Consider the following 57,671-nt stretch of genomic DNA (forward strand, 5'->3'; position numbering starts at 1 on the left):
AGACATATTCGCAATGATGCCTAAAGCTCCCGTTGTCGGCATCGTGGTTACTGTGATGGAATGATCCTTATCATTCTTCAGCCCTTGCCTCAAATCAACATTCACCGCCTGCACTGTTGGTGTAGGCTGCGGTGTCACCGGTGTGGCCGGTGTCGGTGTTGGCTCCACCGGCGTCGTTGGTGTTGGTTCTGGATCCACTGGTGTCGTCGGTGTTGGTTCTGGATCCACTGGTGTCGTCGGTGTTGGTGACGGTCCAGCTTCTGCCTCCAGCACAATCGTTACTCCAGATGTCACCTGCTTATCGGTAACAGCCACTTCAGTTACTGAGCTCGTGATATAGCCTGCTTTACTCACATCAATAGAATAACCCGATCCTTGCTGTATATCTGATAAGGTGAATTCACCTGCAGCACTCGAAACCGCCGCATATTCTACTCCTTTAATGACAGTTTTTACGGCAGCATCCGCCAGCTTGTTGCCCGCTGCATCCTGCACTTCACCGCTGATCGCACCGGTTCCTTCACCTAAAAAACCTAATGCAACCCCATCAACTAAAGCCCAGTTTCCTGCATTCGCGTTTGCGTAGAAGCCTAACGTCAGCTCCCCGCGCTCTACTTTCACAATCATGCTGAATTGTGTCATCGCATTCGTTTTCGGAATATTTAGATGTGCCAGTTCACCGTTTGAGTCCTTGGCGTACATATAATATTCCTTTTGCTCACCGCCATTATAGAACCAAGCTGAAACCGTATAATAACCGTTTGCAAGACCTGTAATCGTCTGATTAGCATCCGATTCATAGGCTCCCGCATGCCAAAGATTTAGTACATAACTTCCATCCTTAGGATTATCTTTCGAAGCAAAGATTGCATTTGCTGTTCCCGTAATGTTCCACCCTGGAAGAGTGTATTTATCGGCACCCTGCTGCTCAAAACCAGCATTTATTAACGATATTTTCGCAGCTAAAATGATGTTGCCTGCTTTTGTTGTCTGACGAGTCGTAACATCAACCGCTGAGGCCGAGCCGTTTAAATATCCTTCTTTGCTTGCCGAAACGGAGTAACCATTGCCGCCTAATACATCAGCAAGTACATATTGTCCCGCTGCATTCGTCTTTGCGGTATAGGTTTTCTCACCCTTAACTGCAATGACCGTCGCATCTTCAACAGGCGAGTATGAGCTGTCTAATACGATACCTGTTATCGCTCCAAGATTATTCAATAGCGTCAAATGAACATCACTAGTCGTTTCGCCAACTTTAACCGAAACAGGGGATGACTCTGCATTTAAATAACCTGATTTTATGGCAATGACCTTATAGTTGATTCCCGCAGGAATGTTTACTAGTCGATATTCACCAGCTGCATTGGTCCATGCGGAATACACTTTTCCTGCTGCCGCAACGCTAACCTGCACTTTATCGATTGGTGCTTTGTCACTTCCAAAGATCGTACCTGTTATCGTGCCTGAATTTAACGCTAAAGATAAATCAATCGACGAAGTCGTCGAACCAATTGCTATCGAAGCATGGGCAGCTCCCTCGCTAACATAACCTTCTTTAGCAGCCGTCACAGTCACATTTGTAGCAGCAGGCAAATCTGCAAGCGTATACTGACCTGAGCTATCCGTAACTACGCTGTATACAACGCCATCAATCATCGTACTTACCTTCGCATCAATAACCGCATTATCGTTTTGATCCTTAACGGTTCCCGTAATAGCGCCGCCGATCATTGCAATATTCTGATTCGACGTGAAAGTACCCGCTTCCAAGAGGTTAACGGAAATATTTCCGCCTTCATAGCCGCTTTTTGCAGCTGTAATTGCATAGGCTTTGCCGATTGGCAAATCCGGAATAAAATAGTTCCCAGCTGCATCCGATTTTGTCGTCAACATCGTACCATTTACATCAACAGCTATCGTCGCATGAGCGATGCCCTTGCCAAGCGCTCCTCGCACAACACCCGAAATATGTCCAAGCGTCGACCCTTCCGTATTTTGCTTGTAGGCATCATGAGCGGGCAATGCTTTGCCATCAAAATCAAACAAAGTCGTATTTGACACCACGTTCAAATCGGGCTGATCGTCAATCTCTTTAATTGCCCAGCCTACACCCGGCACAGCAATCATAATCGGGTCCCAATATAGATCGCCGATAACTCTGCCATTATCTACGCTCTTCAGACCGTTGAATAAATTAATCATAAATTCTTTTTGCCCTTGTGGAGAGCTCGTATCTGCTGGGTATGGTCCGTTATCGTTTAGCTGGCCAATTGTTCCATTTGGCAGCGTGGGATTCCAGTTATATCCAGTCTCCATAATCATAATATCTTTATCATATTTTTTGCTGAAATAATTACAAAACGCAACGATTTGTTCAATCGTATCATCTGTCCAGAACGGATAATAGGACGGTCCGATAATATCATAAGGGACCTCTCTAGCCTCTATCTCATCAAAAAAGTTTTCATATTTGCTCGTGTTGCCTGCGTCATCCAAATGCAGAATGACCTTTGAGGTCGGAGAAGCTTTCTTAACCTCTTCCGCTCCGGCTTTAAGGAATCTTGCTAGATTCGCCCAGCTCCCTCCAGATGCTCTGCCGTAAGGAAACAAAATACCCGATTGCATTTCATTGCCTAACGACACGAACTCCGGCGTCGTGCCTTGGTCTACCATTGCTTCCATAACGTCTAACGTATATGCACGCAAAAGCTCCTCCAGCTTAGTCACCTTTGCAGCATCGTCAGCCAAATCCTTAATCGCCGTTTGCCATGCGTTAGGGATATTATGCGTAGCGCCGTTCGTCCAGTAATCGCTATAGTGGAAGGACAATTGAATTTGCAATCCTGCAGCTTTTGCACGTTTGGCAAGTTTCAGAATGTCCGCCTTATCCATAATGCCTGCTGGACGGTAATAGCTGCCGTCGCCATGGCCTTTGCCCGGCTCATTATAGACGCGCAGACGTACGATATCGTGGCCGTTTTCTTTCAACAGCTGAAATAAATCCTTCTCATTCCCTTTGCTGTCGTAAAATTTGCCGCCTTGCGATTCTACATAAGTAAGCTCTGAGACATCGCCGCCTTTGAGAAATTTATACGGCTGGTCATCCTTCACCAGCTCGACAAAATCAAGCTTCGTCCAGTTGCCTGCTTTTGCATCTGAGAATAAACCGATCGTCGCTGTTCCATTCGTAACCTGAATGCCGCGCAAATACACCTTTGTCCAGGTGCTGCCGATCGGTACCGCAGCTCTCGCCTCCGAGGTGCCATGGTCACGGGCGAATATGTAGCTCGCATGCTGGCCTCCGCCATTTTGCGCCCATGCTGTCAGCGTGTAATACCCGTTCTCTAGTCCCGTAATCGTCTGGGAGGTAGTCACCTTATAATCGTGATCAGAATAATGCGTTAAGCCATAGCTGCTTAAATAGCCCGGTGCTTCCGTATAGGAAGCGTCCATATCGCCTTCCTCTGACCAGGAGCTGATGACCTGAGCTGGTTCTTCCGCTTCGAAGCCCCGATTGCCAATCGCTACGCCAATAGGCTCCAGCTGGGCTTCCTCTTCTTTAACCAGTGAAATCAGATCGACACCAAGCCATTTGTCTGCAGCTCCGTCTGCATAAAAGCCGATCGTAACCTGATTGTTTTCAATAACGACTGGTAAACTAATTTTGGTCCACGAGGATGAGCTGACCGGAATATTCACCTTCACCTCTGCTCTTCCCGTGTTTTTAGCGTACATATAGCTTTGTGTAAAGCCGTCGCCTCTTGCAACCCAAGCCGATAACGTATAGGTACCGTTCTCCAGACCCGTTGCGGTCTGAAACGTATCCGCTGTATAAGCGTTAGCGCTCCAGTAGTTCAGACGCTTCGTGCCGCCATTCTCAGGAGTCCAATCTTTAATAGAGATAGGTGTCTCGCTACCTTCTGGCCCAAAGCTCGTCTCCCATCCTGTTAAATCCTGCTCAAAGCTCGTATTTTCAAGAGCTCTTGCCGGAGCAGCTTCATCCAAGACGAGCGTAATCAAATCAACGCCCATAAAGTTGTTTGCATTGCCATCCGCATAAAAACCTAATGTCAGCTGGTTGTTTGCAACGACTAATGGCATGCTGATTTGTACCCATGTGCCGCTCTCCGGCACATTTACTTTTACTTCATCAAGTCCCGTGTCTTTGGCATACATATAGCTCTCATTAAATCCTGCTCCGCGCTCTACCCATGCGGATAACGTGTAGGAACCATTTTTCAAGCCAGTAATGGTCTGATGCGTGTTAGCCGTATAAGCTGACGCGCTCCAATAATCCAATCGTTTGGTACCGCCTCCGGTTGGAATCCAGCTTCCCTGAATCGTAATCGGCGTCGTTCCTTCAGCCGGTGTAAACGATGTATTCCACGAAGCAAGATCACTCTCAAAGCTTTCGTTTGGCACAATAATCGGCGTGCCTGCTGCATAAACTACAGGCCTATGAACACCTGTAAACATCCCCAATACGATACAAAACATAACAAAAATACTAATGCCCTTTTTACTGCTTCTTCTACTCAATTGGTTCACCCCTTCATCCCTGTTATCGATCCCCTGCGTCAAACACGAACCAAATAAAGCGCTGTCATTTATGGCAATGAAAATCGCTTTATGAGAATTACCTCTTTAACTTTAAAGGATTTGAAGTATACTACAAGCAGTACAAATGCAATATTTATGCAGGTTTGATAGCCTTTTCTATACAAAAAAACAGCATTTTGAGTTTTCACTCTCAAAATGCCGTTAGCTGGCCTTTACAAAAAGAAATCCCCAACGCTGAGGCGAAGGGGATTTCCGGTTATTGACCTAATAATATTTTTGCATAAGGTGAATCGATAGGCATCATAATGACTGGCTCGTTTTTCAACGTCGTCGCATAGCTCTCCAACGTCCGATAGAAATTGTAGAACTGCGGGTCGCTGCCGTATGCTTTGTTATAAATAACGGCTGCTTCACGCTCGCCCTCAGCGACGATTTTTTTGGCATCAGCCTGCGCTTGCGCTAATAGCTCCGTAGCTGTACGATCCGCTTTGGAAGTAATTTTTCGCGACTCCTCATCACCTTCGGACAAGTAGCGTGCTGCGATCGATTGACGATCTGAGATCATCCGGTTGTATACGCTTTGCTTGTTTTCTTCCGGCAAATCGGTACGTTTAATGCGAACATCAATAACCTCAATACCATAATTATCACGAGTCAACGCCGACACAACATCCTTCGTAATCTCATCGTTAATATTGCCGCGCGCTGTGTTCTCACTAATGATATTATCGTAATTAACCTCTGATAACTTACGGCGAACAGAGTTGTACACGGCCTCATCGATCCGCTGTATACCGCCGCTGACCGACTGCACCGTTCTTAAAAACTGAGATGCATTCGTGATGCGCCACACCGTATAGTTGTCTACTACGATCGGCTTCTGATCCTTCGTTAGAATCGTCGTCGGCGTGCTTTCATATGTCATTTGATATTTCGGCAGCGTCGACACGTTTTCAATAAACGGAAGCTTAAATTTAAGGCCCGGCTCTGGCACAGCTCTCATCGCTTCACCAAATCGAAGCACAACCTTATATTCGCCTTCCTTCACGATATACATCGAGCCTGAGCCCAATATGACAACAACCAGCACAACAATAATTGTTAACCATTGGTTTCTTTTCATTGTGCGTCACCTCCTTGCGGAGCTTCTGCGACTGGCGGCGGCGTTGTTACCGGCGGAGTCGTCGTGCTGCCGCTTCCGCTGCGCAGCAATTCATTTAGTGGCAAATAATTTACGGTATCGCTGTTCGAATTCGTAATAAAGATTTTCGCGTTCGGCAATATTTTTTCAAGCGTCTCCAACACCAAACGACTTTGGGTAACATTCGGATTTTTTTTGTACTCGCCGAATATCGCATTAAACTTGGCAACGTCACCCTCGGCGTTCAGAATCCGAGATTTCTTCTGTCCTTCGGCATTTTCAAGAAGCGCTTGCGCCTCACCGCGCGCTTTCGGAATACGGTCATTCTCGTACTTCGCAGCGTTATTAATTTTTGTGTTTTTCTCCTCGCGTGCATTCGTTACCTCACGGAAGGCCTCAGCCACTTGACCGCTTGGCGGCTCGATATCCTGGAACTTGATATCAATGATTTGTATGCCCGTTTTGTACTTGGACTGCAGCTCAATCAGCTTCTCCCGAACCTTGTCTTGGATGACTGTCTTACCGTCAGTAATGGCGTAATCAAGCTTCTCCGAGCCGATTACTGCACGAATCGAGGAGCTTGCTGCATTCCGCAGAAACTGCTCCGCATCGGAAATATTGTATAAGTAATCATGAATGTTGCTTATCTTCCATTGTACGACTGCATCCGCGGAAACGATGTTTTCATCACCCGTGATCATCATCGCTTCATCATCATTTGGAATGGCTTCAGAGCCCACTTGACGATAACCGATATGAATCCGCTGTGTCAGCTCCGCTTTTACAATTTTGACATCTTGAATCGGATAAGGCCATTTGAAATGCAAACCTGCTGAAGTTTCATTCGAATACTTGCCAAAGGTTAAAATGGCTGCCCGTTCCTGCTCCTGTACTGTGTAAAAGGAGGTTGTTCCTAAATAAATGACGATAACTGCGGCGACGATACCGAATACGATTTTTTTAACCGTACTTGGCTTTAGCTCTGGCGGCCTTCGACCGCTCATACTGTGATTCTCGCCTAGGTTCTGATTTTGATCTGTAAAGCTCAAAGAAATCTCCCCTTCCAAGCATCTTTTATATGGCTATAGGGGATAATACGCGAAAACGATGAAAAAGTAACCGATTTTGTCATATTTTTCTTAGCTTTCGTATTAAATAGCTCATTTCCTGCATTTTACTTGCTATTAATCCATTTTAGTCGCTATTGCGCCTGTACATAGAGCAGCAGCTTAGACTCCGATGGTGCCAGCTCAATGTGATGTCCGTCGCCCTCTGTCACGGCTTGCCCCTCCTGTCCACTCCACAAATCCCGAACGACTAACCCCTTAGAGGAATCTATGCCCATTCTTGCAAATGATGCGTGCAACAAGCTTTCCTTCTCTACTTCAAAATTAAAAGCAGCCACGTAAGTCCCTTCCTCTGCTCGCAACATGAACAGATTTTCACTTTTGTTCCCGCTGCTGCACTCAACGGGACGGAAGGTTACACCTCGTTTAGCTAACGCCATGATTTCTGGATTTGTCATCCATTCCTTGGCCCGCCGAGCTGCCTCCTCCATTCGGTAATCATCGCCGAGCAGAAGCGAGGTACCCGCAATCACCGCACTGTTCAAACGGCTTCTCCCTTCATGCTCGCTAATCGCACGCTGGTTGTCGCTTTTGTAGAGGACAACATGGTCGGGGTCGTTGAAACGATACAAGCTATCGTTAATCCACCAGCCATACGTTAACGCGTTAAGCATATATTCGGTATCATTGATCGTTCCGAATGCATCGCAGGATACACGGCGGCTGTGTGCATAGCCATGCGGAAATAACGGAGCAATAGACAGATTAATTAAGAACGGTCTGCCAATTTTCTCAGGATTCAGTGTCTCACGTACACAAGCCATACCTTTGTTGTACGCCTGTATTCCTGTTCTTATATCGGGGTCATAGAATACGCCTTCCATTGCGCCATGCGTCAGAAAATCCAGCTTAACATAATCAAAGCCCTGCTCTACAAAGCTCTCCAGCCTTTTTCTAATTCGCTCCAGCGCGACTGGATGCGATGGATCTATCGCAAATGCGCCATCCAGCTTCGGCAGCGGCTGTCCAGCTGTATCCTTGATCAAGATCTCACGGTAAAGCACTGCTCCATCTGTTCCTTCTACCGGCGTATCCGGATCGTTGCCCCAGAAAGCGAATGGCGTATAATAAGTGCCCGGCTTTTGACCGTTCGCTTTTACCCGTCTTAGTGCGTCCTTTAGCTGCTCTTCCGATAAATTGTCCCAGAAGGAGTCGAAGTTGACATAAAGGCTTCCCTGATCGTCAGCAAAGCTGTTTTGCTGCAATTGTTTGGAGAAGAAATCAGATGTATACGTATACACATCATAATCAAGCTTGCCCATGACGGCTGACCAGCTGTTCCAGCCCATCGGTACGCCGCCTTCCCAAGGAAGTGCTGGTGTCAATACGGCATTCGCCTTGCCATACACTTCAAGCCCATCGCGGTAATCCGAGAACGCACCTACAAAAATCGTCGGAGAAACAATGCTTTTACCGCGAATTGTTCCGTGTGCAACTGTATCTCTCGTCTGCATATCAGCGGCTCCGCCATAAACGCGCAGCCTGCCCAGATCCTCAGGGAACGTCCCTTCTACAACAATGCCTGTTTTCCAAGTATCATGTGTGACTGATCCAATAACAAATCCGTTTCTGCTTTGCGCACGATAAATGGCGGTTGTCTCATAGCTGTGTACGCTGCAAGGAATAGCATGTGAGGCAAAACGAACCCATTTGTCATTATCGAATGGAACGAATAACGCCCTGATTTCCTCGCTGGCACCTGCTTCTGCCCCAAATCGTGCAATACTTCCATCATTTAAATATGCGGCTAGCGGCGTGATTTCATTCGTCTCCCATTCGAGCTCGCTTTCCACTTCAAGCTCCATTAACAAATAAGGCAGCTGCTCGTACATACGGAAATGCTGACGCATGAATGGCTTGCCAAGCTCTTCATGCTCAAAGCTCCAGTGCACCCCTTTGCCAAATCCATCCTCAATGGCGTGGGTAGACGTTTCGTTTACAACATGCTTGCTGTAAAAAGTAGAGCGAAGCTGCTCCAAACCATAACGCGCTTCGGCATAAAGGCCAACCAGCGCCGCGCCGCTGCCCCACTTCAGCGATACATGACCATCCGTCAAATTTACGGTTGCCTGAATGACTCCATTATCAACAACATATTCCTCCATGCGCTGCTCCAGCTCGAATTGCCCAATCTTCATCGCTCATCCGCTCCTCTTTTATAATGGAAGAAGGCCGGCAGCGCCGGCCTCCATCATGCTTGCATTATGTTTATTTCCAAAGTTCAACACGATTTTTGTAATTGGTTGTATAAATCGCTTCAACCTTTGCATCTCCAGCAGCCTTCATGTCACTAAGCATTTTATCAAAAATGCTGTTTGCTTCTTCAGGAGACTTCGCCATAATCGCTTTCGTCAGCCCCTGCTTCACAATATCATTAACCTTCTGCTCATTCAGTGCTTCAGGCGTTCCTCCCTGCGGCCCAAGGCCATCGAAGAGTACGGAGTCATACACCGAGTCAGACAAGTTTTTGAGTGCCATCTTATCAACAGCGCCACGTTCGAAGCGGCCCGCTAAGTCATAAGGTGTGCCGTCGGAACCATTGCCGTTTTTGATAAACCAAGTCCATTTGCGAATGCCTGATTCCTTTGTATAGGCATTCCAATCGTCTTTAAAGCTTTGCAGCACTTCTGGACGCGGCGTATGCTTGCCATCCTTCATATCCCAGTGCTGGCCTTCAATTCCCCACATCAACAAATATTGTCCTTCTTCGCTCGCTAGGAAGTTCATAAATTTCATCGTGCGTTCCGGGTTTTTATTTTTCTTCGTAATCGTAATCGCATCCCAGCCAAGTGAGCTGCGTCCGCCGTATGTCGTTTTTGCAGGATCTACGCCATCTGCTACAACCTTGTAAGGGAACAGCTGTGATTCTTCACCACGATCCTTCTTCAGAATCGTGTTTGCACCTCCAGCATCCCAATACGCGCCTGTTGAAGCAAATACAGAACCAGTCGCCAATTTTTGTTCCCAAGCCTGCTTTTTGTTAATCGCCCATTCCTTATCGATCAGGCCTGTCCTGTACAAATCATTCATGTACATAATCATTTTGCGGTATTGCGGGTCTTTCACATCAAACTTCAGCTCACCATTCTCATCATAGAAAGGCAGCATGCCGAACATACCTTTGAAAGTGCCTAGTGTACCGCCAAAGTTTTCTCCATCCATCGATAGAGCAATCGTTTCTTTACCGTCCATCGTAGGATATTTCGCTTTAAAATCAAGCAATAGCTGCTTGAATTCAGTTTCCGTGAAAGGCACTCCGCCTTCTGCTTTATCAGGAGCCAGCTCCTTCAAAATATCTTTACGCATATTGAAGCCAAATACGGGCTCATTCTCAAACCCATACCAGTTGGAAAGGTAATAGTTTTTACCGTCTTTATAGCGCGTTTTGTTAAGTACATCGCCATACATTTTTGCTACATCTGGGCCGTTTTTTTCAATCAAATCATTTAGTGGAATGATAGCACCCGACTCAATGTATTTGTTAACCAAATCACTGCTTCTCTCAAACATGATGAGATCCGGCAGATCATCACTTGCAAGCATCAGATTCAGCTTCTCCGCTGGATTGCCGGTTGGCTGCTGAATTTCTACTGTAATTCCTGTCCGCTTCGTAATTTCTGCCGCTACTGCGTTGCTGAATTTATCTCCCGTATTTTTATCGAAAAAGGTTATGGTCAGTGGTTCGTTAGACTTGTCATTTCCAGCGCTATTCTCGCCAGCACTCGAGTTTCCGTTTTCTTTAGCATTATTGGAGCCGCAAGCTGATAATACGGAAATGACAACGATCATGCTTAAAAATAATACGATCCATTTTTTAGTACGCATAGTATAAATCCCCCTCTTAAGTGATTCTATTATAGTACATTTTTATCCCTATTTAAGCGTGATCGGCATCACCTCCAACAAAGTTCTCGCTTCATTAGCTTTTTACTGCACCAAGGGTCATGCCTTTAACAAAATATTTCTGTAAAAATGGATAAACCATTAATATTGGAAGCGTTGCTACCATAGTTGCCGCCATCCGAATCGTATCCGGAGACACGGCCAGTCGTTTCGAAGCATCAGCGAGCTGCTGCGCGTCGCCAACCATGGAGCTGGTTTGATACTGGTTCAAGATTTTTACAAGCACGGCCTGAAGCGTCTTAAGATCAGAATTATACGTGAACACGTAGGAATCGAACCAAGCGTTCCAGTGGCCAATGGCCGTAAACATGCCGATCGTCGCGAGCACTGGTGTCGTTAGCGGCAATATAATTTTGAAGAAAATTTGCATGTAATTAGCGCCGTCTATTTTTGCTGATTCATCCAGCTCCTGCGGAAGCTGCTGCATGAAGGTTCGTACAATAATCATATAAAAGACGTTCATCATGCCCGGTAAAATAAACACCATAAAGCTGTCAATGAGATGCAAGCTTTTGAGCACCATATAATAAGGAATGAGTCCGCCGCCAAAATACATCGTGAACACAAAATACAGTGACCAGAACCGATTTCCAACGAGCTCGCGTTTACTTAGTGAATAGGAAAGCATACTAATGACAATAACCGCGAGTGGCGTTCCGATTAGCGTCCGCAGCACCGTAACTTTAATGGCCGTCCAAATCTCGCTATCGGATAAAATTTGCTTATAGCTGGCTAGGCTGAAATCTCTTGGCCACAAATACAGATTTCCTCGCAGCGTATCTTCAGCACTATTGAACGAAATGATAAATATGTTCCAGAAAGGATAAAAGGTTACGATAAAAACCGCGATGATGAATAAGTAGACGATCGACATAAACAGAAAATCATTTTTAAATTTTGCCATGAAGTGTTCTCCTTTTCTTGTTTGTCCTAGAACAACGACTGTTCATTCATTTTTTTGGCCATCTTATTGACGCTTAGAACAAGGATAAACGCGACGACCGATTTGAATAATCCAACAGCTGCTCCGTAAGAGAACATTCCGTTTTGCAAACCATATTTGTACGTGTACGTGTCAATAACTTCCGAATATTGGAGCACCGTATTATTTTGCATCAAAAATTGCTGATCAAAACCTGCGTTCAATATTCCGCCTACCGCTAAAATGGCAAGTATGATAATGGTCGGTTTAATAGACGGCAGCGTGATGTGCAGCATTTGCTTTAATCGGCTTGCCCCGTCTACCTTCGCCACCTCGTACAGCTCCGGGTTAATAGCTGAGATAGCGGCCAAATACATAATGGCGTTAAAGCCCATGTCCTTCCATGTGTTGGAGAAAGCGATAATCCACCAGAACAGCGGACCATTTTGCATGAACTGAATCGGCTCATCGATGATGCCAAGCCCCGTCAACAAATTGTTGATGACACCGCTTGAAGAAAGTACCGTGATAATAATATTTGCGGCAATGACCCACGAAATAAAATGAGGCATGTAAGATACTGTTTGAAACGTCCGTTTGAACCAGCCATTGCGCATTTCATTAATCATTAAGGCAAGAATAATCGGCATTGGGAAACCGAATAACAGAGATAGAAAGCTTTGTGCCAGCGTATTGCGCATTACTCTGACGAAATCGCCATTCGTAAAGAAGTAGTTAAACCACTCCAGCCCTACAAACTCTGTTGTAAAAAACTGTCCAAAAAACGATCCTCCGCCTGGCGAGTAATTAATGAAAGCCATGTATAAGCCAAACATGGGAACGTAAGAAAATATGAGTGTGACGATTAAAGCCGGAAGCATGAGCACAAATAATAGCCGCTGTTCCTTCAATCTGTCCCATACATTTGAATTTCCAATGCTGCGCTTCTTTTTGGGTGGAACAGATTTACTTGATTCCGCTTTCATTATGGATTCCATTTAATAACCTCCTGCCAATCTTGCGTTGCTTAGTGACTTCATTATAGGTCGGCCGCCCTGCCCATTCTATACAAGCATTTACCGATTTGTAACGCAAAACGACACACTTCCATATGCTCCATTGTTGAAATGCGGTATTGCAGATAAACTAAATAAACATTCAAAAACAGATACATGATAAAAGGTGGGAACAAGCATGTACAGCATTTTGATAGTGGATGATGAAGCCATTGAGCTCGAAACGATGGAGCATTACGTGCCATGGGACAAAATCGGCATTACGGTCACGGGGACGGCGCGAAATGGAAAGGAAGCGCTTAGCAAGCTGGCTGAGTTAAAGCCTGACATTATTTTGACAGATGTCCGTATGCCCATTATGGACGGGCTGGAATTCGGAAGAAGAGCAAAGCAAATCGATAAGAACGTAAAAATCATATTTTTGAGCGGACATAACGAGTTTCAATATATTAAGGCAGCGCTGAACATTGAGGCGACTGGCTACTTGTTAAAACCGATAGATATGGAGGAACTGATTGCGTTAATTGAGAAGGTAAAGAAAAAATGCGAGGAGGAACAGTTATCAGATCAGGGCGGAGAATGGCTGCGTGAAAAATGGATGACCCGTATTATACGCGAGCCGAATGAAGAGATGCGAAAGGATTGGATTCGGAAATGGGAGCTTAGCTCATCTGATTTCAGTGCAGGCAGGGAGTTTGCAGCCTTTTATGCAACGATAGATGCGCCGGCAGACTATCCGATTTCGGCGCAGCCAGCAAGCGAAGCCTCTCCCGATAGAGTGGAGCTATTGCGGACTATTGCCCGGCAGTACCTCGATTCCTTTATTGTTGTTGAAAGCGAGCCACATGCTTTATTCGTTCTCTTTCAATGGCGAAATGAGCAGAGAGCCGCAAAAGCTACAATGGATTTCTGGGAGAAGTTCCGAGAGGAGCTCTCCCTCTCCTTCGGCGCACAAATTACGATAGGATTATCCTCGCCGCATACCGGGTTTCATCTTATTTGGGATGCGTACTTGCAGGCGCGAGCTTGCAATGAAGAGAAGTTTTTCAAGCTCGGCGGAGCCGTCATAACGCCGGATGATTTATTGCCTACCAAACAAACGGATGATGATGGCGAGCAGCTTGCAGCTCGGCTTGCTTCCGCCTTGCAGTCTGGAGACGCCAAGCAGGTAACCATGCAATTAGAAGCGCTCTTCTCAACGATTCGCGTGGAACGTATTCATCGAAATTTCACTATCCGAGCCATTATTCGACTAATGGCTGCATTAGAGCAGCATTTCTCCATGCTGCTTGCAGGCTCGCTCAAGGACTTGCTGCTTGTGGACCATTGGAAGGAAATTTCATCGATGAGTTCATCTTCACAGATTCAAGCTTATGTCATGCACTTCTGCGAAGAAATAAGAAAGGCTTTAAGCGAAAGAGATGTTGACCGTAATCAAGCCGTAGCCGACCAAATCGTTAAGCTTATTAGCGAAAGGTATCATTTGCCGCTTACAGTCGAGGAGATTGCCAAGGAGGTCTACTTATCACCCAACTATATTCGAAGCATTTTTAAAGAAAAAATGGGTGAGACGATTCTTGATTATATAACGAAGGTTCGTATGAACCGGGCAGCTGACTTGTTAAAGGACAAATCCCTTAAGGTGCGTGAGGTCGCTCACAGCGTCGGGTATGAGAACGTCTCTTATTTTTGCTCCATCTTCCATAGGCACAAAGGCAGTACACCTAATGAGTTTCGGAAAATGTATCTATAGGCTGGAGTGAGAGCGCATGAAAAAGGTAACCGGCTGGCTGACGAGGCCTTTTAACAATTTGCGGCTAAGAGAAAAGCTGTTTGTCATGTTTTTACTCGGGGCCATTATTCCTTTAGTGTTTTTTGTTCTATATTCTTATCAGACGATTAAGAGCGAGCTTTCTGACCAAATGTACACGAACTCCGTTGCGTCTGTTGCTCAAATCAATTCAAATTTAGAAAATAAGCTGGATACGTACACAAAGCTTTCAGCAACTCTTTATTTAAACAATTCGCTGCGCGCTTACTTAACGAATAACTATACAGAGGAGCCCTCTCTGTTTGTTGATGCCTATCAATACATTAATAACACCTTTTCGAATATGCTGACTACAAATCCAGATATTCATTCCATGTCTATTTATATTAATAACGATTCGCTACCAGCTGACGGCATTTACATTAAACGAATGGATGATGCGTTCAAACGGTCGACTACGTACCGCTCATTGCTTAACAGCTACGGAAATGTTCGGTTTGTAGCAACGCCCCCTGTTGTTGACCAGCCCTCCATGTTTACGCTGACACGCATGCTTAATATTAGCAATCTAGACAATGCCTATGGAATTTTGACCATCAACATTTTGGAATCGGATATTTTCCGTTTGATGGAGAAAGAAACATCAGAGAAAACGATATTAATCGTTAATGATAGCGGCCTTATTATGTCCGCTAAGGACAAAAACATGTTAAATCGTCCGCTTAATCAATTTGTGAAGGAGAAATTTCCGAGCGCCAGAGAAGGAAGATTCGACAGCAGCTTTAATGGAGAAAAAATGCTAGTCGTCTATAATACGACCAAATTCGGTTGGAAAAGCATCTCGCTGGTCCCTTACAGCAGCTTCCTTACCAAAGCGAATAAAACAGCTAAGCGGATTTTAATTTTTGCATTAATCAGCTTTGGGCTTATGACGCTGTTCATCTACGCCACAGCCAGACAATTTACGAAACGCGTCGATTATTTAGTCGGCATGATCCGGCGCATCGAAAGAGAGGAGTTCGATCTCTTCGACATGAGGCCGCTTGGACGCGATGAAATTGGCCAAATCGGAAATGTGCTGCGGAAGATGGCGCAGCGGCTCAGCAATTTAATTTCCGACGTATACAAGAAAGAAATCGATAAGCGAGAAGCCGAGATGAATGTTCTGCAAGCGCAAATTAATCCGCATTTTTTGTACAATACACTCGCCTCCATATCATCGCTTGCCATTCGAAATTCTGATCAGCGAATGAACAAAATGGTTACGGATCTAGCAAAGTTTTACCGAATTTCGCTCAACAAAGGGAAAAACAAACTTTCAATCCATGAAGAAATTCAGCTTACCCGCTACTACGTTGCCATCCAGCAGGTGAGATTCGGCGAACTCATTCGCGTGCATTATCAAATCGAGGAATCCGTACTGCCCTGCCCAATCGTAAAGCTAACGCTGCAGCCATTCGTTGAAAACGCGATGAACCATGCCATTTGGGACGACACACTCGGAATTAACATTATGATAAAGGCTTATCGCGACGGCCATGACATCATTCTCAAAGTTATCGATGACGGCATGGGCATGCATATGCGCGGCCATAGCGGAGAAGAGCTGCCGGTCAGCAGCGACAACTTGTCTGGTTATGGCATTCGAAACGTCGACAATCGAATTAAACTTTTGTACGGCGAATCATATGGCGTCTCTATTTACAGCAGGCTCGGAATTGGCACGACGGTAACGATAAGAATTCCTGGACGTTAAAATGCTAGACAATAAAAAACCCCTCAAGCACTATTGCTTGAGGGGGTTTTCGGTTTCACAGCCATAGCTGCTTAGTCATGATTCTTGCTGCTGGTTTATTTTACGGTGATTTTGTAAAGCTTCGATTGCGCGCCATTCAAGTCCACCTTAAGTTGACCTGCTGCCTGACTGGATGCATTCGTCCATAGGTCCGTAATTTTTACTTTGGAGGTCGATGGAATGCCAACACGCGCAAAATCTACCGTTTTCGACACAGGGGCATTCGTATAGTTAAATACAGCAAGATAATAATCTTTCCCTTCTTGCATGATGAATGTATCCGCAGCCCCTGTACCTGTGTTGCCCTCGACAGGCTTGAAAGCCTGGCCTTTAAGTGCAACCTCATTCACTTGCTTGTTAGTGAGCAGCTTCTTCATCAATTCTTGTGCTGCCGGATTGCTGACATCGTCTGAGCTTAGAAATACAGTACCGGAAATAGCCGCTGAATTGACCCGAGACTGTGCGGCATCAAACGAACCGCCCTTCACAAGCGTCATATAATCTGGATCGGTATACGGATAGATCGTTCCGTTCTGCCACCAGCCATAGGTAAGATTGTTTAGCTGATATTCCGTGCGGCTCAGTGAGCCGTCAATATCACATGAGATCCGTCTTGCGTGGGCGTATTGACTCGGAAATAAAGGAGCAATAGAGGCGCTGATGAACATTTTTCCGCCAAGCACCTTATTGATATGAGCCATGCCTTGATTGTAAGCCTGAATGCCCGTTTGAACATTAGGGTCATAATGTTTGCCCTCGAAGGAGCCATGGCTTAGGAAATCGATTTTAATATACTCATATCCGTAATCAAGAAACCGTTTGAAATAATATTCGATCCGCTGCTTAGAGCCGGGATGAATCGGATCGATCGCGTAGGCGCCGTCTACTTTCGGCAGCGGGCTACCGCTTTGATCCCGCAAAATAATATCTCCATACGTGTATTTCCCATCTGTACCCTCTACAACCTGACTCATGTTATCGCCCCAATAAACAAAAGGGCCATAATAAATGCCGGCTTTTTGCCCGTTTTTGTTAATAACCTTGACTACTTGCTTCAGCTGCTCCTCAGACAGATTATCCCAATAGGAGTCCAAATTAATATAAACATTGCCTTTGTTCGAGAAGGAATTTTTCTGCAAATTTTTCTTGAAGAAATCAGACACTGCGACTACTTTATCGTAGCTTAAATCGCTTTCGTAAGCGCCCCAGCTGTTCCAGCCCACAGGCACACCCTTTGGCACACCGTGCTTAAATGCAAGCGGCGGAGCAACTGCAGCGTTCGCTTGACCGAAGCTCTCAAGGCCCTGGCGGTAGTCGGAATAGTAACCAACGAGAATTTGCGGTGAAGTAATCGTCGTTCCCGTTACCTTTCCATGTGGAATCGTATCATGCGTCGAGGTAGGGGAAGAGAAACCGCCGTATACCTTGAGCTTGTTTAAACGATTATCAGAACCGCTCCAATAGATTCCTGTTTTCCATTTATCATGTGTGACTGAACCAATAACCAATCCATTTCGGCTAGTATTATCATAAATAGCTGTCAATTCTGAGCTGACATAGTTATTGTTGTTCAGACTTGTATTCATCGTCCGCGCTTGGTATCTAGACCACGCGTCATTATCGAACGGAGCGACCAGCACCCTATTATCCGAGTAGCTTCCAATATCGATTCCACCCTTGGCATTAAGTACAAGAGGAGCCATATCATTCGTACTGAGCGTGTCTTTACCCGTTACTTGTTGACTAATTAGAAAATAAGGCAAACGCTCATAGATTTGATAAATTTGCTTCATCGTCGGCAGGCCGGACTCACGATTCTCAATCGTTACCCGAATGCCTTTGCCATGACCGTCATTTATTTTCTCAATTTTTTTCATGGAGAACAAATGCTCAGCGTAGTCTTTGCTGTCGAGCTGCTTGTCCAATTGGATACTGCTGTACAACCCTTTGGCGATCGTCTTGTTGTTCCATTCGAACGCTGAAAGTCCAGACTCTGTGTTATAAATGATTTTGTAGACGCCGTTTGTTAAAGTGACGCCTGACTTATGCTGCTCCACTTTAATCGAGCCAAATTTGCTGGAATCGATTTGGTTGCCAATATTGCCGATCCCATCCACATCACCTGGATTCTCACCTGGTGCCTGCGAGCTGATGATTTCGATTTTATCAATATCCGGCGACCATCCGCCATTATCGTCAAATAAAATAGTATTGCTGCCCGCTTGCAACTGTACCTCAATACTGAACACGCCAACCGTATCCCAATTCGCAGTCGCAGGCGGGGAATAGGTCTCTTTCTCGCTATTGTTCACACGAATGGAAAATGACCGAGGATCGCCGGAAATATAGCTCACCTTTAAGGTATATATCCCCTCTGCTGGAGCAGCAACCTTTTGGAAAAACAGCGTTGATCCGCCCCAAATGTCGCCTACCTTTTTTCCACCGGAGCATTTCGTTTCCGCTTTGCAGGATTTTACAGCAGAATTGCCGGCTAGCTTATTGTCCGGTCCTTCCGCTTCATACACTTGTCCGCTTCCAGCAGGCGGTTCATTCGGATCTGTGCCCGGACCTGCATTCAGTAATTTCAGCTCGATCTTGTCGATATCCGGCGCGTATCCGCCTTCATCATCGAAACGAATGACGTTCTCGCCTTGACGAAGCTCCAGCTGGATCTCGTAAGTCCCTCGCGTGCTCCAATCTGCCGTTTTCGGCAAATCATAATGATCGGTTCCGCCGCCGTTCACACTGACGGCTAGTGATCTCGGATCGCCCGATATGTAATGCACCGTCATCGTATAGATCCCTTTAGTATCCACATTCACTGCGTTGAATTGCAAAGCAGAGCCGCCCCACAGACTGCCTACAAGCTTATTGCCTGAGCAGCCAACCGCAAGCTCGCAGTCCTTAACCTCTGCTTTACCGCTAAGCTGATTAACGGCTGCCTCAGCCTCATAGGATTGGCTGTTTACAGCAGCACCCGGCGTCTGAGCCTCAGCAACTATCGTATTCGCACCGACCGCCGTTTGGAATAACACAAGCAATGCAAAAATAATGGACCAACCTTTCTTGAATTTAAAACTACTCAACATTATTTCCTCCTCTTACTCGTTTAATATAAAGCGCTTTCTTTTTAAGTTTAAGGGTGAATCTCATGTTGAACTATCCAAGAATGTTATGATTCATACTGCAAACCCACTGACTTTAGAAAAATATAATATCGGATGGCAAAAAAAATATCCCAAAAGCAGAATACACTGCTCCTGAGACATTTTTTTTGCAATCACTATATTTATTTGCTCGCTTTAAGCATTTCCCCAATAGCTCCAATGCTGCCAAGTGTATCGATTGCCCGTGTTGGAATGAACACTTTATTCGCAGCTCCCTGAGCAATATCGGATAATGCCTCGAGCGAGCGGTATGTCAGCACATTCTCATCTAGTCCCGCAGAGCGTATAAGCTCAATTCGATTTTTCTCAGCTTCAGCGATGGATTGAATCGCCTTCGCTTCACCAAGCGCTTCCAGCTCCTGCGCATGGCGTTGACCCTCGGCTTGACGGATTCTAGCTTCCTTATCGCCTTCAGCCTTCAATATTTTACTTTGCTTGTCACCCTCTGCCCGCAAGATCATATCCTGCTTCGCCGCCTCTGCATCAAGCACCATTGCTCGTTTGCTTCGCTCCGCCTTCATTTGCTTATCCATTGCATCTTGGATGTCCGCTGGCGGCTGAATATCAATAACCTCTACCCGCTCGATACGCACGCCCCACTTCTCTGTCGCTTCATCCAGCGCGATCCGAATGTCGGTCGATATTTTCTCACGGCCTGATAAGGTTTCATCAAGCTCCATTTTACCGATAATTTGCCTCATTGTAGCTGTGCTTATATTTCGCACCCCGTATACATAATCAGATATGCCATATGTAGCCTGTTCTGGGCCGGTCACTTGATAAAAAATAATCGTATCGATTTTGACCTGTACGTTGTCCTTCGTTATGACCGTTTGCGGCGGAACGTTCGCCTGCTGAATACGCAAATCATGATACGTTCGTACATGATCAATAATCGGAATTAGAATATTAACTCCCGGCGTAAGCAGCCGGTTAAACTTTCCTAGGCGCTCGACAACGCCTATCCTTTGCTGCGGTACGATTTTGATCGATAATGATACAAAAACGACAACGATAACCAATAAAATAATAGCAATAATATAACCCATATCTAGTTAGCCTCCCCATTTCTCAACTTGAAGCACTGCACTGCCGCGACTGACAACCCTAACTGTATCACCCTTCAATAACCGTTCATTCGATGCTGCACTCCACGTTTCATTTCCCACCTTGACGATACCGGGAACATCTGCCGCAATATCCTCAAGCACAATTCCTTGTTTGCCGACGAGCTCGTCCACGGCATCCTTAAAACCTTTTGAGGAATGGAAACGACGAGTAATTGGACCTGTGAAGATAGTCAAGATAAGGACAATGATACACCCAGCCACCATCTCCACGACAAATGAGCCCGGCCAAAACCAATCAATGACAGCAGCGACTATAGCACCAATCGCAAGCCAAAGCAAATAAAATGTAAGCGTCAGCATTTCCACGACGATCAGTATGCCAGCGAGAATAAGATATATCACCCACAATTCCATCCTTTCACCTCCCCTTCTTCATTAATGTATTCGTATATGACCAGCGTATGATAAGAAAACACTTGTCAAACCCCGCTTCACTATGTAGAATCAACAAGGGTCAAAAATAGACAACCTATTAAATTGAAGGAGCTTATTCTCATGAAAAAAGCAATTGGGGTTCATGAAAGACCGCCTGCCCTGCAAAGCGCACTGCTAAGCTTGCAGCATTTATTTGCTATGTTCGGCTCTACCGTGCTCGTACCGAATATACTCGGTGTTGATCCGGCAATTTGTTTGCTTATGAACGGAATCGGAACACTTCTTTATCTCTGGATATGCAACAATAAGATTCCAGCATATCTCGGTTCCAGCTTTGCATTCCTCGCTCCAGCAGGCGCCGTAATCGGCGATCAAGTGGGCGGAGGCAGCTATGCCGCTGCATTAGGCGGATTTATTATTTCAGGCGTTATCTTTACGATTGTCGCTCTCATCATTCAAGCAGCAGGCACCGGCTGGATCAATGTTGTATTTCCTCCAGCAGCGATGGGGGCAATCGTCGCGATTATCGGTTTAGAGCTCATTCCAGTTGCTGCTCGGATGGCAGGCTGGATTATTCCGACTGATGCCGATCCTGCCGTCGTATGGAGCCCGGATCCAAAGATCGTAATCCTATCTACCGTCACCCTTGCCGTAACGGTGTTAGGTTCCGTCTTATTCCGCGGATTCATGCGCATTATTCCGATTCTGATCGGTATTACTACAGGTTATGTACTCGCTCATTTCATGGGCTTCACTGATTTCAGCAAGCTCGCTGAGAATAGCTTTGTTCAATTGCCGCATTTCACTTTCCCTGAGTTCCACTGGTCGGCGATTATTGCGATTGCACCTGCGTCGCTTGTCGTCATTGCCGAGCATATTGGGCATTTGGTTGTTACGGGCAATATCGTAGACAAAGATCTATCGAAGGACCCAGGTCTGCACCGCTCCATGCTGGGCAACGGTATTTCCACCATTCTATCAGGTTTTGTAGGCTCTACGCCGAACACGACCTACGGCGAGAACATTGGTGTTCTAGCGATCACAAAGGTTTACTCCACCTTTGTCATTGGCGGCGCGGCTGTCATTGCGATCGTCCTTTCATTCTCTGGTAAATTCTCTGCACTTATTTCCGGAATTCCAACGCCAGTTATGGGCGGTGTATCCTTGCTGCTGTTCGGTGTTATCGCTGCTTCCGGCTTCCGGATGCTCGTTGAGTCCAAAGTGGATTACAGCAAACCGACCAACCTGTTTTTGACAACCGTCGTTCTTGTGACTGGACTTAGCGGCGTAAAGCTTACAATCGGGGACTTCTCGCTTACTGGGATGGCGCTTGCAACCGTAGTAGCTATTATACTTAGTCTATTGTTCAAAGTATTTGACGTACTTAAGCTATCCAACGACCACGAATCATCAGGTCACTAAACAATAAAGACGGGGCCTCCTAGGAGGCTCCTTTTTATTTATGATTCTATTATTTTCTTGAATTTATTTCTGCTAGAAACTCATTTCCACCAAAAATTCCCCAAGCTGCTCTTCGGATATCACTCTTATGCCGTTTCTTCTAAGCAGAGCAGTCGTAACCCCATTTCCAGTCCTCTTATTGCCTTTAAACTCCCCATTATAAATCATGGCGCTGCCGCAAGAAGGGCTGTATTCCTTAAGTACAATCACTTCCGCATTTACTTCCTTCGCTTTTTTTAGCGTAATGTGTGCACCTTCCATATACATCGCCGTTACGTCCCTGCCCGATTTCTCTACTACTCTAGCTGTACCGTTTAACACATCATCGCCGTCGCCGCCAACAATTTCGGCTGACTCTCTTGGAGTAGAGAAACCGCCCAGCAATTCAGGACATACAGCAACGGCTTTCTTTTGCTGCACCAATTGTTGAATGATTTCATTTACACTATGCGTTGCATTATATCTTACCTCATACCCTGCTAAACAAGAGCTTACTAGGATCATAATCTGCACCTCTTTAAGAAAAATCATGATGTTCATTCATCTATTACTTTTATTGTACCATAGAAGCTGAGCAAGCTAATCTTAAGGAATCGTTACGATCCGCAAAAAAGTGCCTGCTTGCTTCCTTAATAGCATCAAGGTACATTTAACTCATATACAAATAGCCGAGCATTTGAACGATATAAAAAATTTAAAGGAGCTGCTTCCCTATGTCGGATCAAGCGATGCAAGCAATAAGAGTATATCAATATGGCAATGAAGAGGTGCTGCAGCTTGAGAGCATCCCCGTTCCTGTTCCAAAAGATAATGAGGTTCTCATACGTGTTCATTATGCGGGAATTGTCCCTGTCGATTACAAAATCCGAAATGGCTGGATGCATGCCAGATTTCCGCAAACCTTTCCGTATATCCCAGGCACAATCATGTCCGGTGTCATAGACACTGTCGGTTCCGCTGTAAGCGAGTTTAAAGCAGGTGACCGCGTGTTTGGTTCGGTAAAAGGAGCTTATGCAGAGTATGCGATTGCTGAGCCAAAAGAGCTGGTGCATATGCCAGACAGACTCTCGCTGAAAGAGGCTGCTACCATTAGAGGCGGAGCTGACACCGCTTGGAAAGCTTTATTTTCAGAAGGAGAGCTAGGCGCAGGACAGACCGTACTTATCCATGCTGCTGCTGGCGGTGTGGGGCATTTCGCAGTGCAGTTGGCCAAGTGGAAAGACGCGACTGTCATCGGAACGGCATCCACAGGAAATATAGACTATATTCAGTCGCTTGGTGCAGACCAAGTCATTGATTATACGACTACAGCTTTTGAGAGCGTAGTTCATGATGTTGATCTTGTCGTTGATGCAGTCGGCGGAACTACAGAAGATCGTTCATGGTCTGTTATTAAACAAGGCGGCAAATTGGTCGCACTAACGCAGCTTCCCTCCAAAGAAAAAGCCAAGGAATTTAATGTAACAGCTACATTCAACACAAAGTTCCCGACACATGCTAACCTTGAACAGCTTGCTCAACTCATTGCAGATGGAACGATCAAAGCAGAGATCAACACTGTCTATTCTCTAGCAGATGTAAAACAAGCGCATAAACAATGCGAGGGAAAACGAGGGCGAGGCAGAATATTGCTAGAGTTATTTACTATAAAATAAAATGACCAAAGAGCCCTAGGACACATCCTTTGGGCTCTTTTTTTGGGCGCGCCTAAATCTTTGAAGCAAACCGCTACCGCTCTACATAACATAGGAGAAAAGGAGTGAGTCCCCCATGCCCGACTACCGTATTATCATCGATCTTTCCGATCGTCAGCTCTATCTGCTGGACGGCGACGTCGTCACTCAAGCTTTTCCCGTTGGCATCGGCAAAATGGTAACTCAAACGCCTACAGGTGAATTTACGATTATTAATAAGCAGCCCAATCCCGGCGGACCGTTCGGCGCCTTTTGGATGGGGCTCTCAAAGCCGCATTATGGCATCCATGGCACAAACGATCCTTCTTCCATCGGACATATCGTCTCACACGGCTGCATCCGAATGTTTAACGATGATGTACTCGCCTTGTCCAAAATAGTGCCTATTGGCACGCGTGTTACCATTCGCCCTTAGCCTAGCAGCCAGCTTTAGCTTTCAGCTTCATCTTGCTTCATCGCTTCGTACTCCGTGAACGGGTCTGCAATATCGATGTGATGCGCCTCCGTGTCACTAACTCCCACATAGAGCTCCGCTCGGTTGTTAGCCTTGCGAACCAGTCCACCACTGAAGATTACATCAACTAAATTCGGGCGTTTAGCCGGGCCCTCAGGGAAGTCGCTTCTTGTTGCTATGATTTTGACCGGTGACTTCTCTCTCGTCCAAGGATTGAGAACAAATGACATCGCATGATAATGAAGATTGGAATCCTCATCCGTATAAGAGATGTGGCCTAATACGCCGAGATACCCATTTTTGAGCAAATGAATTTCATTTGCCCCTCCCCATTCATCCTTTAGAAATTGATCACGAAACAATGGAGCTTTAATAATAGCTGTTTCCGACAACTCCTCAAAGGAATCAATGATGCTAAAGCCGATTACAGCTCTCGTGCCTTCAATCCCAAATGGTCTCGAAAAAATACCGATCTTCCCATCAGATAATTGTGTTAAGCGAATATCCTTCATGTTCCAAGGGCCTGTTGCAGCACGTACAAGCTCATGCAAATTTTTCCCTCGGTAAAGCACAGTTTTCCAGCCTATGATCGACCTCGATGTTTCAGAGTCAAAATAAAGATGCACACCGCCGAAGATCCATTCGCCGTTAATTTTCGTAATAAAGGGATCCTGCAGCTGAAACTTAGGCAAATCCAGCTTCGGAGTCCATATCCCATCTTTGCATGTAAAGAAGATAATCTCGGATTCCTCCGAATGGCGATCTTCCACACGGCCGGCAATATACAGCTCCCCCTCATTCAAGAATGGAGCAGTAATATTGTAAACATCGCGGTCCCCAACGCCAGCAAAATAAAGCTTCGTGCCTTGTTTTTGAGCAGGCTCATATTCTAGCAGCATCTCTTTGCATGTTTTCGTTATCCATTCCAGCTTCATCATGGGGTTCATTTGAATGTAAGCCTTTCTTAGGCGTATTCGTGCATTCCCTTATCCTTCAAAATTCTAACGATTTCCTTTACCTCTTGCGCCTTGTCTTTGGCACATATCAGCAGCGCATCCTTGGTATCCGCAATAATCAGACCATCAATTCCAATTGTAGTAATGAGCCGGTCATCGCCGTAGATGATGGAGTTCTGTGTGTCGATGCCTACATAGTTCGCTTTGACAATGTTTCCATGCTCATCTGGAGGAAATATCGCGCCGAGCGCATCCCAGCTTCCAATATCATTCCATCCAAAATCGCCTTCAATAACGACAACCTCGTCACTGCGCTCTAAAATACCATAGTCGATTGAAATGTTTTGCAGCAAAGGATAAATCTCATTAATCATTTCCTCTTCGCGCTCCGTGCCCATGTACGCAATTAAAGGGAGCATTGTTTTAAAGAGCCTCGGAAGAAACCTTTTGAAATTATCAATGATGCAGGAGGTTTTCCAAATAAACATACCGCTGTTCCACAAATAATGACCGGATTGAAGATAGGATTGCGCTTTTGCAAAATTAGGTTTTTCGACAAATTCGGCTGCCTCATAAACATGACAAGGCTCCTTAATGAAAGAGTCTTTCTTGCAAGAAATATAACCATAGCCAGTTGAAGGAAAGGTAGGCTTGATGCCAATCGTAACAATCTTGTTTGTCTCCATAGCCACGATGCAAGCATCATTCAATGTTTTCTTAAAGTTATCCGATTCGGTAATATGATGATCGGATGGAAATACGACCATAAGAGAATCACCATGGTTTTTCTCAATAAATAAAGCCGCAAGGAGTATGCTCGCTGCCGTATTTTTGGCAACAGGCTCTACCAGAATGTTAACGTGCTGAACACTCTTATGCATGATCCTCTCGAGCAGCACCGCTTGGGTGCGATTCGTTACTACGATCGTGTTTTCCATCGGAATAACACCGTTAAAGCGTTCAATCGTATCATTGAGCATAATGTCGGTACCGCTTATATTGATCAGCTGCTTTGGCAGCTCCTGCCGGGATAAAGGCCAAAAACGTGTTCCGCCTCCGCCTGCGAGAATCGTAGCAAATTTATTCATTGTGCATCACCTCATGAGCCATGCAGTATGAAACAATGTTTTCCGAGCCTTGATTTAAATTCAGGCCGCTTGCATGTATGCCATCGTAACAGCCGCCGGTCTCTGCATCTATTAACGATTCATGACGGGAGTTCCGCCCATGAAACCATTCATAGCATAAGGAAGCTTGCTCGCGATAGGTTTCCTTCCCTAACGTCTTGTACGCTTCTAAGCAGGCTAACAGCATCTCGCAAGCTTCTATCGGCTGCTCGTCATATAACGCTGCTTCTCCGCCTCTATCAAGCCAGCCATGACTGCCCACGGGTTTGAAATAACCTTCTTTTGCAAAAGTAATTAAAGCTAGAAAGTCCAAGCTTTCTTTAGCGGTTTGTCTGAATGCTTCTATATGCGAAAAATGTGATGCTTTGAAAAGCGCCCAAGGCAGCATCGCATTGCCATAAGTAATACGATCCTCAAACCACTGCCAGCCCTCTCCTTTATTGCTTTGATACTGCGTATGCAGACTCATCGCTAATTCCTCAATTAACGAAACGATTTGAGCCTCTGGAAGAAAGGCTGGATCATCGCTTTCCATATTCGGATATGGGAACTTATAACGGAGCGCGTTCTCGGTCTGCATCATGGAAGTTAAGCCGATAATTGCATAAGCCATCGCTCTTGGCGATCTCAAGCTCCGCACATGCGGCAGCGCTTGATTGATCATATATTTACATGTATTTTGCACATTATGCGGGACGGATGGCTCCGAAAGTGTAAATCCAAGCGCCCACAAACAGCGCCCCAGACAATCCTCAGAGCCTGTTTTTTCTATGAACAAACGGTTGTAGTCCATAAAGTTTCGAAAGCTGCCGTCTTCATTTTGAGCATGATGAATAAAGGCCAAATACGTATTTATAAGGTACAAGGATTCCTTATCTCTAATGCGCTTATTGAGCATAACTGCCGCAATCAAAGCCCTTGCATTATCATCGGAAGTATAACCTTTGGAACGGTCGGGAATACCGAATTTAGTATGCTGGAAGATGCCTGTATCATCTGTTAATGAGCGTAAATAATCGGTTGATAACGGCTTGATCATACTTACTCCCATTAAACCGCACTTCCTTTTAACACATAATGATGTGCCATCGTTTCACGGAAAAGTACCGCGTAAGATTTGGCGACTTCATTCCACATCATTGTACTGCCTAAAGCGAGCGTCTTGCTCTCCATTTCCGCTTTTAGATTCGGATCGTCCAATATCGTTACAATATGATTTTCTAATGATGCGGAATTGTGGAAATCTGCGAGCAATCCTCTTCCGTCAGCCAGCATCTCAACAGCGTAGCGGTACGGAGTCGAAATAATCACCCTGCCGTAACCAATTCCGAATGCTAGTGTTCCACTTACAGCTTGATCCTTGCCAAGATAAGGCGTCATATAAATATCCGACAATACAAGAGATTGAACAACCTCCTCTTGCGTTAGATGCTTATCAACAAACGTAACATGCTGCTGAAGGCCTAGCTTTTCCACTAGATCTGTCAGCTTCGTCCTGTACACTTCTCCAACCTCTTGTTTCACAACAGGATGCGTTTTGCCTAAAATCATATAAAGTGCTTCCGGGTGCTTCTTCACTACGCCGTTCATGGCCTCTATGGCATATTCAATCCCTTTGCCTGGGCTTAAAAAACCGAATGTTGAAATGATTTGCCGATTCGTATACCCGAACCTTTCTTTAAGCTCATTTCTAGATTCGGTCACAACTACCGGAACCCCATGATGGAACATCTCTATCTTTTCAAGCGTTATGCCGTAAACCTCATGCAAATCCTGTATTTTAGTATGGGCCATCGTAATGACCTTATAGCTTAAATCCGCCAGCTGCTTCATAATTAAACGCTGTTTCTCGCTCGGTTCGGACAATACGGTATGAAAAATAACGATAAACGGGATTTTGAGCTTCGCTGCCAATTCCAAAACGTATTCTCCGCTTTCCCCGCCGTAAATGCCGAACTCATGCTGAATGACTAACATATCGATATTGGATTGATTAAGATCAATGGCTATTTTGCTATAATCTGCACGATTGTGCTGTCCAATCTGAGCCATCACCTGATTACCGTACGCATAGGACTTGTTGTTGTTAACCGCAATCATGCGTGGTGCATTAAAATCTTGCATTTGTTCGATCTCATTCATCAGATCCTGAGAAAAAGTAGCTAATCCGCATTCTCTAGGCAAGCTCGTTCCCAAAAATGCTATATTCCGCTTGATTAAAACTTTTTTCAATGAAATCACTCCCTTATTTTTAAAATATTTACAAATGACAATAAAAAAAAGAAATAAAGATGTCTTTATTTCCGAGATTAAACGATATGCTTTTGGTTTTTAGCTATCCCAGTGTTACCACATAACAGCTTTCAGTTGCTGCCATTTCTTGCAATTCCGCTCCTATCTGCTGTTTAAACCTTAACACGACCATATTTTCTTGTCAATCGAGCCGGATTTGTACTGATTTGACAAGTAGAGAACTTGTGATAAAATTAACATATGACAAGAAAATATGGTCGTTAGCGGGCTGATTAGACATTCTATTGCTAATCGGTCTTTTTTATTGTCGGTTTGACAGTACCCCATTCGATTAGGAGGCAACAAATGATGAGCAATACTATCCAGTTAAACGAACGGGTCGATTTAAGCAAATCTAAGATTAATCTATTAAGAAAGCAAGGACAGGTACCAGCTATTGTATACGGCAAGGATGTCGGCAGCATTTCTGTTATCGTCGCTGAGAAAGAAATATTATCAGTCATAAAGCACAACCCGCGCGCTATTTTAAATGCAGCTATTCCGGAAAAAGGGAATAAGCCAGTATTAATTCAAAATATACAAAGAGATCCGCTGAGCAATAAAATTGTTCACGTTGATTTCTATCAATTGAATATGAATGTGAGTTTAGATTCGAAAGTAACGATTCATTTCTCCGGAGAACCAGCAGGTGTCAAAGAAGGCGGAATGCTTCAAGTTGAGATGTACGAAGTAGAGGTTCGCTGCATGCCAGACAATCTGCTCAGCGCATTCGAGGTAGATATTAGCGGCCTTAAAATAGGAGATCATTTACTAGTGTCTGATCTCTCCTTCCATGAAGGCATCGAAGTTTTGTCCGATCCTGGTGCGATGTTAGTTAAAATCTCGCAAGCACAAGCCGAAGAAGTAGTCGCTTCCGCATAATTATCATATAAATAGTAAAGGGAACCCTATACAAAATGTACAGGGTTCCCTTTTATTTATCCGGATCTATATCTTTATCGTCATGAACGACTACAATAAACTGTCCAGGACTTACATCAAAATATTTGCATAACCTCCATAACAGATCCCGCGGATACTGAACCATCTCATCCTTATACATCTTCCGAACAGAATCAAAATGATAGTCAATATCTTTGGCAAGCTGCCTAATCGATAGGTTTGGATCTTTAGCTCTCATGATTTCTTTTAAATTACTATGAACCCCCGGCATGTGAACACCCCCACTTCGATAAATATATAACGGTCTAAATATATAATCAACCATTCCAACCTCTAGTATTCCCACTTTTTAAATATGACGATAAGTAGTGCTTCTTTTTTTGTTAGAACACAMAAAAAAAACGGCTCTATCTCTAGAGCCGTACGATTTATATACTTTGGTGCGGTAGACAGGATTTGAACCTGCACGTCCATTGGACACTACCCCCTCAAGATAGCGTGTCTGCCGTTCCACCACTACCGCACATTGTAAATTGTACGATCCTTCACTCACATCTTCTTATCAAAGAAAATGGTGAGCCATGAAGGACTCGAACCTTCGACACCCTGATTAAAAGTCAGGTGCTCTACCAACTGAGCTAATGGCTCTCGTGTGATTGCAACGAGCTCCATAGAGCTGGTACACTTTGAGGATTAATGGTGACCCGTAGGGGACTCGAACCCCTGTTACCTCCGTGAAAGGGAGGTGTCTTAACCACTTGACCAACGGGCCGTCTGGAACTAAGAGAACAAATATGCTTGAGACAACAAAAATGATTATATCAGCTTATCATCAGAAGTTCAAGCATTTTTTCTCAAGTTTTTTAAATATAATTTTAGCCTTACGATTCAATCGTTTCAGCCTTAAATACATTGTCTAACTTGTCTTCAGGCGTAAGTCTTTTCTTAAGTGGCACCTTAACGTCTCTTCCCAATTCTTTGAAGAAGGTTTCAACGTCACATTCGATTTTGTCTACAAATACCGATAATTTGCCTCTTTCGATAATCGCTTCATTGCCTTCTGCTGGTACAGTTACTTCGATTGAGTATTTTTTCATTAAGGTATTGCTGTACCGTGCGAAAATCTCAAGCAATTCCTCGTTGTTAAATTTGCTAATCGCTGCTTGTCCCTTGTTCGTAAAGTTTAAGTTTATTTTCATGTTTACAGCTCCTCATCTCTAATGATGCATCTGTTTTCACGGCTCGAGCAACTTATAACGAAAAAACCACTCTCTAGTCAGATTTATGATCTGAATATAAAGTGGCATCATCTATCAGAAAAGTGCATGCAAAATGACACCTTCTAAGTTCACCTATATACATCGGCAAAGAGTAAGTTATGGTGCGGTAGACAGGATTTGAACCTGCACGTCCATGGGACACTACCCCCTCAAGATAGCGTGTCTGCCGTTCCACCACTACCGCACATTTATAAGTCGAACGTTCATCGCTCGCATCTTCTTAATCAAGAAAATGGTGAGCCATGAAGGACTCGAACCTTCGACACCCTGATTAAAAGTCAGGTGCTCTACCAACTGAGCTAATGGCTCTCGCTGTAATTGTAAACGAGCTCCGAAGAGCTAGTACATTTTTTTGTGTGAATAATTGGTGACCCGTAGGGGACTCGAACCCCTGTTACCTCCGTGAAAGGGAGGTGTCTTAACCACTTGACCAACGGGCCATACAGAACAATTCAAATGAGATTTCCACGATGCTGCAACCACTGTGGCAAATAAAAAAGACCGGATGAACGGTCTTCCCGTTGCAAACACTTGTGAGAAAAATGTGGCGGAGAGAGAGGGATTCGAACCCTCGCACCACTTACGCAGTCTAACCCCTTAGCAGAGGGTCCCCTTGAGCCACTTGGGTATCTCTCCAAATCTGGCTCCCCGAACAGGACTCGAACCTGTGACAACTCGATTAACAGTCGAGTGCTCTACCAACTGAGCTATCAGGGAAAAGTAAAAGTGACAAGTAATAATATATCATGTACTACTTTGATTGTCAATCACTTTTAACACTAATTTTCCGCGACATTTTCCACAAGCGTATTTAGCCGGATCAATCTTCCTTTTGCGCAGATACTCCATCCCGCATTTGGTACAAATAAGCTTGTACCGAAATGGCTGCTGCTTACGCTGCGCGCGTTCAGGCAAGGACTGACAATAGCGTGAGCCGCCTACCTGAGCCAGCAGCTGTTTGAATTCAATATCACGATGCTGGTATCCCCGCTTCAATATATGCAAGTGATAATGGCAAAGCTCATGCTTAATAATTTTCTCGGTTTCTTCATGCCCGAAAGCCGAAAGCTGATGAGGACTGATCTCAATATTATGGGACCTTGTAAAGTAGCGTCCTCCTGTTGCTTTAAGTCGGCTGTTGAATGTGGCTTGATGTAAAAACGGACGATTAAAAAAGGTTATCGAAATATGCTCAACCCATTGCTGCAGCGCCTCATTATTCATTCATTATTCTCCCCCAACTACTTGAATTTTAAAGCTGGCATAGGCTACACTGTCAAGTAGGAATTATTAAATGTGCAGAAAATTTACAGTATATGTACGGTAACAAACTAAAGGGGAGATCAATAATTATTATGGCAACTATGCGCTACGTCCTATTGAAACAAAATGACATCATCTTTTTCGTGGAAATGCCTGAATCGCACGCTTATCAGCTAAGCGCGCTTAACCTCCGGCTTCATAAAGAAATTGACAAGCTAACAGCAGAGCATGTTCCAGTATTGCCTTATGCTGTAGCAGAGTGCAACGATGTTGAGCTTCACGACAATTCCATTAATATCGTCTCAGGTCTGGATTACATCAACAGCCTTGAGAAGGATTTTGCCGGCGTACAAGAGAAGTCCTATCCGCTTATTTCGCTTTTAACAGAAATTCGCGCCCTGCAAGCTCAGCTTGAACAGTGGTACGAAGAGTATGAAGAAGAACAGAGTATATAGGTAGGACCTGCACGGACACACGCCCTTCCCCATATTGTAGTATTACAACAAGTTAGGCCTGGGGAAGGAGAACGATAGGTATGCCACAGTGGCTGTGCAATCAAATGATGCGTGCATTTCAAAAGAAAGACCGCAGACAAATTAAGCTGCTTAATGACTGCTGGTATTTTTACCGCAACAAACAAGGTTCAAAGGAAGAAGGCACCGGAACCGAATTCACCGAATTTCAGTAATCGATCACTGCCCAACCACATAACCGTATAGGGCTGCTGCCATACTTTTAAGGGATTAGCTCGTTTAAACGGTGAAATAAAGCAGAATGTAATGGCGAACTCCTAATTACTTATCGTTAGAATAACAAAAGCGACCCCCACTATCTGAGGGTCGCTTTTTGTTATTGTTTGGTTATCGATAAATTAAAATTTGTTAAAAAATGTAACATCATCAACCGATAGACGAGTTGTTTCACGGCCTTCTACTGCTGCTTTGCCGATTGGAAGCATCAACGTCGGCAAATAACGATCCGAAATATTAAACAGTTCCATCACTTGATCACGGTTATATCCGCCCATAGGAACGGAATCATACCCTTTAGCACGAGCTGTCAGCATAAGCTGCATCGCCACTAGGCCTGTGTCAAATACAACGATTTCTTTCAAGCGCTCTGCTGGCAAAGCTGAGTACATTTTCGTAGAATTCGCAATAAAGTTGTTGCCCACTTCTTCAGTCATGAAACCTGCTTCAATCGCAGATCCATAAATTTTTTCGGACAACGTGTACATTTCCAAATCAGCTAGAACAATAACAATCGCTGATGCAGCAGCTACCTGCTTTTGGTTAAATGCGATGGGAAGCAGCTTTTGCTTCAGTTCAGGATCAGTTACAACGAGAAAACGCCAAGGCTGCATATTCGATGAAGATGGCGCTTTGATCGCAGTTGCAAGAATGTCTCTGATTTCTTCCTCAGAAATTACTGCACTGCTGTCGTATTCACGTACAGAACGACGGCTATTTAAAACATCAAAGAAAGTTGCATTCAATTGTTCATTCGTTTGAGTTTCTTGTGAATTGCTTTGAGTTGTTGTCATATGGTTCCCTCCAAAGGAAAATTTTTATCTGTGCAAGATTCTACTCAGTTAATCTCGCGAATATACTGTGCTTCGCAGGGCACAGTTAATGAAAGATAAACTGTATCATTTATATACACAGTATAGGTCGTGTCGATACTTTTGTCAATCGACTAACTTTAGTAAATTTAATTACTTTTTAAGAAGAATTAGGCAATGTCTTTTGAGCAAGCTGCGCAATTGTAAACTGCTGCAGTGTTTCGATCGTATTCTGTTCAATCTCATTTGCAATATCCATGAATGCTGACTTCATATTCATTCCAGCATCATGCAGGCTGATTGTATCCAGCATGCCGCTGCAGAGAGGTTCTCCTACTTTGAGAGCAATGTACACCTCAGCGAGCGATATCGCCTCTGGAGGGCGTTTCAGCCTATAACCTCCATCACGGCCTTCTCTTGTTTCAATTAATTGCCCAGCAGCCAGCTTAGCCAGCACTTTCCGCAATTGTGTTGCTTCCGAGTTCAAGCAGCCGGCAATAGCCGCACTTGGATAACATTCTGATTTGTGCGATAAAATAACGAGTGCCTGCAAAGCGAGTCCAAACCATTTTGAATGGGCTGATCCGCTTGCCTTTTCTGTCTTCATAGTCATCTCACTCCTTTTGTAGGGTAGTAGGCGATGCCCATGCACTTGTTAAATTATAAAGGGCTTGCCTCCTAACAGGCAAGCCCTTTATATATGGAAACCGTTAGTTAGGCTTGCGCATCGTCAAGCTTACTCGGCCTTTTTTCGAATCGACACTAAGCACCCATACCGTAACCGTGTCACCGACAGATACAACATCCATCGGACGTTTAACGAATTTATCGCTAAGCTGTGAAATATGAACGAGCCCATCATTTTTGATGCCGATATCGACAAACGCACCAAAATCGATGACATTCCGCACTGTCCCGTGAAGTTCCATTCCTGGAGCCAGATCCTCGATATTGAGTACATCAGTATGGAAAATCGGAGGAGGAAGCTCTTCACGCGGGTCGCGACCCGGACGAAGCAAGCTATCCATGATGTCCCGCAAAGTAGGTACGCCCACGCCAAGCGTTGGCGCGATACGATCTGCGTCTAGCTCGGCAAGCTTTGTTCTTAGCTCCTCTGAGCCTAACTGCTTAAGGCTAAGGTCCATCTCACTAAACAGCTTGTCTACAACCTCATAAGATTCCGGATGAATCGGCGTGCTGTCTAGAGGATTGACTGGTTCAGCAATTCTCAAGAAACCAATACATTGCTCATAGGATTTTGCGCCAAGACGCGGTACCTTCTGCAGCTGGTTTCGTTTAATGAAGCGTCCGTTTTCATCACGATATTTCACGATATTTTTAGCGATGGTAGCATTAATGCCCGCCACGTAGGATAACAAGGATGCTGATGCTGTGTTCACATCGACGCCAACATGGTTAACCGCTGACTCTACTACACCGCCAAGCGTCTCATCAAGGCGCTTTTGACTAACGTCATGCTGATATTGTCCAACTCCGATTGCTTTAGGCTCGATTTTAACGAGTTCTGCAAGCGGGTCTTGCAATCTGCGGGCAATCGACACTGCGCTGCGCTCTGCGACGTCTAACGCCGGAAACTCCTCCTGAGCGAGCTTAGAAGCCGAATACACGCTTGCGCCTGCTTCGTTGACAATTATGTACTTAAGCTCAGCGCCGTCCGCTCCGGCCGCTTTGCGCTTGCCTATTAAGTCAGCAATAAATTGTTCCGTCTCACGTGAGGCTGTTCCGTTGCCTATAACGATCAATTCTACTTTGTATTTATCAATTAAACCATTGATGAGCTTCTCAGCTTCAGCCACTTTGTTGTTCGGAGGAGTTGGATAAGATACCGCGACCTCCAGCAGCTTGCCAATATCATCAATGACTGCGAGTTTGCACCCGGTACGGAAAGCCGGATCAACTCCGAGCACGATATTGCCGCGAACGGGCGGTTGAAGCAGCAGATTGCGCAAGTTTTCAGAGAAAATGGAAATGGCATGCTCCTCTGCCTTTTCTGTCAGCTCGCCACGAACCTCACGCTCAATAGATGGCGAGATAAGACGCTTATAAGAGTCTTCAATGACCGATACAAGCACATCGCGTACAGATTGCGCAGTCCCGTTTCTAAGCAGCTTTCTCTGGATATGCTCATGAATGCGTTCCGTAGGAACATCAAAGGCAACACGCAGCACATCCTCGCGTTCAGCACGATTAATCGCAAGAACACGATGTGGAGGAAGCTTTCGAACCGGCTCCTGATAGCTGTAATACATTTCGTATACCGTTTCCTCAGCAGCATTTTTTGCTTCTGTCTTGATTAGCGCTTGATCAAATGTGAATTTGCGAACCCAAGCGCGAATAGATGCATCATCGGCAATATTTTCTGCAATGATGTCCGAAGCTCCATTTAAAGCATCCTGAGCAGTCGGTACACCTTTTTCCTCGTTCACATAACGGGCAGCTTCAACAAGCGGATCACCGCTACGCGGCTGTGACCACAGCCATTCTGATAGCGGCTCCAGTCCTCTTTCCTTCGCGACGCTCGCACGAGTCTTCCGCTTTTGCCGATATGGCCGATATAGATCTTCTATTTCTTGCAGCTTAACCGATTGGGTAATCGAAGCGCGCAGCTCTTCAGTCAGCTTGCCTTGCTCATCAATTAGACGAATAACCTCGCGTTTTCGCTCTTCCAGGTTCCGCATATATTGCAGCTTCTCTTCGATTGCTCTTAGATCATTCTCATCCAGCTCACCCGTCATCTCTTTCCGATAACGCGCGATAAATGGAATGGTGTTGCCCTCATCGAGCAAGCCTACTGCAGATTTCACTTTTGTGACCGGGATCGATAACTGTGCAGCTATTCCAGTAATAATTCGCTGACTTTCGGCAGCTTTCTGTTCCACTGTCAATTTCGATTTTCCCGCGTTCTCTTCTACATCATCTGTAAAATGCTGTACCTTTGTATCCGCCAAACGTCATGCCCCTTCCTCATGCTTCATGCACCCGTATATGGGTTGTTCGCCATTTCAAAACCAATCGTCGTACGTCCGCCATGTCCTGGATATACAATGACTTCTGGGTTTAGTTTGTACAGCTTCAAGCGAATGGAGTCATATAAATCACGTTCACGTCCACCCGGAAGGTCCGTTCGACCAACTGACATTTTGAAGAGCACATCGCCTGAGAACAGATGGTTGCCATGCAGGAAGCTTACGCTGCCGGGAGAATGCCCCGGTGTATGCATGACTCGGAAAGATAATCCAAGCAGCGATAAGGTTTGACCTTCGGCGAGCGCATATTCAGCGGGGCCCGTTGAGAGCGGAGGCGTTACATCCTGCCATCTCATTGAACCATTTTTACGCGGATCCGTTAGCCAGTCTGCCTCCAAGTCATGTATGTACACAGGACAGTCAGCGAGCTTTCGCACTTCATCCACTCCGCCCATATGATCGAAATGAGCGTGAGTCAATAGAATTGCTTCCACCTTCACACCTTTTAGGCGCTCAATCAGTTTGCGTGGATTCATTCCTGGATCAATCACGATGCCGCGTTCCTGTGCCTCTTCACCATTTACCGTTGCAGGCTCCTTCACCGTGATGAGATAAGCATTCGTTTGCAGGGGACCTAATGTAAAAGTTTCAATCTTCATATTCTCACTCATATTCGTTTAAAATGACTCCAACAAAGTGCGGAGCTCTTTCACAATAACGGATTGATATTCAGTTCCTTCTCCATAACGACGGCCAATTTCCTGTCTTGTAATCGCCAGCTTCTCTTGATAGTCGGCTGCTTCACGGTCTGGATTTTCTTTTTTGAACGCGAGCATAGCTTCCTGAACATGAGTAGGACGCGGTCCCCACTTACCTAGCACTGCTCCGCCTGTATCCGCAACAATAACGACAGGTACAGAACGGCCGCCAAGTGTCAAAAATTGATCCATCGTGTCGAGATGCTCTTCCATAATGAGCACGTCAATCGGCACGCCGCTGTTCTCAAGCGCTTTGAATACAACAGGAATATTGCGTACAACATCGCCACACCAATCAGCCATCAGGATCAATACACGAAGATCATCACGATTGTTAAGCGAATCGAAATATTCCTTGTCGCTCTCATCGGTCCATACGAACTTTTCCGACCAATCCAAAAACTGCTCTTTATTTTTGGTCATGCCGTCAATAAATTGTTGCGGGCTAATTCCTTTGCCCAGTTTATCTGCAATGCTTTTGCTCATATGAATCCCTCTTTCGTCTATTTAATGGTTGCTCATCAGAAAAAAATGCAAGGTTGACTGTTCTATTATACCGATTTGCGGCGTGAGCGTACAAATTTGAAAAGGACATAAATAATAAGGAGTGCAATTGCGATAAGAATAGCAGGCTGTACATAAGGCGCAGCTTTCTCATCGATTTTATCCCAGTTCTCGCCAAGTGATTTGCCCAGATAAATAAACAATATAGACCATGGCAGAGATGCAAGTGCAGTCAGCAATGTAAATAATCCAAAATTCATTCTTGCCATACCCGCTGGAATTGAAATAACCTGTCTCATTACCGGGACAAAACGTGCAGTGAACACGATGCCTACGCCATACTTGTTAAACCAATTTTCAGAAATATCTACATGTTTTTGTTTGATCTTTATATATTTACCGTATTTCTCGACGATTGGCCGTCCGCCATATCTGCCAATCCAATATAAAATCCAGTTTTGTCCAATTGCACCTAACGTACCGAACAACACTGCCCCCCAGAAGGAAATATCCCCTTTGTATACGAGATAACCTCCAAAGCCGAGCACAATTTCACTTGGTATAACTTCAATCAATAGTCCGATCAAAATACCAAAGTACCCTAGACTCTCTACCCATTGCAATACATTGTCCAATACTTCATGAATAAAATCCATTCCTGTTCTCAATCCGCCTTCCTGCATAAAATATGGCTTTCGCTTGCTTTTGCTGCGCTGAAGCTATTCTAACATACGATACAGACAACCTTCCACTTTTGTCATGTGCTGACAAGCCCCTGCATAGACTAGCCTTAAATGATACGAATGGATGAGGTGAGCGTTTCATGTCAAAGGTCTTTATTGTAAGTAAACGACAAATTCAACTGTTTATTGTAGTTGCAGTCCTTATCGTATTCACCGGCGTTTACTTAAGCTGGGACAGATCAAAAGAGGTAGATGGACAACCGTCAGAGCCGCGAATTTTCCAGATTGTTACGGTTGAATACAAGTCACAAACCGCTGACGGCAAAGAGCATGAAATGTATCGCTGGGATCCGGGTCAAATTGTTGTCCAAAAGGATGAACTAACTGAGCTGCATATTAGTGGTGTAAGTGGAGCAAGCCATCCCTTTGTCATTGAAGGCCTTGGCATTAAGGGAGAAGTACTAAAAGGCAAAACGACGGTTGTACGATTCACTGCCAAAAAAGAGGGGACTTATCCTATTTTATGCTTGACCCATACTGATATGCGCCACGGTGGACCAATGGTTGGATATATCACAGTAGATTAGCAGGCAAACAGCTGTAACGAGTGACCTCCTTCTCCCCGGGCGCATACATATGGGGTAGAGAGGAGTCGGTCTATAATGAAAGCTAACGCGCCAAAACATACAGCCGGCTTACCGACTGCGCGTAAAATCCGCAGAGCCTGCAGCAACGAGCTATACCGCACCGTGAAGCGCATGAAACTTTGGGTGTCCAAAGAGAAAATGGAGCAAGCTGAAAAACTTTATTTTAAAAAGGTTATTGTCAACCTGATCTGGGTTCACGAAAATAAAGACAATCGGAAGATCCAATGCGACTGGTGGGAAGAGAATGTCAGCGCTGAAATTGCCGAGTTATGGGAAGTCGATCGCAATCAGCTTTGTATCGCGTTTAGAGAAGCTTTTGGCGGTTAAGATGGTTATTGGATAAACAAAAAAGAGGCTTTCCCATTTATTATTGGGATTGCCTCTTTTTCTGTGCAGCTGCTTGTTGCTTAGCTTGTAACGATTAACCTTCTTCCTTCAATCGGTCACAGGATACCGTTTTTGTGTTCACAGGATTGTTGCCGACCATAACGGTTGCCATCCCATTCACCTCATCGACATTTTCAATCCAGACCGAATCCTCATCCAGATGAACTTTAACTGTCTGTTCTGATTCGTATATTTGCTTCGCTCGTGCTACGTCCATACTGCCTACCCCTCCTTTTTTATAAATTCATTAAACAATTGCTATCTGGATTCACGTTCCATCGTATCTGTTGTTGATTCGTCAATAAGGCCGTTTTGCAGCGTTACATTGCCGCCGCCCAATCCTTCATTTACCATTCTGTCGATATCCATAAAATAATCCTCTCGACCCTCATGCTTCGGATCTGCCGCCTCTTGTTTTTGCTCGTCGTTTGTATCTGTCATAGTTATACCCTCCCATTTGTTTTGGCGAATACGTATACCGTGTAGACTGATTTCGCATTCGCGGCGGTAATAACAAGGTTTATCCACCTTCGAAAAATATGCCCGAAAACGCAGTCAAGCATGCATCGTTCACAGCAGCGGCGATAACATGCGCAGTAATGCTTCTGCTGCCTTTTGTCGATTCGGGCGATTCATAAAGGTCTTTTTGTCCAATTCTCGGCTATGCTTCAAATCCTCCATAAAATCCGTTTCCAGCTTCTTAATCGTCCCTTCGTCAAAAAGCACTGCGTTCAGTTCAAAATTACTTAGCATGCTGCGCATATCTACATTTGCTGTTCCAACAGTGGCCAGCATATGATCTACAATCATCACCTTCGAGTGAATAAATCCTTTCTCATAACGATAAATCTTAACTCCCGCATCCAGCATCTCTTGCATATAGGATAGTGTGGCAAGCAGCACAAGCTTGGAGTCCGCAATGCCCGGTATAATCAACTTCACATCTACTCCGCTGAGTGCAGCAGTTCTGAGGCCCATAAGCAGGCTGGAATCTGGTATAAAATAAGGTGTCGTTATATATATCCTAGTCAAAGCCGCTGTTATCGCAGCAAACATGACCTCGTCAATCTTATGAGCATGCTGTCCCGGTTTACTTGAGACCATCAGCACCCTTTCATTTCCTAGGCAATGATGCGGCGTCATATACGCTTTACCATCCAGCTCTTCTTTTGCCGCGAAGGCCCAGTCGTTCATGAACAGCTCCTGCAGGTAATAAACGGAGTCCCCTTTTAAACGCAAATGAGTATCCCGCCAGAAGCCCAGCTTAGGGTCCTTTCCTAAGTATTCATCACCGATATTGATACCTCCGATAAAACCTACGGTCCCATCTACTACAACGATTTTGCGATGATTGCGATAATTTAATTTTCTGTCAAAAAAGGCGATGCGCGGCGGTAAAAAGCAGCTTGTCCGAACTCCTGCACGATGAAGCTCTTCGATATACTTATCACTTAAATGCAGGCTTCCTATCCCATCATAAACGACTCGAACCTGGACTCCTTCTCTCGCCTTACTCGTTAACACCTGCAAAAAACGTTGGCCAATTTCATCATCTCTAATCGTGTAATAATCCATATGTATATGATGGGTCGCTCGTCTCAGCTCTCTCAATATCTCCTCGTATGTGTCATCACCGTTATTCAGAACGAATGCTTCATTATTACGGGTAATCGGAAACGGTGCTAAGCCAGTAAGCATGGCAAACAGTTTCTTTTGTGTCTCAACCTGCTCATTTTCCATATCCGCTGCCTCTGTAACCTGCTGGGATAATTGATTCGCATAGCGTATAGTCTCCTGCTTAAATCGTTCCAAACGCCTGCCCCTGACAAAGTCTTTCCCAAGCACGATATAGGCTATAAAACCTATGAACGGGAACATAAATGTAATGAGAAGCCATGCAGTCAACTGTGCTTGACGGCGATGCTCCATCACAAATACCGCAGCGAGCTGAATAATATATACGAATAATATTGCCGACAGCCAAATGAACCCCATAGTTAAAATAACACCTCATTTTCTCCTTACCGTGCAGAATCTTACAAGTCCCTCTAGTTTGAACGCATGCTTGCATACCTATTCTTATAAAATCTTATAACATGAAAAAAAGCCCACCGATTATTGCTAATCGGACGAGCTTTAAAATTTGAAGTATTGCAGATTAATGATTAGTTCTGATGATTGGATTATTGCTTCATTGTCACGCCAGCATTATTATTTTCGATATGAGTAAGGATAAGGCGATGCATGCTAAGCCTTCTTGTTATAAACTGCGGCAGTAGACGGTAATTCATACCCAGCTTATAACCGATCAGCTTAGCTGCTGATTCAGCGATCAGCTTGGGAATCAGATGCCATTTGCCGGTTCGATTGAGCTCATTCAGCTGCAGCTTAACGAGCTTTGAGCCCGCCTTGCCAACCGCGCTGTAAGGCGTGATCCATGTATTGCATCGCATAGATATTCCATTATCGAAGTAACGCTTGAATTGCTGCTTTATCGAATAGTCATGCGAATGGAACACTAGAGCCTCTGCGCAGTAAGCAACCTTATAGCCAGTCAAGATGCATTTGGCAGCCATAAACAAGTCCTCATTAAAGATGACAGGCTCCTGAAACCGTCCCATCGTCTCAAACGTCTCACGCCAAATCGCTGAGCATACGTTGGAGCAAAAAAATGTTTTAATTCCAAGCTCTTCAATATCCTCATATGCTTTCAATTGGGACTGTGCCGGATAGTTATGTTCCCTTGCCAGTCGTTCCAGCACATTAGCTTCTGGTCTCGGCAACTGCCTTGCATAGGCATACGCCACATTATTTCCAGATAAAAGTGGGCGAGTCAGCTCTTCAATGAGCTTATCGTTGCATGGGAGAGCATCCTGCGTCATAAAAAGCAAAATATCGCCGCGTGCTTGCATCGCTGCAACGTTCCGCGTACCACCGTGATCGAAGTCTCGGCGTTCAACGCGCATCACTTGGGCGCCAGCCTTGAGTGCTCGCTTCTGCGTCCCATCGTCCGAGCAGGAATCCATGATGATGATTTCATATGGAGGAAGCGACTGATGCTTCAATCGCTCTAATAGCTCTTCCAGCTCTGGCCCTGCATTTAATGTAGGAATAATAATCGATACTCGGCATGCTGAATCGCTGTTAGTAAGCATTTTTGTTAATCAAGCCCTTCAGTACCGTTTTGAAAATAATTTTGATATCAAAGAAAAAAGTCCAGTTTTCAATATAAAAAATATCAAACATAATACGGTCTTGTATGGAAGTGTCGCCTCTTAAGCCATTGGTTTGTGCCCAGCCTGTTATCCCAGGTCTAATCTGATGCTTAACCATATATTTTGGAATTTCCTCTTTGAACTGATTCACGAAATAGGGACGTTCTGGCCGCGGACCAACCACGCTCATATGGCCGAGCAGGACGTTAAAAAACTGCGGCAGCTCATCCAGACTCGTGCGACGAAGGAAGCTGCCAAACTTGGTACGCCTTGGATCGTTCTCTACCGTCCACTGTGTATCTGATACTTTATCCGTCGATACACGCATCGAGCGGAATTTAAACATATGGAACGTTTTGCGATCGAGCCCCATCCGCTCCTGCTTAAACAATACGGGTCCAGGCGATGTCAGCTTAAGCCCTATGACAGCGAACAACATGATTGGAGACGTTATAACAATCGCTACTAATGAGAAGGCGATATCAAACCAGCGCTTTAATATCCGATTGCTCAGCTCATCGAGCGGAATATCCCTTACATTAATAAGCGGGATGCCTGCAAAATTATCAAAAAATGGCCTGGCCGGCAGCAGATCAAAGAAATCAGGAATGATTAGCGTCTTCACGCCCGTTCGTTCACACATTTCAATAATTTCCGCATACTTCGCATGCGCTTCAAGCGGCAGTGCAATGATGACTTCATCAATAGGCATCATATCCAGCTTTTGCTTCAAAGCGTCAAGCCTTCCGATAATCGGCTTCATATACTGATGCTCAGGCGCATGCTCATCTTGATAATCATCCAAAAAGCCGACTACCTCATAACCAAGATCCGGGTGCTGCTGCAAATTCGTATAGAAACTGCGTCCCACAGAACCCGCCCCAACGATAAGCACAAAACGTTTATTAAAGCCTTTGCGACGAAATGAAGCGAGGATCGATTTGACCCAGTATCGGTATGACGCAATGGCGATAAAATTCATGAAAAAGAAAATGGCTAGAAATTCACGAGAGATATGTACTTCACGGGTAAAGAAGAACAAGCTAAGTAAACCTAAAAAGCTAATCGTTTGAATCTGCAAAATACGAAGCACTTCGTAGGAATAATTTTTGTGTCGTTTGGGTGAATAAAACTGAAAGTAAAAACCGATCAGCACTGCTGAAAAGGAATAAATCGTTCCCCATAGTAGATAAGTTGAGAACGATACCGAGTTAAAGCTAGGCAGCAGACCGCTATAAAATTTAAGCCAATAAGCGGCCATAAAGACGAGCAATGTGCAGGATAAATCCGCCAGCATATATAATTGCGTCAAAAACCGTTGGTTTTGCCTTAACATTCGCCGTATTCACCCGCATTCTCTTAAATTTCGACTCTATCTGCATTGTACCAAAAATAGGATAGGAGGAGAACCGCATATTTTCCCATTTAAAATTAATTTAATGTTTAGTGTGTCGTTTATGAACTGTCTTTTCCTGAATCCATTTACGTTTTTGAAGCATGTTCGGAAGCGATTTGAAAATAGTTGACCAGCATCGTAACAATCCTGGCTCACGTAAAACAATATAACCAAGCTTCACCGCTTCCGTTGCCAGAATTAACGGCCCTATTAATAGAGAGTGCCAACCGATAGGTTCATTTTTTATAAGGGTGAAAAAACGGTTCTGATAGGAATGCTGACGTACAAACAGCGGAACGCTGCTCCTGCTTCCCTTTTTCCAGCCTCGATGGTGTACTGCGTTTGCTTCAGGTATGTAAAATGAGGTCCAGCCAAGCTTCTGCGCTCGCCATGCTACATCTACGTCTTCCTTATAGGCAAAAAAGCGTTCATCAAAAAATTCGCCAGCATATTCGATATCACGAATCATAGCCTTTCGATATACCGCTGCTGCACCAGATACGCCAAATACGGCTCTTTTTGTACTCCAGTCCGCTGCTCGGTCGCCTGCGGCTAGATCATATGCATTTCGAGTTCGTTTCATTCCAAGTCCTGCACTATCCATTACTTCTATATTAGACGCAAAAACAAGCCGTCCGGTTGCACTTCCAACCTCCGGCTTTTGTTCCATATAACCAATAATTTCTTTTAAATAATTCGGGTCTAGCGTAACATCCGGATTCAACACAAGAACATAATCGGAGGATGTCTCACGTATAGCCTGATTTTGGCCGCCGGCAAACCCATTATTGATCGTGTTCGTTATGAAATGGACATGCTCTGCAAAAGGTTTCACTTGATCAGCCGTTCCATCAATTGACGCATTGTCGATGACGACAATGCGTTCAACAGGGAAGCTTTGTTTTAAAACAGCATGCAAACAGTTCTGAATGTCTTTCGCACTGTTATAAGTTACTATACAAACGCTTACTGTTGGCATTACATATATCACTCACTGTCTTTGAGATAGTGGTTAAGCGCTTCTCTCCACGGCCGCAGCATGTTAAGCCCATTACTGCGGATAGCAGTATGATCCATAACTGAATATGCTGGTCTCGGTGCTGGTCGTGGAAAATCTGCTGTCGTACAAGGCTCAATAAGAATAGTTTTACCGCTGTCTTCAAATATAGCATTTGCGAACTCAAACCAAGAGCAAACTCCGCTATTGGATGCATGATAAATACCATAATAATCAGTTTGCACTAGCTCAAGCAAAAAAGCTGCAAGATCATAGGTGTAGGTAGGCGATCCGATTTGATCTGCAACTACTTTAAGCTTATCTCGCTCTCCAGCCATTTTCAGCATCGTCTTCACAAAGTTATTGCCATACTTCCCGTACACCCATGAGGTCCGAACAATATAGAAGCGATCATGTAGTGTCTGAACGGCTTGTTCACCAGCATATTTCGATTTACCATACACCGTTTGAGGATTAATCTGATCATATTCGTTGTAAGGGACACTGCTGTTCCCATCAAAAACATAATCGGTGCTTATATAACAAAGCTTTGCACCGATCTCACGAGCAGCTACCGCAACATTGCGTGTTGCAGCTGCATTCACACGAAAAGCCTCGTCCGGCTCGGACTCGGCTTTATCTACAGCAGTATAGGCGGCGCAGTGTATGACAACATCAGGACGATGCAGTGCAAATAAATTCCGGCAGGCTGGGAGACTCGTAATATCAAGCTCACTACGGCTTAATCCAATAATTTCAGCCGTATCCGTCGTCCATTGTGACAATTCTCGGCCAAGCTGCCCATTCGCACCAGTAACTACGATTTTTAAAGTAGCCATATTATTCTTTCGCCTCCAGGCGATCCTTGTACTGGGTGTCATAATATTGTTGATAAGAGCCTGATGCAACCTGCTCCATCCACTCTGTATTGCTGAGGTACCATCGAATCGTTTCCTTGATTCCGTCCTCATAGTTAAATTTCGGCTGCCAGCCTAATTCATTACGAATCTTGTCAGCATCAATTGCATATCTGCGATCATGACCAAGACGATCCTTCACGTAGGTAATCAGCGACTCAGGCTTGCCAAGCTCTTCAAGAATTGTACGAACTACCTGCAAATTGTTCCGCTCGTTACGTCCACCAACGTTGTATACTTCACCATTAACACCTTTATGCAGTACGAGATCTATTGCGCTGCAGTGATCCTCTACATAAAGCCAATCACGAACATTAAGGCCGTCCCCGTATACAGGAAGCGGCTTATCTTGAAGCGCATTCTGAATCATCAATGGAATAAGCTTCTCTGGAAACTGATATGGACCATAGTTATTAGAGCAGCGTGTTATGTTGACGTTTAGTCCAAACGTTTCATGATAAGCTCTAACGAGCAGATCCGCCCCGGCCTTGCTCGCCGAATATGGACTATTTGGCGCAATCGGCGTATCTTCCGTGAAAAGCCCCGTCTCACCCAGCGTTCCGTACACTTCATCCGTAGAAACTTGAACGAATTTAGTTACGTTATATTGCTTTGTAAGATCAAGCAGCGTCTGAGTACCAAGAATGTTTGTCTGCACGAAAATCTCTGGATGCAAAATGCTGCGATCCACATGAGATTCTGCTGCAAAGTTAATAACAGCGTCGATGCCTTGTTGGAATAACGGCTCCAATTCGCTTCGCTTCGCAATATCTGCTTTCACAAATGAGTAGTTAGAATGCTGCTCAATCGTACGCAGGTTTTCAAGGTTGCCAGCATATGTTAGCGCATCAACATTAATGATTTCATAATTTGGATAGTTCTTAATCATATACAATACAAAATTGCTGCCTATAAAGCCGGCACCGCCGGTAACTAGTAATTTCACGAGTCTAACTCACCCTTCATATACAAAGTTGATTTCCGCATCGGCAAGCACCGGATGCTTGCCATCCTTATCCGATAAAATCGGAGTAGATGTCGGCCAATCGATTGCTAGTGCCGGATCGTTCCAGGCGATGCCACGGTCGTGTTCGGGGGAATATAGGGCATCAACTTTGTATTGAACTTCACAATTGTGAGTTAGAGTGCAAAAACCATGAGCGAATCCTTGTGGAACCAAAAGTTGAAGTTTATTGTCTGCAGATAATTCAAAGCCTTGCCATTGTCCAAAAGTAGGTGAGCCGTGTCTTATATCGATGACAACATCATAGATCCTACCCGCAGAAACTCTTACAAGCTTTGTTTGTGCCTTTGGTCCAAGCTGATAATGCATACCTCTTAGAACATGCAATTCTACTGAAAGGGAATGATTATCTTGTATAAAGTCATAATTAAGCCCAAGCTCAGCAAATGTTTTAGCATTATAGCTCTCCATAAAGAAGCCACGATGATCACCAAACACTGCGGGTTCTAGCAATTTCACTCCAGGAAGATCAGTCTCTCTTACTATCAATATCAATCACCGCCTATTACAATTTGAATCTTCCAAATTCGTCACCGTAAATGAGGTCCTTTGAAAGTTCATTCGCCTTGCTATATGATACATGAGTCCCTGCGTCCGTCCACCAGTTACTTAATACATCATATGACAGCTCATTGGAAGTGATATAGGCATTGTTAACATCAGTAATCTCTAATTCTCCCCGGTTCGACGGCTTTAAGGAACGAATAATATCAAATACACGACTATCGTACATATATATTCCGGTTACAGCATAATTACTTTTAGGGTTCTTGGGTTTCTCCTCAATCGATACAATCTTTTCTCCTGCAAGCTCCGGCACACCATACCGCTGTGGATCTGGCACCTCTTGTATGAGAATTTTTGCTCCAGACTGTTGTTCTTCAAACCCTTCAACAAATGATACGATTGAATTACTAAAGACATTATCACCTAAAATGACAACCATTCGATCGTTGTTGACGAATCGTTCTGCCATACCTAACGCCTGTGCTATCCCACCTGCTTCATCCTGAACCTTATAAGTAAAAGAAAGCCCAAACTCTTTACCACTTCCTAAAAGGTTCACAACATCACCCATATGTTCTTTCCCTGTTACTATAAGTATGTCTTCAATAGCTGCTTCTTTTAACTTAGCTATTGCGTGGAAGATCATAGGGTAACGTCCAACTGGAAGTAAGTGCTTGTTTGTTACTTTCGTCAAGGGAAATAGGCGTGAACCAGTTCCACCTGCTAGAATGATTCCTTTCAATTATTCCCCTCCCTATTCTATTGTTCAACATCGTATTTTCTTAACAAGAGATTACCTAGGGTCCGTAACAATAACATATTCCCTTTTATTGGACTAATTTTTGTTGGGATTTTACCTTTCGGATATACTCTGCTAACTGGTATTTCAATGACTTTCATTCCAATTTTAGGAGATATGTATGATAAAAAAGCTAGAAGTTCATAAGTTTCAAAGATTTCTCTAAAAGGTTTGACTCTTTGATCTAAAAGAAGCTTCCTTGAATGTCCTCTAAATCCATTTGTTGTATCTGTATATTTAAACCCTGAAATAAGTGATAGATAAGGAGCGTGAATTAATTTTATCGCTAGTTTTCTACTAAGTGGAGTGTTTACCTCACTCCCTCCAGGAACATACCTTGAACCTTGAATAAAGTCATAGCCTTTTTTTAATTGTTCGATAAACAACGGTATTGAATCAATACTATCTTTGTTATTGCCATCTACAGTAATAATCCCATCGTAGCCTTGTTCCAAAGCATATGCAAATCCCATTCTTAATTGAGCACTTAATTTCCCTTTATCTCTCTTCGTTAGGATTGATCTAATTCCGTTACTTATCAGGAAGTCATCTTCTAAAGAACCATCTGTACTTCCTCCGTCTAAAATAATAACATCTATTATATTCGTAAAAGATTTTATTTTAGTTAGTTGTTTCTGAATCTTTTCTCCTTCGTTAATGACAGGGATACATACACAATATGAGTTTTTTCTATTTGAAAATTCTTTCACATCGTGTTTAGGAACTATCCAATCTGACCGATTCGCCATTACTTACAAATCCTCACCCTCATATTTGAGTATAGTGTCTATTTACATATTCCAATGCTTGTAATAAAGCCTCGCTATTGTCTCTAAGAATACCGTTTTTCATTTCAATAGACACCCATCCCTGATAGTTGTAATCATGTAGGACTTCTGCAATGGCTTCATGTCCTTGATTATAACTCCCTGGTATATTAAGAAAAGGATCACTGATGTGAAAGTGTCCCGAATAGGGAAGACACTCTGGAATTAATAGTTCTGGTTTTTCCTCATTTAACAACATTGTACCTGTATCTAAATGAAGCTTCACTCCATCACTTTTTACATTTTTAACAAAATCTAATCCTTCTAAAGTTGTTGTTATAAAATCGCAACCGTATTTTACAGGATTAGGTTCAATACAAAGATGTACGCCTAGCTGAGTCGCCCGTTCTCCCAATAATCTAAAAAAATCGATAGCTTCTCCATATCTTTCTTCACGATCAGAACCGCCAATAAGACGATTCTTTGGAGATCCAAACACTACAGCTTTTATTCCTAACTTACTTGCTAGAGTTAAAATAGATACTAAATAATTCATTGTCTCTTTCTTTACATCACCAAAAATGGACAACTGATTTTTGTTAAACAATAAAGATTGCATTGCAATGGGAGTAAATCCTTGATTTACCCAAAATTCTTTATAATTTGCTATTTCAGTTTCTTTCGCTGTTGCCGGTTCATCCCAATGCTTTGTTGGAGCAATTTCAATACCTTTAACTCCAAACTTCTTAAGTAATGGAATCATTTTATCGTTTTCATGAGAGTCCCAAGCTATATTGGATATCGCTAGTTTCATTCTATTCCCCTTTCATTTGCAACAAATTGTTCTATTTGTAAAAAAACCTCTTCCTTAGTACTTAAATATGGTCCTGATTGTCCAAATAAACCTGCATACTTACTTCGCATATCATAATTAACAGGTGCTTTACCGTTATCATTTGTGTATACACTTTTAAAACAATTTTGAGCGATCTCTTCCGCTGACACCGGTTCTGTTGCAAAATTGATGATTGGACGATCATTACTTATAACAATACTCAAATCTTTCCACAATCGTGACATATCATAGAATTGAAACACACTTTTATAATGAGTCAAATGCAGACAATTATCATGAATCAAATCATAAATAAAATTTTTCTTAAGCCCATTCCCAAAAAGCCCTGGTAAACGAATAATACTACTTCCTTCAAACTTGTCTTGTACAAAATTCTCTAAGACAAAACGATGTTTACCATATGGCTCCAACGTTTCTTCAAATATCTTTGTATCTTCATCAACTGAAAGTGGTCTTTGATATACATCTACTGTAGATATTAATACAAACTTATTGGCTGTTATTGTATTCAAATGTGACATTAACCCTTTAAGATTAGCAAGATCTTCTTCTGGCTGCTGATTTGCCTTCCACTTTACAGCCGGAGCACCTGCACAAACAATAAGATCATAATTCTTCCCTCTAATCTCGTCGATATTCTTAGAATTATAACAATCATCAAATGTTGTTTGTGATAAAAGAGTTGTGCCTACAAAACCTGTAAATCCAATAAGTGCTGTTTTCATATTTACCCCTCCTGTTTAGATACTGCTACCTCAAGTTCACTGTTAATAAAATCCACGTTTCTTATTTTCGATTTAATTACTTCTGTTGAGTTAGTCGTATACGCTGGCCGATCTTGTATCTCTATCAGAATTCTTGATATGTATTCTCCTAGCATCCCAACAATAAAAAACAGCCCTGTAAACCCTGCACTTATTAAAATCATTAATGTAGTCCATCCTTGTACTACATACGCGTTGAATATGTAGTTATACAAGGCATAGCCCCCCATAAACATACTAAATACAAAGAAGATTATAGATAAATAATGAGCAAACTTAAGACCTAAATTCGAAAAAGAGACAATAATATCAAATGCTGTACCTATATTTTCACTATTAAACTTTTTAACTTGAGCAGCAACATTATTATTCGGTGCATAAAGAATACTTTTCTTGGAATATCCAGTATATGAATATAACGCCTTTCTATATCGCACTTTTTCTTTTAAATTTAGCATAGCATTTAGTGCTCTTCTTGAGACCAGACGTGCAGTTTCTGTGGTAAGGTCAAGATTCAAATAAGAAATTTTATTTATTAATTTATAAAACATCTTTGATGTCCAGGATGGATTTAAGGAAGGTGTTAGCACAACAATGTCTGATCCTTTTAATGCAGTTTGATACATTTCAACAATTTTTTCAAAATTGAAATCTATACTTGAGCCTTCTAATTCATAAACAAAGTCTCCCATAGATTTTATTAAACCTGCCATCATTGCCTTCTCGATACCATGTTTACGTGCAAGATTTAGTACAATGAGAGTGGACTCTATATTTTCCGAAGCAGACCTAATCTCTTGCAATGTTAAATCGTTGCTCGCGTCATTAATTACAATTATTTCATAGTTGTAGAATGTCTTACTCATGGTCTTATCAATATTAAGCAATGCTTTTTTAATTAAATCTTGTTCATTATGAACATATAACACTACAGACACAAATACCTGTTCTTTCACAGCAAGACATCCTCCAAATCATAAATTGTGTTAAACTTACCAGACAAAACAGAAATAAAAGATGGCTTGTTTGATGATGTTTTTATTACTGTTGGTCTTGAGTCATCAAGCTCAGCAGAGTTCAATATTGTTTTGACCGAGAACAATGATTTTTCATAATTAAACTGTAACCTTGAACTTAAATATTTTTGAGCTTGTTGTTTCATTCTCATCCATGCAGTATCAGGACTCATAAAACAAGAATTACAGTTTTGTAAAGAGAACTCAGAACAATCTACTCTATGATTTTGACAAGAAAACTTTGGAAACTGCCCACTTGCAGTTTCATGTGGTGTATAACTAACCGATGTAAGAGAATGATATCCTGAAAAACCGAAAGGCATTATTGAGAAAAACGGACCATCCATTACTGTTATTCCTATATTATTAAGTTCTTTGTTCGCTTTTGTTAAGATAACCTCACACAACTCATATTTTGTTTTGAATGCAGCTAAATTAAACACATCTAAAATCTGATTTATGCTTGCATAAGTTGCATTTAAAACTTTCGGAGTTAATACTGTTAATTCATCATTTATAACAATATAGTAATTATTGTTGTCACTATCAACATTTTTCACTTGAGTATTGAAATACATATCGACATTATTGTAGGTCTTTAATATTTCAAAAAATCTTTCTTTAATTTTTTTAGCATCATAAGTGTATTCAACCGTTTCGAATGCAGCTTCAACTATACCTTCATTAAAGTACTTCGCAGCGTTAATCTCATCTGCTGGAATTCCAACATGCATACAAAACTTTAAAAATTGTTCCGCATTAGTTAATGAATCATACTTAGATATTGCATATATTTTTTTAAATTGACTGTGAATACCAAAACTAAACTCTCTATTAAATCGTTGATAATAATGTGCTGATTTAGATGCTGTCGAGACACTTCTTGGGTAGTGATACCCATTATGAACTCTAGCTTGATTAATATAACTTGCCCTTTGTAAGGGTTCAGAATCCATCTCAATTAATGCAACATGAAGTCCTTTCTCACCTAAATATTTTGCAGCGTATAATCCATAAATACCAGCACCGATTATAACATAATCATATTTAATACTTTTCATAAGAACCCCTCTTGTTTATAAAAAAAGAATTATTGTACCAGCTATAAGTAGAAGCAACCCTAAAATCTTCATTGCCGTTAGAGGTTCATTAAATAAAATGACAGATATCAGCACAACCCCTACAGTTGTGAGAGCTTGAGATACTGGAGAGATCCTACTAAGTTCCCCTCTAGATAGTGCCATAATATAAAATAAAAAACTAATACCATAAAAAATTGCTCCACCCCAGATCTGTGGAGAAGCAATTATCTTAGTGAAAAATTGAATACTTAAAGCATCTACTTTTATTTGTAATACTGCCTGCTTTAAAAATGATTGAGCTAATAAGTTAAATATCAACGCAAGAATAAGCAATACATATGTCATTATTAATTCCCTCAATTATCTTAGTATTTCATCATTTTTGCATTTTCTAATCTTAATAAAAGATAAGCCAATTATAATAGGTGCTATTAAAGTAACAGAATAAAAATATCTTGCATCCTGCGCTGGTGTTGATATTAATAAGCCAGCAGCCTCAAATAATACAGGTGAAATCACTATAATCGCTTTCAGATCTTTGTTCCTATTCATGAATACAAATCCAAACAATAAGATTATAAATAGAAACATTGCAGGTCTCCAAAATAACCAGTTAATATTATGCTTTTCAGTAGCATTTACAATTTTCAAAATACTATTTTTAAAATCAGGAATAACATTCGTTTGAATTAATCCAAAATCATTAGTTATAATTTCTCTTGGGACAGTATAAAGGTAACCGTCTGGTGGCTGACTTATTCTCCATACAAGGGATGTTATAGATCTCCAATCATCAAATGCAATAGACGGGTTACTTATTACAAGCATCATCCAATTTTTTATAAATAATATTTTATCATCTATTATATTTTGCGGATTCATACTTGGATGAAATAATAGATAATTCGCAGAGTATTTCGAATAGACATAGACATTATCCTCTCCTTTCCATTTTTCAATTGGTAAAATTTCCTCGAAATACTTTTTGGCATTAGAATCTAATTGAACATTTTTATGAAGCATGGTTCCAACTTGATGTAGTTGAAAAGCTAAGGTAAAGTGCGGAGGTGCTGGTACTACATTTAATAACTGAAAGATTGGTCCTTTGACCAAAATAATACTAATAAATACGATAGAGATAATCAGAATATTTTTTTTGAATTGTTTCAAATATAAAGCTAATAGAACAATAGATACACCAATTACTGTGACAATTCCGTTATGCCTTAACAAACCTACATTAATTAGAACAAAAACAAAGAATATTAAATTCCTTTTTACATAAAACCATGCATAGTTACTTTTATATACTTTAAATAACATAACAACAAGAATTAGAGACATAACCGCAAAAGGAATATCTTTCCATAAAGTAATAGACATCATTCCATTTACAGGATTAAAAGCAATTATAATCATTAATAGCAAGCACAGACGTCTATCTAATCCCAACTTCTCTAGGTAATATAATATGTATCCAAATGTTAATGACATAAATAATATCTGGAATATAGACACAATCGCTGGTGACGACCATATACTATAAAATATCCATAGCAATAACGTATGATAAGTAGGATGCCAGTTGTTAAACACACCTCCATGAGTTTGTGCCCATTGATCCATAGAGTCTGGACTCATATTTGCAGGATAAAACGAAATGAAATATATTGAATAAACAGTTAGAATAGGAATAACATAAAAGAGGATTCTTTTTCTATTAACATATTCCACTTTTGAAATAATCGAATATCGTTCTAATATCAAAAAAAGCACAAAAAACATTTGTGATAAGGCAATAATATCAATTAAATAACTAAACATAATAAAAATATATGAAGGATTAACATCGTATTGAAATTTATTGGTAATTCCTTCGCTATTATATAAATCAACAATTTCAGATTTTCCATTAGTAAATACTTCCACTTTCCCTGACCAAGCATGATTAACAAATTCAATTTTTATATTTTTTTTAATTTTTCCTTCCCATTTTATTGTTTCACCATTTTGATAAGAAAAAGGTACTATATTGTCTTTTAATATCCACCCTTCACTAAAAGCTACATTGTTCCAATCCACTTTGTTATCATCAATATAAAGTCCATTGACCCACACCTCATTACCAGAAGAAGAAGCATTTTTCTCACCAAGCACTTTTATTTCTAAAGATGTATTCTGCGCTAAAGACAAATGTTTTATTGGCACGGAAATAATGAGAAGTGTGCTAAATAACAAGCTGGCTAAAATCAAAATTATTACACTTTTTTTATCCATTACTTTTAATCTAGAAATTGTATATCTAAACATGTAAAATCCAATTGTCATTAGTAACAAAGAAATCAGAAAATAAATAAATATGCTATACTCCGTTTTCCCCTTCAAGTCCACATAAAACAAATTGAAAAGAAAAAAGTTCATAATACATGCTATTATAATACCTGTAATAATAGTTTGAATTTTCTTCATTTATTACCTCTCTATTTCGCTACTTTTCTTGTAGCATTTGATTTATTAATTATGTAATTTATACCTTGCTCAAGAGTAAATAATGATCTCCATGTTGTCGCACTTGTAATCATTGTATTATCAAGATAGCTATGATCGATATCACCTTCACGACCAGATATGTACTCTGGACTTATATTTATATTTAAATATTTTGTGATAATCTCAAATAATTCATTAATACTGGTAGGTTGCCCCGTACTTACATTGAAAATTTGGTCATGTCCTTGATTCAAAACAGTGAGATTTGCACTAACTATATCCTTTACAAATATAAAATCTCTCGACTGCTTCCCCGTCCCATGAATAGTTATACCACAACCAGAATTTAAAGCCTCTAAGAAGACAGAAACAACTCCTCCTTCACCTTTACCGTCCTGACGATCACCATAAACATTTGCATATCTAAGTATAGTGAATTTCATTTTATTATTAGCACAAAAAACTCGAATATAATGCTCCGGTGTATATTTTGAAATACCATAATATGAAATCGGAAGTTGTATATGCTCTTCGTTTATAGGCAGATATTGTGGATTTCCATAAACTGCTGCAGATGAGGCATATACTATTTTTTTTACATTTGCTTTTTTACAGTGTTCAAGAAGAGTGAGAGTGTTTATAATATTACAATTGGCATCCGCCAATGGATCATTCATTGACTGCATTACACTAACTTGAGCAGCATGATGATAAACTACTTCTGGTTGAAAGTTATTCAGTGCTTCTTTAGACAGTTCGGAAGTTATATCTGTATGTACAAACAGTGCATCACGATTTAAATTCTCCAAAATTCCAGTAGATAGATTATCGATTACAAGTACTTCATGTCCATTCTCAATTAATGAATCTACCAAATGAGATCCAATAAAACCACAGCCACCAGTGACAGCTACTCTCATTTTTTTCAACCCCTAAATTTGTTTATGTATCTTTTCAATCGCTTATTTATTATTAGTGAAAGAAATAATATTATTAATGATAGTACTATAGTAAATGTAGAAATAATTAAAATACGAGATAACATATTGATTTTTTTACCAATTGGCTGTATTAGAACTTCTTTTTTTCCACTTTCGGGAGAGTATAAATCCACTTTTTGTTCGGTATTATTGTGCGAAACTAGAACCTTACCAGACCAAGCATGCGTTCCAAATTCTAAATGAATACTCTTTTTTGCTGATATTTTTAATATCAAAGGTTCACCAGTTCCTTGGGATACTATTGCTTTGTCTTTCACTATCCAATTACCTTGCAAATCTAGGGTACTTAAAACGAAAATTTGTCCATCAATTTCCAGCTGAGTAAGCCAAACCTCAGAACCTTTTGAGTCTGGATTCATTTCTCCTATTGCATTGACAGTAATATGGGTAATACCATATTCATTATTCATATCAACTGGTATTTTCAATATCACTATTGAACTTATTAATAAACAAGACATAGCTATTATTATTTTTATTTTCTTATTAAATAAGACAAGCTTCATCCTGTTTTTTTTCAGTAAGTAAGTTATGGTTACTAAACCAAACAAGAATAAATAAGAATAGATAAAAATATGTTTAAAGACAGACTCATTATGCATTTCAATGAATAGTTTTGAATATGAATAAGAAAAAGAAATTGACAATAAAATCACTGCTATTTTTTTCAACAATGTAATCACATTCCTAACTCCGCTATTTAAACCATTTATTTACTTTCAATTTAATCAACCATTTAATTATTAATCTCCCTTTTTTTGAGTTTGCCATACGGATAAGTTCATATTTAAGATTGTTTGCACTTGTAATTTCCCCTTCTTCAGAGACGTATCCAACTTGAGGGTATGATATTGTAGGATTATTCCACAAATAACCTGGTCCGTTTGCATAATTCAGATTGAATAATTCCTTGCCGTATTTCTCATAGCTTTCATTATGGAAACTACTGATTTTTGAGTACAATTCATTCACT

General features: G+C 42.6%; 54 protein-coding genes and 8 tRNA genes (2 of these 62 cut by a window edge). 10 read left to right on the forward strand and 52 right to left on the reverse strand.

Annotation, left to right across the window (positions count from 1 at the left end; all coding sequences use genetic code 11):
- The 7 genes from AC1DOV_RS20820 to AC1DOV_RS20850 form a co-directional block, all read right to left on the reverse strand.
- A protein-coding gene (locus AC1DOV_RS20820) for a glycosyl hydrolase 53 family protein (RefSeq protein WP_477550967.1) crosses the window boundary here: on the reverse strand, window positions 1-4,542 show its 5' portion. It extends 996 nt beyond the left edge of the window; 4,542 of the gene's 5,538 nt are visible here — the first part of the coding sequence; it begins with the start codon at window positions 4,540-4,542; the stop codon falls past the left edge of the window.
- Window positions 4,543-4,819: 277 nt separating this feature from the next.
- Window positions 4,820-5,686, reverse strand: coding sequence for a protease modulator HflC (hflC, locus tag AC1DOV_RS20825; RefSeq protein WP_076267445.1), 867 nt, complete (start codon window positions 5,684-5,686; stop codon window positions 4,820-4,822).
- Window positions 5,683-6,753, reverse strand: coding sequence for an FtsH protease activity modulator HflK (hflK, locus tag AC1DOV_RS20830; RefSeq protein ID WP_477550968.1), 1,071 nt, complete (start codon window positions 6,751-6,753; stop codon window positions 5,683-5,685). Before hflK ends, hflC begins: the two co-directional genes overlap by 4 nt.
- A 152-nt stretch (window positions 6,754-6,905) precedes the next feature.
- A complete protein-coding gene (locus tag AC1DOV_RS20835) occupies window positions 6,906-8,969 on the reverse strand; it encodes an alpha-galactosidase (RefSeq protein ID WP_477550969.1) in 2,064 nt (687 codons plus the stop codon).
- Between the two features lie 70 nt (window positions 8,970-9,039).
- Window positions 9,040-10,656: an ABC transporter substrate-binding protein gene (locus tag AC1DOV_RS20840; RefSeq protein WP_477550970.1), complete on the reverse strand. Its 1,617-nt coding sequence runs from the start codon at window positions 10,654-10,656 to the stop codon at window positions 9,040-9,042.
- A gap of 94 nt (window positions 10,657-10,750) precedes the next feature.
- Window positions 10,751-11,638 carry a carbohydrate ABC transporter permease gene (locus AC1DOV_RS20845; protein WP_076267442.1) on the reverse strand — a complete coding sequence of 296 codons (888 nt, stop codon included), beginning with the start codon at window positions 11,636-11,638 and terminating at the stop codon, window positions 10,751-10,753.
- A gap of 26 nt (window positions 11,639-11,664) precedes the next feature.
- Entirely contained in the window at window positions 11,665-12,654 is a 990-nt protein-coding gene (locus tag AC1DOV_RS20850) for an ABC transporter permease (protein WP_477550971.1), read from the reverse strand.
- Window positions 12,655-12,850: 196 nt separating this feature from the next.
- Here AC1DOV_RS20850 and AC1DOV_RS20855 point away from each other — a divergent pair, with 196 nt between their 5' ends.
- Both AC1DOV_RS20855 and AC1DOV_RS20860 read left to right on the forward strand, forming a co-directional pair.
- On the forward strand, window positions 12,851-14,425 hold the full coding sequence (locus AC1DOV_RS20855; protein ID WP_477550972.1) for a response regulator: 1,575 nt from the start codon (window positions 12,851-12,853) through the stop codon (window positions 14,423-14,425).
- Window positions 14,426-14,441: 16 nt separating this feature from the next.
- A complete protein-coding gene (locus AC1DOV_RS20860; RefSeq protein ID WP_477550973.1) occupies window positions 14,442-16,199 on the forward strand; it encodes a sensor histidine kinase in 1,758 nt (585 codons plus the stop codon).
- A 95-nt stretch (window positions 16,200-16,294) separates the two neighbouring features.
- Here the strand turns inward: AC1DOV_RS20860 and AC1DOV_RS20865 are convergent, their stop codons facing one another.
- The 3 genes from AC1DOV_RS20865 to AC1DOV_RS20875 form a co-directional block, all read right to left on the reverse strand.
- On the reverse strand, window positions 16,295-19,327 hold the full coding sequence (locus AC1DOV_RS20865; RefSeq protein ID WP_477550974.1) for a carbohydrate-binding protein: 3,033 nt from the start codon (window positions 19,325-19,327) through the stop codon (window positions 16,295-16,297).
- A 200-nt stretch (window positions 19,328-19,527) separates the two neighbouring features.
- Entirely contained in the window at window positions 19,528-20,454 is a 927-nt protein-coding gene (locus tag AC1DOV_RS20870) for an SPFH domain-containing protein (RefSeq protein WP_339204557.1), read from the reverse strand.
- Window positions 20,455-20,460: 6 nt separating this feature from the next.
- Window positions 20,461-20,889 carry an NfeD family protein gene (locus AC1DOV_RS20875; RefSeq protein ID WP_477509094.1) on the reverse strand — a complete coding sequence of 143 codons (429 nt, stop codon included), beginning with the start codon at window positions 20,887-20,889 and terminating at the stop codon, window positions 20,461-20,463.
- Window positions 20,890-21,030: 141 nt separating this feature from the next.
- Here AC1DOV_RS20875 and uraA point away from each other — a divergent pair, with 141 nt between their 5' ends.
- Window positions 21,031-22,332, forward strand: coding sequence for a uracil permease (gene uraA / locus AC1DOV_RS20880; RefSeq protein ID WP_339204559.1), 1,302 nt, complete (start codon window positions 21,031-21,033; stop codon window positions 22,330-22,332).
- Between the two features lie 72 nt (window positions 22,333-22,404).
- Here uraA and AC1DOV_RS20885 read toward each other — a convergent pair whose 3' ends face one another.
- A complete protein-coding gene (locus tag AC1DOV_RS20885) occupies window positions 22,405-22,875 on the reverse strand; it encodes a 2-thiouracil desulfurase family protein (protein WP_477509095.1) in 471 nt (156 codons plus the stop codon).
- 209 nt (window positions 22,876-23,084) lie between these two features.
- Between AC1DOV_RS20885 and AC1DOV_RS20890 the strand changes: the two genes are divergently transcribed.
- Both AC1DOV_RS20890 and AC1DOV_RS20895 read left to right on the forward strand, forming a co-directional pair.
- The gene (locus tag AC1DOV_RS20890; RefSeq protein ID WP_477550975.1) at window positions 23,085-24,026 is read left to right on the forward strand and encodes an NADP-dependent oxidoreductase; all 942 of its coding nucleotides are present in this window, start codon (window positions 23,085-23,087) and stop codon (window positions 24,024-24,026) included.
- A gap of 115 nt (window positions 24,027-24,141) precedes the next feature.
- A complete protein-coding gene (locus AC1DOV_RS20895; RefSeq protein ID WP_076267434.1) occupies window positions 24,142-24,480 on the forward strand; it encodes a L,D-transpeptidase in 339 nt (112 codons plus the stop codon).
- A 14-nt stretch (window positions 24,481-24,494) separates the two neighbouring features.
- On the opposite strand, the gene AC1DOV_RS20900 is transcribed toward AC1DOV_RS20895, so the two are convergent.
- From AC1DOV_RS20900 to AC1DOV_RS20915, 4 genes are read right to left on the reverse strand one after another with little or no spacing between them, the layout of a single operon-like run.
- Entirely contained in the window at window positions 24,495-25,457 is a 963-nt protein-coding gene (locus tag AC1DOV_RS20900; protein WP_477551043.1) for a DUF1861 family protein, read from the reverse strand.
- Between the two features lie 26 nt (window positions 25,458-25,483).
- Entirely contained in the window at window positions 25,484-26,563 is a 1,080-nt protein-coding gene (locus AC1DOV_RS20905) for a mannose-1-phosphate guanylyltransferase (protein WP_339204562.1), read from the reverse strand.
- On the reverse strand, window positions 26,556-27,653 hold the full coding sequence (locus AC1DOV_RS20910; protein WP_477550976.1) for a glycosyltransferase: 1,098 nt from the start codon (window positions 27,651-27,653) through the stop codon (window positions 26,556-26,558). Before AC1DOV_RS20910 ends, AC1DOV_RS20905 begins: the two co-directional genes overlap by 8 nt.
- Window positions 27,653-28,834, reverse strand: coding sequence for a glycosyltransferase family 4 protein (locus tag AC1DOV_RS20915; RefSeq protein WP_477550977.1), 1,182 nt, complete (start codon window positions 28,832-28,834; stop codon window positions 27,653-27,655). Before AC1DOV_RS20915 ends, AC1DOV_RS20910 begins: the two co-directional genes overlap by 1 nt.
- 366 nt (window positions 28,835-29,200) lie before the next feature.
- Between AC1DOV_RS20915 and AC1DOV_RS20920 the strand changes: the two genes are divergently transcribed.
- The gene (locus AC1DOV_RS20920; protein WP_477509100.1) at window positions 29,201-29,776 is read left to right on the forward strand and encodes a 50S ribosomal protein L25; all 576 of its coding nucleotides are present in this window, start codon (window positions 29,201-29,203) and stop codon (window positions 29,774-29,776) included.
- Between the two features lie 52 nt (window positions 29,777-29,828).
- Here the strand turns inward: AC1DOV_RS20920 and AC1DOV_RS20925 are convergent, their stop codons facing one another.
- From AC1DOV_RS20925 to AC1DOV_RS20975, 11 genes are all read right to left on the reverse strand, one after another.
- A complete protein-coding gene (locus tag AC1DOV_RS20925) occupies window positions 29,829-30,068 on the reverse strand; it encodes a helix-turn-helix domain-containing protein (RefSeq protein WP_339204567.1) in 240 nt (79 codons plus the stop codon).
- A 167-nt stretch (window positions 30,069-30,235) separates the two neighbouring features.
- Window positions 30,236-30,320 (reverse strand) — tRNA-Leu (locus AC1DOV_RS20930).
- 49 nt (window positions 30,321-30,369) lie between these two features.
- Window positions 30,370-30,445: transfer RNA gene (locus AC1DOV_RS20935), tRNA-Lys, on the reverse strand.
- A gap of 49 nt (window positions 30,446-30,494) precedes the next feature.
- Window positions 30,495-30,569: transfer RNA gene (locus tag AC1DOV_RS20940), tRNA-Glu, on the reverse strand.
- Window positions 30,570-30,678: 109 nt separating this feature from the next.
- Window positions 30,679-30,996 (reverse strand): hypothetical protein, encoded by a 318-nt coding sequence (locus AC1DOV_RS20945; protein WP_076267429.1) that lies wholly within the window; start codon window positions 30,994-30,996, stop codon window positions 30,679-30,681.
- Between the two features lie 180 nt (window positions 30,997-31,176).
- Window positions 31,177-31,261, reverse strand: a tRNA-Leu gene (locus AC1DOV_RS20950).
- A 49-nt stretch (window positions 31,262-31,310) separates the two neighbouring features.
- Window positions 31,311-31,386, reverse strand: a tRNA-Lys gene (locus tag AC1DOV_RS20955).
- Window positions 31,387-31,442: 56 nt separating this feature from the next.
- Window positions 31,443-31,517 (reverse strand) — tRNA-Glu (locus AC1DOV_RS20960).
- Between the two features lie 105 nt (window positions 31,518-31,622).
- A tRNA-Ser gene (locus AC1DOV_RS20965) sits at window positions 31,623-31,713 on the reverse strand.
- A 5-nt stretch (window positions 31,714-31,718) separates the two neighbouring features.
- Window positions 31,719-31,794 (reverse strand) — tRNA-Asn (locus AC1DOV_RS20970).
- 27 nt (window positions 31,795-31,821) lie between these two features.
- A complete protein-coding gene (locus AC1DOV_RS20975; RefSeq protein ID WP_076271832.1) occupies window positions 31,822-32,301 on the reverse strand; it encodes a SprT family protein in 480 nt (159 codons plus the stop codon).
- A gap of 131 nt (window positions 32,302-32,432) precedes the next feature.
- Between AC1DOV_RS20975 and AC1DOV_RS20980 the strand changes: the two genes are divergently transcribed.
- Complete coding sequence (locus AC1DOV_RS20980) at window positions 32,433-32,795, forward strand: hydrolase/acyltransferase (protein WP_339204568.1); 363 nt, start codon at window positions 32,433-32,435, stop codon at window positions 32,793-32,795.
- 80 nt (window positions 32,796-32,875) lie between these two features.
- On the forward strand, window positions 32,876-33,028 hold the full coding sequence (gene cmpA / locus AC1DOV_RS20985; protein ID WP_339204569.1) for a cortex morphogenetic protein CmpA: 153 nt from the start codon (window positions 32,876-32,878) through the stop codon (window positions 33,026-33,028).
- A gap of 183 nt (window positions 33,029-33,211) precedes the next feature.
- Here cmpA and AC1DOV_RS20990 read toward each other — a convergent pair whose 3' ends face one another.
- The 6 genes from AC1DOV_RS20990 to uptA all read right to left on the reverse strand — a co-directional run bounded on the left by AC1DOV_RS20990 (window position 33,212) and on the right by uptA (window position 38,806).
- A complete protein-coding gene (locus tag AC1DOV_RS20990; RefSeq protein ID WP_076271830.1) occupies window positions 33,212-33,883 on the reverse strand; it encodes a nitroreductase family protein in 672 nt (223 codons plus the stop codon).
- Between the two features lie 178 nt (window positions 33,884-34,061).
- Window positions 34,062-34,508, reverse strand: coding sequence for an RrF2 family transcriptional regulator (locus AC1DOV_RS20995; RefSeq protein ID WP_441876406.1), 447 nt, complete (start codon window positions 34,506-34,508; stop codon window positions 34,062-34,064).
- Window positions 34,509-34,611: 103 nt separating this feature from the next.
- Entirely contained in the window at window positions 34,612-36,870 is a 2,259-nt protein-coding gene (locus tag AC1DOV_RS21000; RefSeq protein ID WP_477550978.1) for a Tex family protein, read from the reverse strand.
- A gap of 23 nt (window positions 36,871-36,893) precedes the next feature.
- The gene (locus tag AC1DOV_RS21005; RefSeq protein WP_477550979.1) at window positions 36,894-37,547 is read right to left on the reverse strand and encodes an MBL fold metallo-hydrolase; all 654 of its coding nucleotides are present in this window, start codon (window positions 37,545-37,547) and stop codon (window positions 36,894-36,896) included.
- A gap of 18 nt (window positions 37,548-37,565) precedes the next feature.
- Window positions 37,566-38,132 (reverse strand): thioredoxin family protein, encoded by a 567-nt coding sequence (locus AC1DOV_RS21010; protein WP_339204573.1) that lies wholly within the window; start codon window positions 38,130-38,132, stop codon window positions 37,566-37,568.
- Window positions 38,133-38,197: 65 nt separating this feature from the next.
- A complete protein-coding gene (gene uptA / locus AC1DOV_RS21015) occupies window positions 38,198-38,806 on the reverse strand; it encodes an undecaprenyl phosphate transporter UptA (protein WP_076271826.1) in 609 nt (202 codons plus the stop codon).
- Between the two features lie 167 nt (window positions 38,807-38,973).
- Between uptA and AC1DOV_RS21020 the strand changes: the two genes are divergently transcribed.
- On the forward strand, window positions 38,974-39,420 hold the full coding sequence (locus AC1DOV_RS21020) for a cupredoxin domain-containing protein (protein WP_441876396.1): 447 nt from the start codon (window positions 38,974-38,976) through the stop codon (window positions 39,418-39,420).
- 75 nt (window positions 39,421-39,495) lie between these two features.
- On the forward strand, window positions 39,496-39,807 hold the full coding sequence (locus AC1DOV_RS21025) for a dehydrogenase (RefSeq protein WP_441876393.1): 312 nt from the start codon (window positions 39,496-39,498) through the stop codon (window positions 39,805-39,807).
- A gap of 94 nt (window positions 39,808-39,901) precedes the next feature.
- Here the strand turns inward: AC1DOV_RS21025 and AC1DOV_RS21030 are convergent, their stop codons facing one another.
- From AC1DOV_RS21030 to AC1DOV_RS21125, 20 genes are all read right to left on the reverse strand, one after another.
- Entirely contained in the window at window positions 39,902-40,084 is a 183-nt protein-coding gene (locus AC1DOV_RS21030) for an H-type small acid-soluble spore protein (protein WP_477550980.1), read from the reverse strand.
- A gap of 41 nt (window positions 40,085-40,125) precedes the next feature.
- Window positions 40,126-40,308, reverse strand: coding sequence for a hypothetical protein (locus AC1DOV_RS21035; protein ID WP_076271822.1), 183 nt, complete (start codon window positions 40,306-40,308; stop codon window positions 40,126-40,128).
- Between the two features lie 129 nt (window positions 40,309-40,437).
- Window positions 40,438-41,862 carry a cardiolipin synthase gene (gene cls / locus AC1DOV_RS21040; RefSeq protein WP_477550981.1) on the reverse strand — a complete coding sequence of 475 codons (1,425 nt, stop codon included), beginning with the start codon at window positions 41,860-41,862 and terminating at the stop codon, window positions 40,438-40,440.
- A 188-nt stretch (window positions 41,863-42,050) separates the two neighbouring features.
- Window positions 42,051-43,022 carry a glycosyltransferase family 2 protein gene (locus AC1DOV_RS21045; protein WP_477550982.1) on the reverse strand — a complete coding sequence of 324 codons (972 nt, stop codon included), beginning with the start codon at window positions 43,020-43,022 and terminating at the stop codon, window positions 42,051-42,053.
- A complete protein-coding gene (locus tag AC1DOV_RS21050) occupies window positions 43,012-44,418 on the reverse strand; it encodes an undecaprenyl-phosphate glucose phosphotransferase (protein ID WP_477550983.1) in 1,407 nt (468 codons plus the stop codon). The genes AC1DOV_RS21045 and AC1DOV_RS21050 overlap by 11 nt, the downstream gene beginning before the upstream one ends.
- 100 nt (window positions 44,419-44,518) lie before the next feature.
- Window positions 44,519-45,457, reverse strand: a complete 939-nt coding sequence (locus AC1DOV_RS21055) for a glycosyltransferase family 2 protein (protein ID WP_477550984.1) — start codon at window positions 45,455-45,457, stop codon at window positions 44,519-44,521.
- Window positions 45,458-45,465: 8 nt separating this feature from the next.
- On the reverse strand, window positions 45,466-46,314 hold the full coding sequence (rfbD, locus tag AC1DOV_RS21060; protein ID WP_477550985.1) for a dTDP-4-dehydrorhamnose reductase: 849 nt from the start codon (window positions 46,312-46,314) through the stop codon (window positions 45,466-45,468).
- A 1-nt stretch (window position 46,315) separates the two neighbouring features.
- Complete coding sequence (rfbB, locus tag AC1DOV_RS21065; protein ID WP_477550986.1) at window positions 46,316-47,338, reverse strand: dTDP-glucose 4,6-dehydratase; 1,023 nt, start codon at window positions 47,336-47,338, stop codon at window positions 46,316-46,318.
- A gap of 9 nt (window positions 47,339-47,347) precedes the next feature.
- Complete coding sequence (rfbC, locus tag AC1DOV_RS21070; protein ID WP_477550987.1) at window positions 47,348-47,905, reverse strand: dTDP-4-dehydrorhamnose 3,5-epimerase; 558 nt, start codon at window positions 47,903-47,905, stop codon at window positions 47,348-47,350.
- A gap of 16 nt (window positions 47,906-47,921) precedes the next feature.
- Window positions 47,922-48,665 carry a sugar phosphate nucleotidyltransferase gene (locus AC1DOV_RS21075; RefSeq protein ID WP_477550988.1) on the reverse strand — a complete coding sequence of 248 codons (744 nt, stop codon included), beginning with the start codon at window positions 48,663-48,665 and terminating at the stop codon, window positions 47,922-47,924.
- A gap of 17 nt (window positions 48,666-48,682) precedes the next feature.
- Entirely contained in the window at window positions 48,683-49,471 is a 789-nt protein-coding gene (locus AC1DOV_RS21080) for a glycosyltransferase family 2 protein (protein WP_477550989.1), read from the reverse strand.
- A gap of 19 nt (window positions 49,472-49,490) precedes the next feature.
- Window positions 49,491-50,303: a sugar phosphate isomerase/epimerase family protein gene (locus AC1DOV_RS21085; protein ID WP_441876363.1), complete on the reverse strand. Its 813-nt coding sequence runs from the start codon at window positions 50,301-50,303 to the stop codon at window positions 49,491-49,493.
- Window positions 50,300-51,070: a Rossmann-fold NAD(P)-binding domain-containing protein gene (locus tag AC1DOV_RS21090; RefSeq protein WP_477550990.1), complete on the reverse strand. Its 771-nt coding sequence runs from the start codon at window positions 51,068-51,070 to the stop codon at window positions 50,300-50,302. The genes AC1DOV_RS21085 and AC1DOV_RS21090 overlap by 4 nt, the downstream gene beginning before the upstream one ends.
- Before the next feature lie 2 nt (window positions 51,071-51,072).
- Window positions 51,073-52,065, reverse strand: coding sequence for a glycosyltransferase (locus tag AC1DOV_RS21095; RefSeq protein WP_477550991.1), 993 nt, complete (start codon window positions 52,063-52,065; stop codon window positions 51,073-51,075).
- Window positions 52,062-53,186, reverse strand: coding sequence for an FAD-dependent oxidoreductase (locus AC1DOV_RS21100; protein WP_477550992.1), 1,125 nt, complete (start codon window positions 53,184-53,186; stop codon window positions 52,062-52,064). Before AC1DOV_RS21100 ends, AC1DOV_RS21095 begins: the two co-directional genes overlap by 4 nt.
- A 15-nt stretch (window positions 53,187-53,201) precedes the next feature.
- Window positions 53,202-53,552, reverse strand: a complete 351-nt coding sequence (locus AC1DOV_RS21105; RefSeq protein WP_477550993.1) for an SMR family transporter — start codon at window positions 53,550-53,552, stop codon at window positions 53,202-53,204.
- A 15-nt stretch (window positions 53,553-53,567) separates the two neighbouring features.
- Window positions 53,568-55,676, reverse strand: a complete 2,109-nt coding sequence (locus AC1DOV_RS21110; protein WP_477550994.1) for a hypothetical protein — start codon at window positions 55,674-55,676, stop codon at window positions 53,568-53,570.
- Between the two features lie 11 nt (window positions 55,677-55,687).
- Complete coding sequence (locus AC1DOV_RS21115; RefSeq protein ID WP_441876342.1) at window positions 55,688-56,617, reverse strand: NAD-dependent epimerase/dehydratase family protein; 930 nt, start codon at window positions 56,615-56,617, stop codon at window positions 55,688-55,690.
- A 5-nt stretch (window positions 56,618-56,622) separates the two neighbouring features.
- Window positions 56,623-57,381 (reverse strand): hypothetical protein, encoded by a 759-nt coding sequence (locus tag AC1DOV_RS21120; protein ID WP_477550995.1) that lies wholly within the window; start codon window positions 57,379-57,381, stop codon window positions 56,623-56,625.
- A 13-nt stretch (window positions 57,382-57,394) separates the two neighbouring features.
- On the reverse strand, window positions 57,395-57,671 hold the end of the coding sequence (locus tag AC1DOV_RS21125) for a glycosyltransferase family 2 protein (RefSeq protein ID WP_477550996.1). The gene runs 1,319 nt beyond the window's last position; only the last 277 of its 1,596 coding nucleotides appear in the window; its start codon lies off the right edge, out of view — the gene reads right to left on this strand; it ends in the stop codon at window positions 57,395-57,397.

This window comes from Paenibacillus sp. 01T47 (genome assembly GCF_056398245.1).

Excerpts from the sequence above, each read along its gene's own strand:
- hflC (WP_076267445.1), bottom strand. The coding sequence starts at position 5,686 with ATGAAAAGAAACCAATGGTTAACAATTATTGTTGTGCTGGTTGTTGTC.
- AC1DOV_RS20835 (WP_477550969.1), bottom strand. The coding sequence starts at position 8,969 with ATGAAGATTGGGCAATTCGAGCTGGAGCAGCGCATGGAGGAATATGTT.
- AC1DOV_RS20840 (WP_477550970.1), bottom strand. The coding sequence starts at position 10,656 with ATGCGTACTAAAAAATGGATCGTATTATTTTTAAGCATGATCGTTGTC.
- AC1DOV_RS20845 (WP_076267442.1), bottom strand. The coding sequence starts at position 11,638 with ATGGCAAAATTTAAAAATGATTTTCTGTTTATGTCGATCGTCTACTTA.
- AC1DOV_RS20850 (WP_477550971.1), bottom strand. The coding sequence starts at position 12,654 with ATGGAATCCATAATGAAAGCGGAATCAAGTAAATCTGTTCCACCCAAA.
- AC1DOV_RS20855 (WP_477550972.1), top strand. The coding sequence starts at position 12,851 with ATGTACAGCATTTTGATAGTGGATGATGAAGCCATTGAGCTCGAAACG.
- AC1DOV_RS20860 (WP_477550973.1), top strand. The coding sequence starts at position 14,442 with ATGAAAAAGGTAACCGGCTGGCTGACGAGGCCTTTTAACAATTTGCGG.
- AC1DOV_RS20865 (WP_477550974.1), bottom strand. The coding sequence starts at position 19,327 with ATGTTGAGTAGTTTTAAATTCAAGAAAGGTTGGTCCATTATTTTTGCA.
- AC1DOV_RS20870 (WP_339204557.1), bottom strand. The coding sequence starts at position 20,454 with ATGGGTTATATTATTGCTATTATTTTATTGGTTATCGTTGTCGTTTTT.
- AC1DOV_RS20875 (WP_477509094.1), bottom strand. The coding sequence starts at position 20,889 with ATGGAATTGTGGGTGATATATCTTATTCTCGCTGGCATACTGATCGTC.
- uraA (WP_339204559.1), top strand. The coding sequence starts at position 21,031 with ATGAAAAAAGCAATTGGGGTTCATGAAAGACCGCCTGCCCTGCAAAGC.
- AC1DOV_RS20885 (WP_477509095.1), bottom strand. The coding sequence starts at position 22,875 with ATGATCCTAGTAAGCTCTTGTTTAGCAGGGTATGAGGTAAGATATAAT.
- AC1DOV_RS20890 (WP_477550975.1), top strand. The coding sequence starts at position 23,085 with ATGTCGGATCAAGCGATGCAAGCAATAAGAGTATATCAATATGGCAAT.
- AC1DOV_RS20895 (WP_076267434.1), top strand. The coding sequence starts at position 24,142 with ATGCCCGACTACCGTATTATCATCGATCTTTCCGATCGTCAGCTCTAT.
- AC1DOV_RS20900 (WP_477551043.1), bottom strand. The coding sequence starts at position 25,457 with ATGATGAAGCTGGAATGGATAACGAAAACATGCAAAGAGATGCTGCTA.
- AC1DOV_RS20905 (WP_339204562.1), bottom strand. The coding sequence starts at position 26,563 with ATGAATAAATTTGCTACGATTCTCGCAGGCGGAGGCGGAACACGTTTT.
- AC1DOV_RS20910 (WP_477550976.1), bottom strand. The coding sequence starts at position 27,653 with ATGGGAGTAAGTATGATCAAGCCGTTATCAACCGATTATTTACGCTCA.
- AC1DOV_RS20920 (WP_477509100.1), top strand. The coding sequence starts at position 29,201 with ATGATGAGCAATACTATCCAGTTAAACGAACGGGTCGATTTAAGCAAA.
- AC1DOV_RS20925 (WP_339204567.1), bottom strand. The coding sequence starts at position 30,068 with ATGCCGGGGGTTCATAGTAATTTAAAAGAAATCATGAGAGCTAAAGAT.
- AC1DOV_RS20945 (WP_076267429.1), bottom strand. The coding sequence starts at position 30,996 with ATGAAAATAAACTTAAACTTTACGAACAAGGGACAAGCAGCGATTAGC.
- AC1DOV_RS20975 (WP_076271832.1), bottom strand. The coding sequence starts at position 32,301 with ATGAATAATGAGGCGCTGCAGCAATGGGTTGAGCATATTTCGATAACC.
- AC1DOV_RS20980 (WP_339204568.1), top strand. The coding sequence starts at position 32,433 with ATGGCAACTATGCGCTACGTCCTATTGAAACAAAATGACATCATCTTT.
- cmpA (WP_339204569.1), top strand. The coding sequence starts at position 32,876 with ATGCCACAGTGGCTGTGCAATCAAATGATGCGTGCATTTCAAAAGAAA.
- AC1DOV_RS20990 (WP_076271830.1), bottom strand. The coding sequence starts at position 33,883 with ATGACAACAACTCAAAGCAATTCACAAGAAACTCAAACGAATGAACAA.
- AC1DOV_RS20995 (WP_441876406.1), bottom strand. The coding sequence starts at position 34,508 with ATGAAGACAGAAAAGGCAAGCGGATCAGCCCATTCAAAATGGTTTGGA.
- AC1DOV_RS21005 (WP_477550979.1), bottom strand. The coding sequence starts at position 37,547 with ATGAAGATTGAAACTTTTACATTAGGTCCCCTGCAAACGAATGCTTAT.
- AC1DOV_RS21010 (WP_339204573.1), bottom strand. The coding sequence starts at position 38,132 with ATGAGCAAAAGCATTGCAGATAAACTGGGCAAAGGAATTAGCCCGCAA.
- uptA (WP_076271826.1), bottom strand. The coding sequence starts at position 38,806 with ATGGATTTTATTCATGAAGTATTGGACAATGTATTGCAATGGGTAGAG.
- AC1DOV_RS21020 (WP_441876396.1), top strand. The coding sequence starts at position 38,974 with ATGTCAAAGGTCTTTATTGTAAGTAAACGACAAATTCAACTGTTTATT.
- AC1DOV_RS21025 (WP_441876393.1), top strand. The coding sequence starts at position 39,496 with ATGAAAGCTAACGCGCCAAAACATACAGCCGGCTTACCGACTGCGCGT.
- AC1DOV_RS21030 (WP_477550980.1), bottom strand. The coding sequence starts at position 40,084 with ATGGACGTAGCACGAGCGAAGCAAATATACGAATCAGAACAGACAGTT.
- AC1DOV_RS21035 (WP_076271822.1), bottom strand. The coding sequence starts at position 40,308 with ATGACAGATACAAACGACGAGCAAAAACAAGAGGCGGCAGATCCGAAG.
- cls (WP_477550981.1), bottom strand. The coding sequence starts at position 41,862 with ATGGGGTTCATTTGGCTGTCGGCAATATTATTCGTATATATTATTCAG.
- AC1DOV_RS21045 (WP_477550982.1), bottom strand. The coding sequence starts at position 43,022 with ATGCTTACTAACAGCGATTCAGCATGCCGAGTATCGATTATTATTCCT.
- AC1DOV_RS21050 (WP_477550983.1), bottom strand. The coding sequence starts at position 44,418 with ATGTTAAGGCAAAACCAACGGTTTTTGACGCAATTATATATGCTGGCG.
- AC1DOV_RS21055 (WP_477550984.1), bottom strand. The coding sequence starts at position 45,457 with ATGCCAACAGTAAGCGTTTGTATAGTAACTTATAACAGTGCGAAAGAC.
- rfbD (WP_477550985.1), bottom strand. The coding sequence starts at position 46,314 with ATGGCTACTTTAAAAATCGTAGTTACTGGTGCGAATGGGCAGCTTGGC.
- AC1DOV_RS21080 (WP_477550989.1), bottom strand. The coding sequence starts at position 49,471 with ATGGCGAATCGGTCAGATTGGATAGTTCCTAAACACGATGTGAAAGAA.
- AC1DOV_RS21085 (WP_441876363.1), bottom strand. The coding sequence starts at position 50,303 with ATGAAACTAGCGATATCCAATATAGCTTGGGACTCTCATGAAAACGAT.
- AC1DOV_RS21090 (WP_477550990.1), bottom strand. The coding sequence starts at position 51,070 with ATGAAAACAGCACTTATTGGATTTACAGGTTTTGTAGGCACAACTCTT.
- AC1DOV_RS21100 (WP_477550992.1), bottom strand. The coding sequence starts at position 53,186 with ATGAAAAGTATTAAATATGATTATGTTATAATCGGTGCTGGTATTTAT.
- AC1DOV_RS21105 (WP_477550993.1), bottom strand. The coding sequence starts at position 53,552 with ATGACATATGTATTGCTTATTCTTGCGTTGATATTTAACTTATTAGCT.
- AC1DOV_RS21110 (WP_477550994.1), bottom strand. The coding sequence starts at position 55,676 with ATGAAGAAAATTCAAACTATTATTACAGGTATTATAATAGCATGTATT.
- AC1DOV_RS21115 (WP_441876342.1), bottom strand. The coding sequence starts at position 56,617 with ATGAGAGTAGCTGTCACTGGTGGCTGTGGTTTTATTGGATCTCATTTG.